We start from the raw sequence: 57,671 nt of genomic DNA on the forward strand, positions 1-57,671 counted from the left end.
CGCACGCAAGCCATACGTACCGGCTGGTACGGTAGGCAGCTACACACCTGTTGATGTGGCGAAGCAAGCAAAGGTTGATGAGCAGATGAACCTGCTGAGAGAGAAATTAAACGGCAGCGCTGCTGAGTAAGCGGTTTGTAAGGAAAGGACCATCCTTAGGTTGAAATTGACCTGTGGATGGTCTTTTTTTATTTTGCTACTAGAGTGAAAGGAGGAAACGAGGCTGTTCCTGTCGGATTTCCCGGGAAATATTGGATTTAATGTCGAATGCGCGGATAGCCATACTAAAATGGCACAGGAAACGCACGAAGAGGGGGGAGCATCTATGGGTGATCAGAAACGACGAGCAGGCGTTTATTTAATAGGGTTAATGATTAGTGTCAGTGTAGCAGGGTGTGGGACCGAACAAATACATACGGAGCAAGCGGCGCAAGTGCCTAAACAGTTATCGGGAAAAATAGCGAGTGAGGTAACAGAGGTGAGCCCATCTACCCCGCCGAATGATGACAAAGAAATAACGGTTGTGGAGACGAGGCATTTTTATACAGGACCTCCACATCACGGTCCACCTCCAGTAGGGAATAAAATCGCCTATTTGACCTTTGATGACGGTCCGTCAAATAGTACAAGGAAGATTTTACATATTTTAAAAGCCAATGGGGTAACCGCAACTTTTTTCGTCATAGGTACAGAAACGAGCGAGGGCAAAACGCTCTATAAAGAAATCGCAGCGGAAGGACACGCAATTGGGAATCATACGTATTCGCACGATTATAACCGTATTTATAAATCACCAGAAGCTTTCATCAAAGATGCGCGCAAGCTCGATCGACTTCTGGAGGAAACGGTCGGATTTCGACCTGAGATTCTAAGGTTTCCAGGCGGTTCGAACAATCAAGTGAGCCGCAAATCCGGCGGCAGGGGAATAATGAATCAGGTGACGGCCAAGGCAAAAGAACAAGGTTACCAGTATTTCGATTGGAACGTTAGCTCGACGGATGCTGCAGCCCCCGTGCAGGATAGAGACATGATCATCGACTCTGTGCTGAGCGCAAGCAAAGGGAAAAAGCGTATTATCGTACTGATGCACGATAACACGTATAAGACCACGACTGTAGAGGCGCTGCCAGTCGTGATCCGCAAGCTGAAAGCCGCAGGCTTCCGTTTTGACAAGTTGCAGAAATCCTCCTTTACCTTTCAGTTCCTGGAGCCCTGATAGTTGCACATCGCGTTTCCTCTCGTTACGATGGATGTAATGGAGAGAGGGAGGCGGTAGGATGCCGGATGTATTGCAGTTAGGGCCATTGCAGCTGCAAGGAAAGCTGATAGTGGTGCTTTTGGCTTGCGCTATAGGCTTATGGTTGATTCGGAGAGCGGCGCGGCAAGTGCGCAGTGGGGAAGAAACCGCGATGACTAAGTCGATTGATGATATCGTTTTTGCTGGCGCAGTCATCGTACTAATCACATGGAAGCTTGGCGTTATCGTCACACAACCCTCGCTACTCTGGACAAGTCCATTGAAACTTCTTATGGTAGTAGGCTCTGGCACAGAAATAATGCTTGGACTGCTATTGGCTGCTGTTTATATGTACGCTCAAATAAGAAAACAGCGGATACCGCTGTACGTTTTTCTAGATATATTGGCTACTGGCTTGACTGCAGCCGTATTTGTATATTGTGCACTGGTCCCGGGATACGGATTGCCGACTACATGGCCATGGGGCATTAGTGTGGAGGGTACGATATCGCGTTTTCATCCTTTTCATGCCTATGTATCGTTGCTGCTCCTCCCTCTGCTTATTTGGCAGATTGGGTATGAGGGGCGTCGGAATCGCTTCGGGAGCGGGATTGTACTGAAGTACTCACTGATGTACGGTGGCGCCAGCGGTATGTTAGCCAGCTTTTTTGCTGCTGCGCAGCCGGAACTGCTTTATTTAAGCTTGGCGCAGCTTATCTTTCTTTTCATGCTCGTGCTTGGAATGCTTCTACCTGCTTTGGCACATAATACTGGCAGAAGGGAGCTGAGTGCAATGAGTCAAAACGATTCCAAGACCCAAATCCAACAAGAGCAGCAAAACAAAGAACGCGAGAAGTCGCAATCCGGTGCAGGTAAAGAGGGCTTCGTGGACAAAAAACTGGACGGACCCAACCGGCCGTCAACATGAGCAAAGATCCGAAGAAGACAGCCCAATCCGCTCAGGACCCAAGCAATCTCGATCCTTTCGAGATCGATTTTCTCCCGCAATTTGAGCAGGGGCGCGGTCCGCGTGACGCGTTCGTGAACGAACATGGTGTCGTCATCGGCGATCATGAATACGAATCAGACAACTCCCCGCTGGAGCAGTGGACGGCTGAGACCGATCCCGAAGTCATGGCAGGCGATGAATGGGTTCACCCGTATAAGGACATTGGCTTTCAAAGCGCCGAGAATCGCGACTATTTCGAAAAAGGCATCGTGCCGCAAAGCGGGATTTTCACGCATCCGGATAAAGATGTTTCCTTTGAGCCGGGAGAGGCTTCTAGTACGAGGAAAAAGGATGAGGCGGAAGCTTAATAGCTTTCGCTTTATTTCTATTTGTGTCAGAAGCCGGCTATAGGTACTTTGCATTCACCGCTAACGGATGTATAATATAAGTTGTAACGATTACGTTTTGAGAGTAACTATTAAATCCTAAGGGGTGGAACATATGGCAATGTCTTTTGATTCTTACATGAAAGATATGGTTAAACCGATGAGAGAAGATTTGACTCGTCTGGGAATTACGGAGCTTCTGACTCCGGAGCAAGTGAACGAAGCGATGGAGAAATCCAAAGATGGCACAATGCTGCTGGTTATCAATTCCGTTTGCGGATGCGCAGCAGGACAATGTCGTCCAGGCGTAGCCAAAGCGCTTCAAAACGATACACTGCCAACGTACACATACACGGTGTTCGCAGGTCAAGAGAAGGATGCAACAGCGAAGGCTCGTGAATATTTGGCACCATACCCGCCATCATCCCCATCCATCGCATTGTTCAAAGATGGTGAGCTTGCTCACTTCATCCAACGTCACCAAATTGAAGACCGTTCCGCTGACATGATCGCAGGCGATTTGATCGGTGCTTTCAATCAATATTGCAAATAAGGAATAATGACTCGCTATTGCAGCTGATGCATGGCGGGTCTTTTCCTTTTTATGGGCAGAAAAATGCGATTATTCTTTGAAATTTTGAGAGTGAAAGTCTATACTAGATTTCAAAGAAGGTTGGTTTTTACACTGTAGAAAAGGTGGAGAGAGGCATGAGTTTGCAAGCAGAAATTATCGCAAAGCTTGGCGTTAAGCCGGAAATTGATATTGACGAAGAAATCCGCAAACGTGTGGACTTTCTGAAAAATTATGTGCTTGGCGCGAAAGCGAACGGCCTGCTGATCGCAATCAGCGGCGGAATCGATAGCGCTGTAGCGACGGGGTTGTGCAAGCAGGCGACGGACGAGCTGACTGCGGAGAAAGGCACCGAGTACAAGACGGTCGGCGTGTTTCAACCCTACGGTCAACAAGTAGATATCGAAGATAGCTACGCGGTGGCCAAAGCATTCGATTTGAAATATCAAATCGAGAACAATATTGAAGAAGCCGTCGACGAAATCGCCATTGAAGTCGAATACGGGCTCAAGCATATCGGGGTTCACCAGCATGTGAGCCGTGGCGGCAAAGGCAACATCAAAGCGCGCACGCGCATGGTGATGCAGTATGCTCTTGCTTTCGAACTGGGCCTAATCGTTGTGGGCACAGATCACGCCTCCGAAGCGATTACCGGATTCTTTACGAAATATGGCGACGGTGCCGTCGACATTACACCGCTTAGCACGCTGAATAAGCGGCAAGTGCGAGCTCTTGCAGCGAAGCTGGGCGTTCCGCAAAGCGTGCTGGACAAAGCCCCGACCGCAGGTCTCTGGGACGGACAGACGGATGAGAACGAGCTTGGCATTACATACGGCGATAACAGCGACTACTTGGAAGGCAAGCAAATTGATCCGGCTGTGCAAGAGAAGCTGGAGAAGCAATATCTCAAAACGGAGCATAAACGTATTCCGATTCCGGGTATTTAAGCCCGTTAATGAAACCCCCGGCCTTGTCTAGGTCGGGGGTTGTTTGTTTATGAGAGAGTGAGTGCCGAACCTACGAACCTATGGAACGCGCACACCGCGTGAGCTTTCAAGCAGCGTATACCACTCTTCGCGTGTCATATTTTCAGATACGCGGATCGCATCTTGGCAAGCATGGATACGCTCGACAGATGAAGTGCCGATGACCGGCTGAATGCGAGCCGGGTGCTTCATTAACCAGCCAAGGACGACGGCTTCCAAGCTTGTTTCTTGTTCGGCAGCCAGTTTCTTAACGAGGGCTGCTGTTTTGACGATGTTATCTGGCGCGTCCTCCAAAACTTTGCCAGAGAAGATGCCTTTGGCCAGCGGACCCCAAGCCTGGATTTGGATGTCCGCCATCTGGCAGTGTTCCAGGATGCCATCAGCGAAATTGACGCCTACGCCGGCTTTTTGATTGACAAGGATGCCTTGTTCAATCCAGTCCAGGCGAGCCAGGCTCAATTCCAGCTGGTTCACCACAAGCGGCTCCGGCAACGAATTTTGAATGAAGCGCATTTGCGCAGCGGTCATATTGGAGACGCCGAAGTGGCGCACTTTGCCGGCAGAACGCAATATATTAAAGGCTTCTGCGATCTCTTCCGGTTCCATAAGCGGATCTGGGCGGTGAAGCAGCAGAACATCCAGATGCTCCACGCCAAGTCGGCTGAGGATGCCATCGACTGCGGGAATCATGTGATTTTTGCTAAAATCAAAACGTTGTGGATTCACATCATCCTGGAAACGGATGCCCACTTTGGATTGAAGGATAATTTGATCGCGAAGATCAGGCCTTTTCTTCAGGACTTCGCCGAAAACAATTTCCGACTTTCCTCTTTTATAAATATCGGCATGATCGAACATGGTGATGCCAATGGAAAGTGCAGCTTCTACAGCTTTCTCGGCAACGACATAATCTTCCTTGGTCAAGGGCGCTGCTGTCCAGTCCCCGCCAATGCCCATACATCCAAAAGCAATTCGGCTGTTCGATATTCCACGTTTTTCAAGTGGCATGATTCTCATTTATGTAGGCCTCCCAGCTTTTCATCTATGTCCAGTATACGCCTAGTTCCTGCGTGGCATAAGAACTGAAAATAGGGTAACTTACTTACCTGGAAGTAACTAGAAGTCTTTTGAAAGTTTCCCGGAAGCTCGCTAATAGCCACTGATAGCCCCTGCAAGCAAACAGTCCTCTTGACCGTGAAGAGTGAATCGTGTACAGTGGACGCAAAACGCAGCAGAAAAGTGGTGCTCACGAGCGATGATTATTGGTGTCGGAACGGATTTGGTGGAAATTGCGCGAGTGCGCAAGATGCTGGAGGGTTCAGCGGGTGAAAGGTTTCTGGAGCGGATTATGACGCCTCCGGAGAGAGAGCTTGCGCAAAAACGCCGAGGGCGGTTAGCGGAGTTTGCTTCCGGCCGTTTTGCGGCAAAGGAAGCGATTGTCAAAGCGATCGGCTGTGGGATCGGCAAGCAAATTGGCTTTCAGGATGTGGAGGTGCTGCCCGACGGACTGGGCAAGCCGATATGCCACGTGCGCGAGGAAGCGCTGCAGAGGGCAGGCTTAATAGGCAGCCTGCGCATCCATATCAGCATTACGCATACGGAATCGATGGCTGCCGCCTATGCGATTGTAGAGCAGCTCTAAGGCTGCTATTTTTTGGAGCTGAGCCAATCGCTCAGCTGTCCGATTTCATCCTCGGACAACTTCGTGCTGTAAGCGGGCATGCCGCCGCCGCCGTTTTTGATCTGGTTCGCGATCTGATCTTTGGTCATTTGGCTGCCGACCTTTTGCAAATTGGTCTTGGCGCCGGCTCTGCCAGCCAGATCAACGCCGTGGCAGCTGATGCACTTGTTCGCTGTGAAGAGCTCCTGCGCCTTCACGAACGCAGGGTTGCTCTCGCTTGCTGCGGTGGCGGCCGGAGGCTTCGGTGTGGCTTCGCCACCGGAAGCCCCGCCGCATGCAGCTAACGCGAGCACCATCGGCGCAAGGACGAGTGCGCCGATTCTCCATCGCCATGCTGTGCGCAGCATGGTTTCTTTGTTTTGCCTCATAGTGAGTGTCCTCCTATTTGCCGCTGAATGTATGTCTTGCACTTTCCTAACTCTGCCGCCCCCAAACGCGCAGCATATATCCGCATACGACGAGGCTGATACCGCCCATGCCCTCGAGGATGACGGCGGAGTAGCCCAGATACCATACACCCATTACAGCGGACAAGGCAAACAGCCACAGTCCCAAATAAATCAAAGGTCTGCCCAGCAGCAGCCCGAATTGCACAAATCCGATGGCGAGAATGAAAGCTCGCAGCACAGGGGCGAATAAAGGCCCGATAGCACCAATAGCCTCAAGCAAAGCGATAGCGGCAATCAGCATCACGCCTGGCAGCAGCAGCAGTGCCGGATGCCCCCAGCCGCTTTGGTCCTGTATGCCCTCACCGCCAGCGCGGAAATCCTTCCGCAGACTCCACAACTGCACCAAGCTCGCTACGACAGCGGTAAGGAGGGCGGCTTGTTTTAACCAATCCAGGTCGCGCCAATAGATCGCAATATCCATAAGCGCACTGAACATCCACTCCGCGCCCCAGATGAAGAGCAGAGGGAGGAGAGCACGCGCTTCGCCGATCCATAATTTCCTTTTATGTACTTGCTTCTCGTTTTGCATACATTCACCTCTAGTTTTATGTTCCGCAATTCTCGTATAATGGACTCATGTCCATTCATTCATTATAACTGGAACGCGCCCTATAGAGAAGGAGAGCTCATGTACAGTCAAGAACAAATGCTTTATTTTTCCAAAAACTTACTGGATTGGTACCATACGCACAAACGTGATTTACCATGGCGAAGAAGTAAAAACCCTTATTATATATGGATTTCCGAAGTCATGCTGCAGCAAACCCGAGTGGATACGGTTATTCCTTATTTCCATCGGTTTATTGATCAATTCCCAACGGTAGAAGCCCTGGCGACTGCACCTGAGGAGAATGTGCTCAAGGCCTGGGAGGGATTAGGCTATTATTCGCGCGCAAGGAATCTTCAAACTGCGGTACGTGAAGTGCACGAGCGTTATGGCGGCATCGTTCCGCAGACGAAAGAAGAGATTTCGTCGCTAAAAGGTGTCGGTCCCTATACGTCCGGAGCTGTACTAAGCATTGCCTACAATAAGCCGGAGCCGGCTGTAGACGGCAATGTCATGCGCGTGTTGTCGCGTTATTTTCTCATTGAAGAAGATATCATGAAGCCGGCGACTCGGACCCGTATGGAGAAGCTGGCGCGCGAGCTCATCCTGGAAGGCACGGCGAGTGACTTTAATCAAGCGCTGATGGAGCTTGGGGCTATGGTATGTACGCCTCGGTCGCCGCACTGCTTGACATGTCCCGTCATGGCCCATTGCTCGGCGCGTGAAGCCGGCATGGAAGAAGGCTTGCCCATCAAAAAGAAAGCCAAACCGCCTCGTCCTGAGCTGCGAGCAGTGGCTTTGATCGAAGGTACGGGTGAGAATGAAGGCAAATGGCTGATCAGACAGCGTCCGCAGGAAGGTTTGCTAGCCCGTATGTGGGAGCTGCCTCATGTGACGTGGGAGCCGGAGGGATGGCTCTCTGACGAAGAGAACAAGGGCTTGCTGCGCAAAGCGCTTGCCGACCAAGAGCAAATCATGATCCAACCTGGCGAGTGGTTCATGGATACGGAGCATATTTTCAGCCATATTGTCTGGAAAATGAAAGTATTTCGCGCCAAGCTCACCAGCTTGAGCCACCCAACCAACGGGGGAGAATGGATCCCGTTCCATTACCGCTGGGTAGGCCCGGAGGAGCTGCAGCAATATGCTTTCCCGAATGTGTTTATTCGGATTATGAAAGAGTGGCAGGAGAGCAACGAGTAGGTGCTCCCTGATCCACGGATATTAGCGAATTTCGGCTTTAATCGCTTCCACATTTTTTAATGTGATTAACTTTTTATCAATTTGTATGAGGTCGTCATCCTGGAGCTCTTGCAGCACCTTGGTAACGGACTCCCGTACAGTGCCCACCATATTGGCGAGCTGCTGATGCGTCAATTTTACATTAATCAGAAGGCCGTCCTGTGCAGGGATACCATGTTGTTCGGATAGGCGAATAATGGTTTTAATAATGCGTGAGCGCACGCCAAGAAACGTCAGATCATAGATCTGGTCATTGGCCTGACGCAATCGGCCCATCGTTGTTTCCAAGAGCTTTAGGCATAGCCTAGGGCTCTTTTCCATGTATTGCACGAACGAAGTGCGCTTCAGCGCATAAAGTGTGCAGGCTTCCAACGTTTCAGCGGTTGCCGATCGGGTAAGACCTGCGCTTATCAGAGACATCTCACCAAAAAAATCCCCGTCCCGAAACAAAGCCAGAATGATCTCCTTGGCTTCATCCAACCGATATATTTTAACGACACCCGATTTGATTAGGAATAACTCCTCGCCTGCATCGCCTTCCAAGAATAGAATGCTGCCCTTCTTCACTTTTTTTTCAATAAACAAAGGCGAGATGCCTAATAAATCAGCTTGTGAGAGTTCTTGGAAAAGAGGAACATTTTGGAGTAGGGGGACGATTGTTTTCACAGGGCTCTCAACTCTTTTCAGGATAATATTGGTTACCGTTATCGTACTACTTTCCCGAAAAACCGTAAACAATTTCCACCATTAATAGTCCCAAAGGAGGATGTCCGGGGATATCCCTAGGTCGCCACTCAGGGGTGAAATGAAAAAAAGAGCTGCCCTCAAGTAGAAAAATCTACTCGATGGACAGCTCCTTGTATGGCTGGCTTATTTCGCAGCGTCGTAACGCTTGCCAACTTCAGCCCAGTTCACAACGTTCCAGAACGCTGCGATGTAATCAGGGCGTTTGTTTTGGTAGTTCAGGTAGTAAGCGTGCTCCCAAACATCAAGACCAAGGATTGGCGTTTCGCCTTCCATGATCGGGCTGTCTTGGTTAGGCAAGCTGTATACTTTCAATTTGCCAGCTTTGTCAACAGCCAGGAAAGCCCAGCCGGAACCAAAGCGTGTTGTTGCTGCTGCAGCGAAGTCAGCTTTGAATTTGTCAAAACCGCCAAGCTCGCTCTCGATAGCTGCTGCAAGTGCGCCAGTAGGTGCTCCGCCAGCGTTTGGTCCGATAACTTCCCAGAACAGGGAGTGGTTCGCGTGTCCGCCACCATTGTTGCGAACAGCAGTGCGAATATCTTCAGGAAGGCTGTTCAGGTCAGCGATCAGGTCATTAAGGGATTTATCGTGCAGAGCAGGATGCTTGTCCAAAGCTGCATTCAAGTTCGTCACGTAAGTGTTATGGTGACGATCGTGGTGAATTTCCATCGTTTTTGCATCGATGTGTGGCTCAAGTGCATCGTTCGCATAAGGAAGAGCTGGTAGTTGATGTGCCATTGTATAAATACCTCCTAAAATTATGTAGATTCAACTTCTTCATTATGAAGGAATTTCGATAATAAAGCAACATCTATGTTTACTAAGTCAGACGCCGCGACGTTCGATTTCCTGAATGATTTGATTGTGGATATGGGTGCCCTGCTCATTAAGCCAAGGGGATAAGTCGCTCATTTGCCTGTGGCTGCTCTGGAGTTCAATCTCCGTCCATTCACTGGGCTTGATTGTGCTTAGTACTTGGAAGTCGCGGATTTTCCGCGGATATTCTGAATTGGATTCCTCGTAGGTAGACATGGTTTCACCTCGCATTCCTCCTATAACATCCGAAATATTACCACCTTTTATACATGCCTAATCGCAAAAAGCTGATTTTCACTGGCCCCGACAAAAAGCCATGAATAATCCGTGGAAATTCAAGGGAAAATGAGACGACAAGATTGGATGAGGTAAGAGGGTGTACATGATGAGTTTTGTTCGCCGATTATTTCGCTGGACGAACCGGATATTCATTCAAGGGCCCGAACCGGGGCAGAACAATCATTTTACACCAGGGAGCAACTCGCTGCATACCACTCTTACAGAGAATGTAAAGTTTCTGCAGGCGCTTTTTAACAAAACACCGGATTTGGTCGTCCGCACCTTCACTTATAAACAAATGGATAGCCAAGCGGCACTTGTGTATCTGTCCGGACTTGTCGATAAAAATGCAATCAACAACAACGTTTTGCGCCAGCTTATGTTTCACCATGCGGATACAACAGAAGGCGAACTGCCTGTAACGCTTGGACTTATGAGCACGATAGCAACATGGGAGCAAATAGAGACCTCTATCTTGCACGGGTATAGCGTCCTCTTCGTTGATGGGCTGCCACATGCCTATGCCATGGATACGCAGGGCTGGCCGCAAAGAGCGATTACAGATTCACAGATCGAGGCCTCGTTAAAAGGAGCTCATCAAGGATTTGTCGAAACGGACGCTCAAAATATTGCGTTAATTCGCCGGTATATTAGCAGCACGGAGCTGAAAATCAAAGAGTATTATATAGGCCGAAGAGCGAGAAGCAAGGTTTCCCTTTTATATTTGGAAGATGTTGCGTTGCCCGAACTTTTGCAGGAACTGGAGAACAGGATTACGGGATTAAATGTAGACTGCATATTAAATACAGGAGAACTTGCCGAACATATCGAGGATAATTCCTTCTCCTTGTTTCCGCAATTTATTACGACGGAACGGCCTGATACAGCGGCCTCCCAAATTTTGCAGGGAAGAATTTGCGTTGTGCTCGATCGTTCGTCCAGCGTGTTGGTTGCACCAATGAACCTGGTGTCCTTTTTTCAAGGCATTGATGACTACAGCATACGTTGGCCAGTGGCGACCTTCCTTCGGCTGCTGCGCATATTGGCCTGTTTTGTGGCCGCTTTCCTGCCGGGGATCTATATTGCCTGCATTTCTTTCAATCATGAAGTAATTCCTCTAGATCTTATTTTATCTATCGGTGAGTTTAGAGCTGTTGTTCCATATCCGCCGCTTATTGAAGCCTTAATCATGGAGATTATGCTCGAAATGCTTCGTGAAGCCGGCATTCGCTTGCCAGCTCCTGTAGGCCAGACGGTAGGCATTGTGGGCGGGATCGTCATCGGGCAAGCGGCTGTTCAAGCGGGTATTGTCAGCAACCTTATGGTCGTGATCGTGGCCTCTACGGCGGTGGCCTCTTTCATCCTGCCCAACTATGACATGGCCTCGTCCATTCGGTTAATCCGGTTTCCTATGATGATTATTGCATCCATTTTCGGCATTGTCGGGATCGTAGCCGGGTACATGGTTTTGATTGCGCACCTCATTAATTTAAAGTCACTTGGCCAGTCTTACACCTCACCGCTTGCCCCCATACGCCCAGGGGATTGGAAAGATGGTTTTGTACGTGTGCCACTGTGGAAGATGATTATGCGCCCCCAAAGTGTTAGAACTCTTCAGAAAAAGAAGATGGCCTCAAAACGGGCAGAAGGTGATGACAGCTAATGCCACAAACAGGGAATACCTATGAAAATAACAAAATAACGCGCTTACAGTTTATCTTTTTGATTCATGGGATGCAGGTGGGTGTAGGCGTGATAACAATGCCTTCCACTTTGGCAGGAATTAGCGGGACGGATGGGTGGATCGCGATTATTGGGGGCTGGGTATGTTCGGTTGTGGCGAGTCTGGCTATGATCCAGATCATGAAAAAATATCCTGGCGGGACCGTGATCGATCTGGTGAGGCATTACTTTGGCAAGTGGTCCGGTACCCTTTTGACCCTCGTTTTTGCTGTCTACATGATTCTGTTCGCCTATTTAATTTTTGACCGAATGGCTCTGCTCATTAAAACTTGGATTATGCAGCAATCTTATACTTATGTGCTTATGTTGTTATTTGTTGTGCCTGCCTTTATGGTCGTAAAGGGAGGCGTTCGAAGTTTAGGACGCTTCGCAGAAGTTGTGATACTAAGCACTGTATGGATGCCGTTCATCCTGCTATATGTATTCAAGGAGGCAAATTGGATAAACCTGCTTCCGGTTCTAAAAGAGGGTTGGATGCCAGTCTGGCATAGTGTAAGCTCAACGATTCTCTCTTTTTTGGGTTTTGAAGGCGTCCTGTTTTTTTACCCTTATTTGGAAAATAAGAAAACAGCTTCGGCCAACGTGGTAATCGCTAATACCCTAACTCTTGCGGTTTACTTATTTGTGACGATTATTTGTTTTGTTGTCTTCAGCCCGGATGAAATCACCCAGTATCAACTAGCACCACTTTCCGCTGCCAAAATCATTGAATATCGTTTTCTGGAGAGATTCGATATTATTTTTTTATCTGTGTATACGCTCCTCATTTGTAAAACGTGGTTTCCTGCTCTTCATATTGCCGTGCAATGCACCGAGCAATTGATTGCAAAAGGCAAAACGAATGCACATATGATCGTTCTGTTGGCAGGGATGATCGCAATCACCTTCATTTGGGATCTGAGTTGGCATGATAGTAAAGTTTGGATCGCGTATTTTAATCAGCTTGGAGTGGGTGTAGCGTACTTGCTTCCCTTTGTTCTATGGGGACTCCTTAACATGAAGAATTGGATAGTGAGGTGGCGGAATTAATGCGGCGGGTTCGAAGAGCAATCCTGCTCCTTATTGTTGTGCTGTTGATACTTCCAGGATGTGATGATCGGACGGACTTGGAAGACATCTCTCTTCTTCTTATGCTGGGTATTGATTTGGACAAGGACAATAATCTTGTATTCTATTCTTCAAGTCCTGTATTTAACAAGGAAGCAAAGGAAAAAAATGAGCAAAGCAAGGTGTATTCCCAGACCGTGAGAGGAGCAAGAAACGAATTGGATGCTCGTGTTTCGGCGCTGATAAGCTCCGGTAAAGTCCAAAGTATTCTTGTTGGATCGCGTGTTCTAGAGCACGAGGGATGGATCAAAATGCTGGACATTTGTTTCAGAGATTCCAAATCGAATATTTTGGCGAAGGTTATTGCTGTTGATGGTCCTGTCGAGGACATCATGTTTTTCAAGCCCTTGAATAAACGAAGGCTTCCTCTGCATGTAGCTACACTTATTGATACAGCAAAAGAGAGAAATCTGATTTCGGCGACAACACTTCATAATCTGCACAGCCAGATATATGAAAAGGGAATAACGCCATACTTGCCGCAATTACGCAAAAATGTAGAAATTGTCGCTACGGGGACTGCATTGCTGAATAAGAAAGGAAAATATGTAGCGAAGTTGACTACGAGAGAAAATCAACTTCTGTTATTGCTTCAAGGAAGCATAGAAGGAAGTCTTTCGTATTCTGTGCAATTGCCGGAAGAAAGCAAGGACGACCTTTTTTCCGAAGGAGCGGTCACTTTTTATATCATGCATTTCACAAGGAAAGTGAAGGTGACTTATTCACAAGATCAGTTTCATTTTGAGGTCTTGTTGAATCTGCCTATTTTTATGACGGAAAAATTATTCACTTTGGATATAGACAAGGAAGGCAAGAAGCTGGAAGAGATGATTACGACTCAGTTGGAAAAGCAATTCAAGGAACTCATTGACGAGTTTCAAAAGCAAGAGATCGACCCGATCGGTTTAGGCTTGTTCGCACGTGCTTATCAGTATGAAGCATGGAAGAAGGTGGACGATCGATGGGGCGAGGCGTTTGCCAAAGCGGAAGTAAATGTGCATGTAAATACGCAGCTGAAGGACGCAGGGGAAGTGAGGTAGAGCGGAAATAGAGCCATCCTGTTTTGGCAGAATGGCTCCATTTTAATTATAGGTCGGAAGGCAAACCTCAACGGTGGTTCCTTCCTTATCTTTGCTGAACACGTTTACCGTTCCGTTGTGGCTTTCAATAATTTTTTTGCTGACCATGAATCCAAGGCCCGTTCCTTTTTCCTTTGTTGTATAGAAGGGCTGTCCCAGCTTAGTTATAATGTGCTCGGGGATTCCGCAGCCTTGATCGATAAAGCGGAGAATCAATCTGTTTCCGTTCTGCGTTTTCACTTGAATGAGGAGGGTCCCGCCAAGTGACATCGCCTCTATCCCGTTTTTAATGAAATTGATGCAAACCTGTTTCAACTGATTCTGATCGCACAAAATCGGAGGAAGATCGGGTTCACATTCCGTGATGATTTCCACATTATTAAGAAGCGCTTGTGATTCCAGCAATGTAGTTACTTGAGATAAAATGTTACGAATATCTTTACGATCCGAGTGGATCATCTGAGGTTTAGCCAAAATCAGCAGCTCGCTGAGAATCATTTCAATGCGCTCGATTTCTGATGACATAATCTCATAATACAATTTTTTCTCGGTAACCCCCGATTTCATAAGCTGAATGAACCCTTTAATCGCTGTGATCGGATTACGGATCTCATGGGCGATCCCGGCAGCTAATTGACCGGCGATAGAAAGTTTTTCTGAATTAATGAGCAGTTGTTCGGCTTGTTTCTTTTCCGTAATATCGTGACACGTGCCAGCGATACCAATAATATGACCCGTCGTGTCATGAATAGGAGATAGCGTCGTACTCACATCAACAAGCGATCCGTCTTTGCGCAATCTAACCGTTTCGAAGCCGATGACCGATTGACCGGATAGGACTTGCTTGTGAAGTTCCCTTGTTTGATCGGCGAGATTTGGTGGTGTAATGGGCAGAGATTGATGGATAATTTCCTCGGACTTCCACTGAAAAAGCTTGCCGAATGCGGCATTGATTTCAACGACCTTATCGTCACGGTCAATGACCCAAATCGCGTCCCCATTGTTTTTGATGAAGGATTCAAGTCTTTCCCTGGTCGCGCAGAGCTCATCTTCGGCTTGTTTCCGTTTTGTAATATCCCGGCCGACGGCGACGATTTTATCGACCTCGCCTTTTTCGTTACGAATCATTTTGACCGTCGTTTCGAACCAAACGTAATGTCCCTCTTTATGGCGAACACGGCATATAAACATATCGACATCCGTATGGCTAAGAAGACAGCGCTCACCCAAAGCAAGCAAATCATCCGGATGCCAGAGATCCATTATTTTGGTTCCTACGATTTCATCCATTTCATAGCCCAGCAAGCTTTGAACAGCCGGAGAAATATGACGGGTTACGCCCTCCGGTGAGGAAATTGAGATAATGTCCAAAACATGATCGGAAATCATACGATACAGCTCATAAATTTGTTCCAAATGTTTCGTCATGCTGTTCTGATAGTGGACGTCTTTTTCATAGAGAAGACGTTCTTTCTTGCGCAGTTCGTTTTCCATCTGTTTTTGAACGCTGATATCGATAATTTGTGAGACGAAAAAGGGGGTGTGACTCTCCTCATCCTGAGCAAGAGATACAGCCAACAGGGACCATACAATATGTCCGTCCTTATGAATGTACCTTTTTTCCATTTGATAGGAATCGCGTTTGCCAGTAAGCAGTTCAGTCATTAATTGCAGATCAAGGATCAAGTCCTCCGGATGAGTGATCTCCTGAAAAGTAAGGGTGGACAACTCCAATTCCGAATACCCTAATATGGAACAAATAGCCGGATTAGCTTTGAGACAGCGTCCATTCAATGAAACGAGAACCATGCCGATCGGAGCGTATTGAAAAGCTTGTATAAATAAAGATTCATTTATTAATCTTTGGTCTATGGACATGGCCAAAACTACCTCCGCTAAGGGCTTAACTCAAGATTCCAACTGAAGTGTTCTACCAGGAAGGGAGTTATTCCTGCCTATACGGCATATAAATTAGGCGGAAAGCCGCAGCGCTAGGCGATAATCTCTCTTAATCTGACAGTTCTTTACATTGCTTCTATCAAATTATACAATTGTCGCAAGCTCATTATAGGTATGGGGGTATGGGGTTGCTCGCAATGATACATAATTCGAAAAAAAGATTTCGCTTAAGTCCTCCCCAGGTGCTGGCTATCGGGTTTATTTTGATCATTATCTCGGGATCGATCTTGCTGTCTTTGCCCGTTTCCGTAGCGGGGGAGGGCCAAATGACATGGACCGATGCCCTATTTATGGCGACCTCCGCCACTTGCGTAACAGGGTTGTCCGTGATTAACACAGGCGAGCATTTATCAACCTTTGGGGAAATTGTACTTATTTTTCTTGTCCAAATCGGCGGTCTTGGTTTCATGACCATGTCCACACTTATTGCCCTCGTTCTGCGGCGGCGCATCTCCTTCCAGGAGCGTCTTATCCTGCAGGAGGCGATGAATCATGAGTCTACGGAAGGAATCGTTCGGCTTGTTCGAAAAGTCTTGATTTACGCGCTCTACATTGAGCTGGCCGGCGCCGTGTTATACGCGATTCGTTGGTCGTTTGAGATGCCTATCGGCCAAGCCGTATACTTTGGCATATTTCACAGCATCTCGATATTCAACAACGCCGGGTTCGATCTATTCGGCAGCATGCCTGATCGGCCGGGAAGTTTGATGCATTATGTCGAAGATCCCTTCGTGAACATCGTCTCTATGCTTCTAGTCATTTTAGGTGGAATCGGGTTTATCGTGATTTCCGATTTGCTAACGTATCCTAAGAATAAAAAGCTTACCCTGCACAGCAAGGTGGTGCTCAGCGCTTCTGCGGCGCTCATCTTCATCGGGGCTCTCGTCATTCTTATCTTCGAGTTCACGAATACGCATACGCTGCAGCCGCTCTCCGCGACGGGCAAGCTGCTCAGCTCGCTGCTGCAGTCCGTTTCATCGCGTTCAGCAGGCATTAACACCATCGATATTCCATCGATGCGGCAGGCGACGCAGTTCTTTATCATTATCATGATGTTTATCGGGGCTTCGCCCGGTTCCTCCGGAGGGGGCATCAAGGTGACGACCTTCGTCATCCTTGTCGGTGCCGTGATCGCCATGATGCGGGGCCAAGAGGAAATCGTGCTGTTCCGCCGCCGCATTTCAAAAGATCGGATTTATAAGGCGATTACGTTCACGCTGCTTTCTTTTTCATTGATTGTCATTGCCACCATTGTTCTGACCATAACAGAGAGCTATCCGTTTCTTGGCGTATTGTTTGAGGTCACATCAGCATATGCCACAGCAGGAATGTCGATGGGATTAACTTCACAGCTGACGGAATTCGGCAAAGTATTTCTTGTTATACTGATGTTCATTGGGCGGCTTGGACCCGTTACACTCGCTTACATTTTGATTCCGCTGCCGGAGAAAGAACATTTCCGCTACCCGGAAGGAAAGATCACGATAGGATAGCTTATTGCATACGGAGCCTTCAACGGGGAATAGTAAGGTAAAACTTTTCCCGATTGGAGGTTTTTTCTATCCTGTTTTTATTAAATGTTTGCACGACCTTGATTGCTGTTGGCGCAGTGGTTTCCTTGGGCAAAATGCCAAAGCTGTTTGACCGTTTCGAAAAATGGGTGTACTACATGGTCATCTTAATTGCGATTGAACAGCTGCATTCCGCGATTGTAGATAATTTCAAATTGATACAATTTGCAGAGTCGTTTTGGGCCTTTTACTTTTATAAGCTCAATCAAATCTTTATTTTCCCGATTGGCACCCTGTGGCTGCTCGTTCCTATTTTTCAAGCGAATACACGGTTTCTGATCAAAATCCTCTATATAGGCATCTGGTTTTCAGCCTTAACCGGTTCTTATCACTTATTCCAGTTTTTTGGTATTCTGACCTTAACGGGGTGGAATCTCGGTTATTCTATGGTCATCTGGTATACCGCTTTGCTTGAGTTAACCTGTTTCTGCCTAGTTTTCAGAAAAATGCTTGGAAAGTGTGATGGCCATGATCCTCTACCCACCTGAACACTTTGATATCAATGAGTGGTTTACCTTGATCTCACTCGCTGTCACCGTAACCATCGCTTTTCTGCTGCCCAAACGTTTCTCTCCTGTTGCGATTACCGTGTATACCGTGTTCACCGTTTTTATCTCACAGTCGGTTGATTCATTGATTGCCGTCAAACCTTTCGATATGTACGACGTCAGTGATAGTTCCAAGTATGAGGTGATGGACATTGTCATTTATTATTTTAACTATCCTCCGTATACCTACATCTTTTTGTATTTTTATGATAAATGGAAATTAAAAGGCATAGTCCGAATCCTTTATGTGGGCTTATTTTCGGGGATATCCGTGTTTTTTGAATGGATAGCCTGCCTTTGTCACGTTTTTACGTTTAATGGATGGAAGCTGTGGTACTCACCATTTGTTTATCTTGTCGTGTTTACGCTGTACATCATTGTCCATCATGCGACAGAGAAGGTATTGAGAGGATATGCAGCAAGGAGCCACTGAAAATATACTGCCTGATGGTGTCTAAACCGTCAGGCTTTTTTGCGTTCTTGATTTAAAAATTCTAATATCGGGAGAAAGATGATAAAATAAGGTTATCGTTTCGCGGTTATCGGGAGAGAGAAGGAGAAATGAACGAGCACTTACGTGCAGAAAGAAGCATTAGGAGGGGAAATGACATGGAATTTTCTTGGAAGCGAAATCTGGTTACATTATGGATCGGCGTTTTTTTCTGCGGGATGGCCTACACCATATCGGTTCCATTCTTGCCGATATTCCTGCACACGGAGCTCGGGATTGATAAAGGGCTCGAAGCATGGTCGGGTATCACATTTGGCATTACTTTTCTAGCCAGCGCTTTAATTGCACCCTACTGGGGATCGCTTGCTGACAAATATGGTCGCAAACCGATGCTCATTCGTTCAGGGTTCAGTTTAAGCGTTCTTTATTTTGCGACGTTTTTCGTACATGATCCGTACCTGTTCTTAGTTGTACGCATCCTGCAGGGGCTGCTTGCCGGCTTCGTTCCGGCGTCCATTGCGCTGGTTGCCACGAACACGCCGGAGAAAGAAGTCGGTTACGCCCTCGGCGTCATGTCTACCGCAGGAGCCGCAGGAAGCGTGATAGGCCCGCTGGTTGGCGGATTTGTCAGCCATTGGGTAGGGAACAGGGAGTCCTTTCTGGTCTCCGGCTGTGTCGTTTTGGTGGCGGCTTTCATCGGCCTATTCGGAGCCAAGGAAAAAAACTTCAACCGCTCCGCCGAGCGTTCCAGCGTCTGGGATGACTTGAAATCGGCTGCGCACAACCGATCCTTCATGATGATCCTTGGCGTCACCATGCTGGTGGCTACCTCGGTCATGATCGTTGAGCCGCTGCTTACCATCTATGTGCTCCAAATGGGGGGCACCCAAAGCTCAGCGTCGCTAAGCTCAGGCATCATCTTCTCAGCGGTTGGCGTAGCCACTGTCATAGCCGCGCCTCGATGGGGCAAGCTTGGGCAAAAGATCAGCTACTCCAAAACGCTGTTCATCGGGCTGTTAGGCGGAGGCATAGGCAATCTGCTGCAGCTGGGCACTCATCATTTGCTGGCGTTCGGCATATTGAGGTTTAGCTACGGGCTGTTCTTCGCCGCCGTCTATCCGGCGTTAAATGCTTTGATTGTGAAATTTACGGATCCCGGCTTTCGGGGCAGGGCCTTCAGCCTGAACCAATCCGCTACACAGCTTGGGACGATGAGCGGTCCGATCATCGGCGGCTTCTTGGGCGGCTGGATCGGAATTCCTCTTGTTTTTGCCATCAATGGGCTTGCCCTGATTGGTGTGGCATTTTTCTACAAATATCGCGGTCCGCAAGCAGTTGTTAAAGAGTCGCAAGCTACTTAGCAGCTAACATCAATGCCTGACGGAATTTCATCCGTCAGGTTTTTATTTGTTGCGGCTGGCAAGTGAAGAAGGGAACTAGAGTTCGCTATTTCTTTGCAAAGCTGCAATTTCCGTCTGTAGGGGGAACTACGGTCCGCTAATTTGTGAGTTCAAGCGAAAAACAACGCATCGAGACTGCATAAGACCCTGTAGTTCCGCTCGTAGGGGGAAAGAGCCCGTTTTCCTCCGAATAGAGGACGCCAGTTCCTGCAGTTAGGCCTTAACGGAATTCTCTCCAGTGGAAAGTGGCTGTATGGCGAATAGCGCGCGATGGAATATTGTCGAGCGTGAAACGGAAAGTCTCCGCACTGTGCAAGGTCTGTCAACCCAGCAACAAGTGAATGCTTAACGCGCAATTTGTTGAAAACGCTTGCATTTAAGCGCTTTCAAGAGGTTTTTAGAAAAAAACAAAGATTTTTGTGAATTTTAACACATTTTCAGCAGGATTCCGTCCTTTTTTGTCGTATTTACTAAATTACCATAAAATTAATCCTAGAAAATGAATAGGGGATTGGGAGAGAACCGTATGCATGTTCGTTCATTTCAGCTTGGTGATACGTCTTCGGTGACATCACTTTTACAGGATGTTTTGTCGGAAATTTGCTATGAGGAAACGATGGAAGCATTTGCTCGTCAACTTTCTTGGGATACGGAGCTTGTGCTGGTTGCACAAGAAGAATCAGAAATCGTGGGCGTGATTATTGGCACCATCGATAACAACAATGGCTATTACTATCGAATTGCAGTTGCCACAGAGTATCAGCGTAAAGGTATCGGAAAAGCTTTGATCGAAGCGATGAAAATGAGGTTCCTCCAACGGAACGTGAACAAAATTATGGTAACGGTGGACGTCCATAATGAAGTCGTACTCCCTGTGTATGAGTCGGCGGGTTATAGTACATCTGATTTTTCCCGTGCTGCGCATCGTTTGAGCATTGTGAAGAAAGTCAGCGTGTAGTCACGGCAGTGACGAGAGTGAAATTGAACAGATTTGAAGCTAGAGAAGCATATCTGTGCCGCCATTGCATTTGGGGGTCAGATATGCTTTTCTATATATTAGGGGAACTTATCGGCAGCTATCAATAGAGGAGCTTTGAGACATGGATAATTTCGCGCCGTATGTGATAAAAAGCTTCAAACATGACGGACATTTACACCGGATGTGGCTCACGAATTGGCGAGTGCCGCCGCACGTCATGCATGCCGACCATCTCCAGCAAGACATGATGGTGTTTATTAACAGCCAGACGAAGATTCAGGAAGCTGACGGGAAGGAATGGATCAGCCGTATTCCAGGCGTTTCTTTTTTTATTCCCAAGCAATGGTTTAATATTGTTGCCCTTATTGAAGATACGGGAGTCAGATATTACTGCAACGTAGCGTCTCCTATGTATGTGACGGGGCAAGTGCTTACTTATATCGACTACGACCTTGATGTCATTCGAATGCCGGATCGTTCCGTGCATATCGTAGATGAAGATGAATATGAACGTCATAAACTGAATTATCACTATTCAACACTTGTTGAGTCAAAAGTGAAGGATGGGCTTGCCGCCATTTTGGAACTGGCAAGTACGGACAAGCCGCCATTTCAAGATGACTTGGTCATGCATTATTACGAGCAGTGGGAAAAGCAAAAGAACGGAGGAGCATGAATGAGCTTCTTTGTAGGCCGTAATGAATCCAATCAAGCAGCTTCACAGTCCAGGAATGTCAAACAGACAGAGGTAAAGAGCCTTACCCATGAGCTGTGGGATTGGACGAAATCCATCCTCGTAGCTCTTCTTGTCGTTATTCTTGTGCATCAATTCGGATTTAACTTGTCCACGGTTCGGGGACATTCGATGGATCCAACGCTGCAAGAGGGAGAATGGCTGTTTGTGAACAAGGCGATTACGTACTTCAAATCGCCTAAACGCGGTGAAATCGTCATCCTGAAGGAGACGGAGGAGTATGCCTTTACCCACCATCCTTTTTTGGTGAAAAGGGTGGTAGCCGTTGGCGGCGACGAGGTGAAAGGCCGAGGCGGCGCTTTGTATGTGAACGGCGAGAAAGTCGACGAGCCGTATACCGACTCGCCCATCGAGGACGGCGATTTCGGCCCGATGCAGATCGGGGAGGGCCGCGTCTTCGTGATGGGCGATAACCGCCATGCGGCGGCGAGTGCGGACAGCCGCAGGTTCGGGGAAGTTCCGGCCAGCCTGATTCAAGGCCGGGCCGAGTATGTGCTGTGGCCATTCTCAATGGCCGCAGACCTGTAAGGTAAATACGAACAGATGAAAGAGGTGAGGGTGTTTTGGCGGTTTCCATCGTCGCAGCGTCAGAGACAGAGATTAGAAAACTACAACAAGAGATCGTGGAAGCCGCGACGTCCCTCGGTATAGATAAGATCGGCTTCACGTCAGCTGAGCCGTTCACAGAACTGAAAGACATCCTTCTGCGTCACCGGGAGAAGGGGTTCGAATCCGGCTTCGAGGAGCCGGATATCGAGAAGCGGGTGCATCCCGAGCTGAGCTTCGACGCGCCGCGGTCGATCATCTCCATCGCGGTCGCGTACCCGTCGAAGCTGGCCAACCCGCCCCGATCCGAGCCAGGGGCGTATCGGGGGATCATTTCGCGCTCCTCCTGGGGGAGCGACTACCATGATGTGCTTCGCGACCGGCTCGCGAAGCTGGAGGCTTTCATCGCGGAGCGCATGCCGGATGCGCGATTGCAAAGCATGGTCGACACCGGCGTGCTGGTCGACCGCGCTGTTGCGCAGCGGGCCGGCATCGGCTGGTCCGGTAAGAACTGCGCCGTCATTACGCCGGAATGGGGCTCATGGGTCTATTTGGGCGAAATCATCACCAATATTCCGTTCCGTCCTGATACGCCGATAATGGACCAATGCGGCGACTGCACGATTTGTATCGACGCTTGTCCCACAGGGGCGCTCGTTGGCCCGGGACAGCTCAATTCATCGCGCTGTATCTCCTTCATCACCCAAACGAAGGGATATGTCGCGGATGAGTACAAGCTTAAGATCGGCAACCGGCTCTACGGCTGTGATACGTGCCAGATCGTCTGCCCGAAGAACAAGGGGATGAACTGGACGCATCATCCGGAGTTCGAGCCTGACCCTGAGAAGGTCAAGCCGCTTCTGATTCCCTTGCTCACCATGACGAACAAGGACTTCAAAGAGCAATACGGACGCATCGCGGCGTCCTGGAGGGGCAAAAAGCCCATCCAGCGCAACGCGATCATCGCGCTGGGCAACTTCAGGGACAGCTCCGCTGTGCCTGTGCTTACGGAGCTGCTGCACAAGGATCCGCGGCCTGAGATTAGGGCAACGGCTGCATGGGCGTTGGGGCGTATAGGCGGCGAAGATGCCGCAACAGCTCTGGACAAAGCCCAAGGGACCGAGCAGGAACCAGCTGTGCTGCAAGATATTGAGAAGGCGATGACGGCCATCCGGCAAGCGAATCATGCAAGCTCGCAGACAGGGGAGAAGAATCCGACATGACATATAATCAGCAATCCGCTGCGAACAAATTGATCTATACGGAAGTGGCTACGCCTATAGGCGCGCTTGTTCTCATTACAAGCCCGAAAGGGCTTTGCCGTGTTGCTTTCGGCACTATGAGCCAGAATCAAGATGACCTGCAAGAGTGGGTCACCCGTTGGTTTGGCAAGGGGACGGAGTTCCGGGAGGATGTAGGAACACTTGCGCCAATCGTGCAACAGCTGGAGGAGTATTTTAGAGGAGAGCGGCTAAGGTTTGATGGGGAATTGGATTTGCAGGGTACGGACTTTCAGAAAAAAGTTTGGACCGCTCTGCTTGATGTCCCATACGGAGAGACAGCTTCCTATAAGCACATTGCCGAGGCGATTCAATCACCGAAAGCCGTAAGAGCAGTAGGCGGCGCAAATAATAAAAATCCGATTCCCGTAATCATTCCCTGTCATCGCATCATTGGTGTAAGCGGCGGCTTGGTGGGGTATGCCGGGGGTCTCGACATGAAAATACATTTACTTGATTTGGAACGCGAAGAACGCCCCCATATGAATCCAAAGAATAACTAACCGTGGAGTGATCCTATGAAATATGTACATTTGGATTCCGTTGAGTCGGGTCAATATTTAGGCCGTACGATATTTGCCAGCAACGGTTCGATTTTGCTTTCGGAAGGCGTGCAGTTAACGGTTTTCATGATCAATACGCTCAATCGAATCGGTGTTACGATGATTTACATCAAGGATCCGAACCTGGAAGATGTGGAGATTCCCGAAATCATTTCGGAAGAAACGAAACGTATCGTGATGCAGCAAATGGGACAAACCTTCGCTGCGCTCCGATCAGGCAAGGAATTCAACTCCCGCGCTATGAGCATTTCGATCAACACTTTGCTCGATGAGGTGATGAAGAATCGGGATGTGCTCGTCCAACTGACCGACATTCGGACCAAGGATAACGAGATGTACGTCCATGCGACCAACGTCTGCATGATGGCGGTGCTTGTAGGCATTAATATGGGATTCAATGAGAGCCAATTGAAAGAGCTTGCCACCGGCGCCCTTCTGCATGACGTGGGGAAAATTGAGCTGACCTGTGACGATGAGTCGTCTGACAGCAGGAGGCATCATACATGGCGCGGCTTTGAGCTTTTGAAAACAAAGCGCGAACTCAGCTTGCTCATTGCCCATGTCGCCTTCCAACATCATGAAGCATTAGACGGCCAGGGCATTCCAAGAGGTTTAACCAGCGACGACATCCATATTTATGCCAAAATTACAGCTGTCGCGAATATGTACGATAACTTGCTCTTCGATACTTCCATGGGACGCCGGATGCTGCCCTACGAGGCATGCGAGCATATGATGGCGTTGGCTGGAACAAAGCTGGATCGAGAGGTTTTGATTCATTTTCTGAAAACTGTTTCGATCTATCCGACCGGGGCTTCGGTCCGTCTATCGAATCGCGAGACCGGCGTTGTTGTCGGCCAGCATCGCGGATTGCCGACCCGTCCGATTGTCAGAATCGTCAAGCAGGATCAGATGGACAGAGAACTGGAAATTAAGGAAATCGATTTGGCCAAACATACCACCGTTTTTATTGAACAAGTTCTATGAATTATGGCCAAGTCATTTGTAAAGCGATGAGTAGAAATGGTATGATAAGGCAAGCAATCTAACCAATCAATACTTGCAGGGGGCAACGTTATGTGGAGTTATCTTATTCCTATTCTGACTTTGATTGTGGGCTTAGTCGGCGGATTTTTTATCGGTGTGTTTTACTTGAAAAAGCAGTTGGAATCCATGCAAAATAATCCCGAGATGCTGGCCAAAATGGCGAAGCAAATGGGCTACAACATGAATAAACAGCAGTTAAACAAAGCGCAGCAAATGATGAAAAACCAAAAGTGGAAATAATAGTGGGGTTCGCGACCCCTTCAAAGGGCTTTGCTGTCTAACCGTACAATCGGAGGACAGCAGGAGCCCTTCGTGTTATAGTCAGGTTTTGTAAATTTAGGACATACCAGTACGATTCAGAGGTGGCTAGTCGATGGCAAGCAACAAAGACCGCATTCTGGAAGCTGCGATGGATCTATTTCATGATCATGGCTACCAAGGAACGGGACTAGAGGACATTTTGTCGAGCAGCGGGGTATGTAAAAGCAATTTTTATTATCATTTTAAAAGCAAAGAAGAACTGGGCTTAAAGGTCATTGAGCGCAAGGTAGACGAAATGCGGCAATCCGTGTTGGAGCCAAGTCTGGGGAATACTAAACTATCGCCAAAGCAGCGTGTGCTGGAATTGTTTGAACGCATGCTAAGCTTCTGTGATGAGAACGAGTGCCGCAAGGGATGTTTTTTCGGGAATTTGGCGTTAGAGCTTAGCGATTGCTCAGAGGAGCTGCGTAAGCCGCTCAGCCGCTTTTTCAGCGAGATGGAGACAGAGATTGAGGCTTGTCTGAAAGAAGGCCGGAAACAAGGCGAGCTATCGCTGCAGGGGCTAACCCCAGTCGAGCTTGCTGCACCTATCGTCTCTCTTTGGCAGGGCGGCATGCTGCTTACCAAAACGCATAAGGACAGCAGGGCTATGAGAGATGGAATCAAGGTTTTGACAGTCTGCATGGGTTAAAGGATATGAATGAGGAGAGTGGAGCAGTTGGCATCCGTTGAATACAGAAATACGAGAGTAGCTGAGAATCGCGAGCTGATTGAGAAGCATGTGCGTGAAATTTTGCGATTGATCGGGGAAGATGTGGACCGCGAAGGTTTGCTGGACACACCTGCACGCGTAACGCGCATGTATGAAGAAATTTTTTCGGGCTACGACGCGGACCCGCGGGACGTGCTCGGTGTAACCTTTGATGAGCAGCATGAGGAATTGGTGATCATCAAAGATATCATCTATTACAGCCAATGCGAGCATCATATGGCGCCGTTTTTCGGCAAAGTGCACGTTGGCTATCTGCCGAGCGGTAAAGTCGCGGGGTTAAGCAAATTTGCCCGTTTAGTCGATGTCATCACCCGCAAATTGCAGGTGCAGGAGAGAATAACGTCCGAAATCGCCGACATTCTCGATGAAGTGCTGAAGCCGCACGGCGTGATGGTCGTTGTGGAAGGTGAGCATATGTGCATGTGCTCCAGAGGGGTCAAGAAGTACGGCAGCGAGACGATCACATCAGCGGTGCGCGGATCTTTCCGTACGGATTCAACGCTGCGTTCTGAATTTTTATCATTGATCAATAGGTAATATCGTGAGTAAAGGGGTGTGCATAAAGACAAATGTCTTGTGCAGCATCCCTTTTTTATGGAGAATTTGGCAGCATGACTTGTTGCCGAATAGATGAATATAGTATTCTTTTATAAATAAATGGCCCCAGGGTGACTAGCGTACATGCTATAGCATAAACTGATCATAGCAAGTATACGAATCGCTAGGTGTACAATTCCGGGGGTTGGCAAGAGCACGAGAGCACCAGAGGGGGCAAGCAGATGAAAAACATACGAAAATTTCGGCCCGGAGAGGCCGCTTCCTCTAAAGTGAGTGAAGAACGGGATGAATTTGAGCGGGATTACGCAAGGCTGATCCAATCACCGACCTTTCGGCGGCTGCAGGGCAAGTCGCAGGTGTTCGGGGCCGGTTCAGGCGATTATTACCGAACGCGGCTGACCCATTCGCTGGAGGTTGCCCAAATCGCCAGAGAAGTGGCGAAACGTCTGGAACGGACGAACCCTTTTCTGCAAAAAAGAGAGCATCCGGGTCTCATCATTGACCCTACCGTTGTGGAGTGTGCATCGATTGCGCACGATTTCGGCCACCCGCCTTTTGGTCACAAAGGGGAAGAGGTGCTGAACCACATTCTGCTGAAGGATCATGGTTTGAAATACGAGGGCAATGCCCAGAACTTCCGAATCCTGATGTTTCTTGAAAAAAGGGCGGGCAGTGAAAGCGGTCTGGATCTTACCGCGGCTGTGCTGCTTGGCATTAATAAGTATCCTTTCCTGCTGGAGGAAGAAGGCCGGCTCAAGGGGGTATACGCCTCCGAGTGGGAGATTATCCGGGAGCTGCGGAGAGAATGGAATATGCCGGAAGGCTGCTCCACGTTGGAAGCGCAATTGATGGATTTATGCGACGATATCGCGTACTCTACGCATGATATTGAAGACGGCATTCGGGCTGGCAAAATCCAGATGAACGCTACGTTTTTTGAGAATCAACGTTTGATCCGCCATTTGGTAATGGAAATTTTGAATGATCCCAATAAACACAAATTCGGCTGGGAGCACGTCGACATCGAGCAAATGGTCAAGAAGGTGCTGACCGACTATCTCGAGCAGTGGCAGCAGATTTTCGTCGAATGCAACCGCGAAGAATCGCGTACGCGCAGAGAGATGAAAGCACGCTGGGTGAGCTCTTTTGCCAGTCGTTTGGACATTTTGGACGATCCTGAACGAGGCTGGAAAAAGGTTGCGCTCGTCAAAGACGGAGCGGAGGATATGAATCTCCTGCGGACCATGGAGATCTTGAAGAAGCTGGCGTGGGTCACGCTGATCAAGGATTTCCGGGTGCTGCGCCTCCAGAAGCGCAGCGAGATCATCGTCGAGCGGCTGTGGGAAAGCTTTATCGATCAAGACAGGGGAATGTGGATCATTCCACCCGATTGGATCGATAGCTATGAGCGCCGGAAGGGTAACTGGAGCTGGCCGCGGTTCGTCGCGGACTATATATCCGGCATGACCGACGCATACGCGGAGAAGGTGTATGCAGAGCTGTTCGCGAGCAAGTCCGGCTCGATTTATGAGATGGACTAGGCGCAAAAAAATATCGACCCCGCAAGGGGTCGATTTTATAGGGAGGAGGGAATACCAGCGTCAGTTAACAGCTGCTACAGTTTCTTTCGGCGTCAGGCCATTAAGAAAGCTGAGAGAAGTGCGCACATACTTTTTGGGCTCTGCGCGGTATAACAATTCATGCTGGGCTTTGGGGATAATCCAAAGTTTGGATTGCGCGTTGTCTTGCACCTTGAAAATGTCCTCTACCATTTCATATGGAGCTTTGGAATCTTCCGTTCCATGAATGAAATAAATAGGCATGGAATAAGCGGTTGAAGTGACCTTTTTATAAGGAACCTCATGCAAGCTTACCCCGTTCAATAGAGGGAAAAATAAGCGGACGAGCGGTAGAGACGGGAATTTCGGAACATTCACAACTTGCTTCATATTGTGATAGAGCGTATCCGGATTCAGCATGAACGTGCTGTCCAGAATCATCCCTGAGATATCCTTACCATTCTGGAGAGCGGCTTGAAGCGCCGTTCCAGCACCCATTGAGAAGCCCCAGATATAAATAGGACCATTGGATAAATGCTTAACATAGTTAATCGCTCCCAGCAGCTCCTGTGACTCCTGAATACCACCGGTCATGATGCGTTCATTGCCTGGTTGAACATAGCCATAATCGAACATCAGCACATTGTAATTCTGCAAATGCAGCTCACGGGCTAAATTATAGAGTGGAACCCACAATTCTTCGCGATTACCGCCATAGCCGTGCGAGAAGATCACGGTTTTGTTGGAAGGAGCGGGAATGAACCAACCGTCTAAATTCGAAGTTCCGTTCAGACTTGGGAACGTAATGCTGCTGTAGGGAAGACCAACGGCTCTCATGGGATCCGAATGAAGCGGATCAATATGCGGCCGTGCCAGCGTCCATGCAATATAGGCGTGAAAAGCCAGCAACAGCGAGGTACATAACGTCAGGAATGAGATCAGGATGGTGAGAACCAGCCTTTTTTTGCGTAAAAGCGGACGGGTAACGACCTGTTCGAGCGTAGGTTGAATTGAGCCTGGGGATAGTGATGTTGATGACATCGCAGTACCCTCCCTCCAGAAAAGTAGTGTGTTCAAATGGGCTGCTCTGAGAAGTTATAAGGAGAAAGGAAAAATTATCTAAATTTTCAGATAAGTAATCTATTATCTTAATCTTATTCTGTATGCGCTTACAAGTCAATGAGAGTGCGGGAAATGTAAAGTCACTGTAACCTTTCTGTAACAATTCAAGAAACAGATGTTTGACCTTTACGCAACGTTGGAGTTTGGTTATACTAGATATAACTGGGTTTCATATAGTGAAACTATTTGATGCTTCCGCAGACAGTTGACTATGAAAGTGGTGTTCGTCATGGAAGATAATAAGCTGACGGTGCGAGCTGTAGAGCGTGCTTTGGATATTATGCTCTGTTTTACCGAATCGACCGAATTAACGTTAACAGAAATTGCAAGTCGTGTTGATTTACATAAAAGTACGGTGCATCGGCTGCTTGCTTCTCTGGAAGGCAAGGGTTTTATTATGCGCGATGCCGCCACGGATAAATACAGATTGGGCTACCGGCTGTGGGAGCTGTCTGCGAACCTCTCGCAGGAGGGAGACCCCGGCATCATTTTGCTGCCGGAGATGGAAAGGCTGCGCGATCTCCTCGGCGAGACGATCTCGCTTTACGTGCAGGATGGCCTGGAGCGTATCCGCATCCAAGCCGTGCAGAGCAACCACGCCATTCGCCGTGTGGCCCCTGTGGGGGCGCGAATGCCGCTTTACGTCGGTGCCTCGAGCAAGGTGCTCGTCGCCTTCGCAGAGCCCGCTGTGCAGCAGCAGCTGCTAGCCTCGGCCGACTGGCCGACCGGGCTGGATCAGCAGGCGTTCCTGCAGCAGCTGGGCGACACCAAGCGCGCTGGCTTCGCCACGAGCGTGGAAGAGCGAGAGCCCGGTGCGGCGGCTGTGTCCGCGCCGATTATTGACCGCGGGGGCCGGCTGGTGGCCGCCCTCGCCGTATCAGGCCCAGCGAACAGGCTTACGCTGGAGCTGATGCAAGAGCAGGCGCCGCTCATTATGGAAGCGGCGCGGCGTATGGGCACGATGCTGCGCTAGCGCATCGTCCGTAATCCTCTATCCAAGTACTTGGATAGAGGATTTTTTGCTTCTAGGAAGCCATACTAGAGAGGGAAGGGAGTGGCAAGTATGAAGAACACCAACACCGCCTCGATGCTGGCGATCTGGATTAGTCTTGCCAGCAACATCGTGTTGACCGCCATCAAAATTATCGTTGGCCTTCTTTTCAATAGCCAAGTGCTTATTGCCGATGGCATCCATAATGCCGGGGACGTCATTGCTACGGCGACGGCGTACAGCTCTATGCGTGTTTCGTCTAAGCCCGCTGACGTGGACCATCCTTACGGGCATGGCAAAGCGGAGGTGCTCGGCGCTTTTATCGTTGCGATTATTTTAGCTGGAGCCGCCGTATACATTGGTTATCATTCTATTCATGCCTTATTCGAGCCAGCCGGTGAGGCGCATGTGATTGCTTTTATCGCAGCGGTCATCTCGCTCATCTGGAAGCAAGTTCTTTATGTGTACACGATGCGGGTTGGCCGTAAAATGAACAGCAAGGGATTAATCGCCACCGCCTATGATCATTTGGCGGATGTCTACGCGTCGATTGCCGCTTCTGTCGGGATCGGGCTGGCGCTGCTCGGGGATCATTTCGGCTACGGTTTTCTCGCATATGGGGACCCTGTAGCGGGGATTATCGTCTCCATTCTGGTCTTGAAGCTGGCTTACGAAATGGGGCAAGACTCATTCGGTATTCTTATGGAGCGGAGCGTAAGCTCTACACAGATTGAGCAGTACGCGTCGCTGATCCGTTCCGTACCCGAGATCAAGCGGATTGACCGTTTGAGAGCGCGCGAGCACGGTCACTACATATTAATCGACGCGCGGCTTGGCGTCTCGGGTACATTGACCATCCAAGAAGGCCACGACATTATTCGCGGCATTAAACACAAAATCCAATCTGCTCATAGCGATGTGGACGAAGTACTGGTGCATTTGAATCCTTGGTACAAGGAGTCTACGTAACTTATGAAAAAATGAAAAAACACCTTTCATCTGCGGCTCCGATTCGAAGCGGCCAAATGAGAGGTGTTTTTCATTTTTACTTGGCAAAAATATGATTGCCGATCTGAACCGTCTGCGGACGTGACCAGATCCATTTGCTTGTCGCTGTCTTTGGATTGAAGTAGTAGAGCGCACCACCGGTTGGATCCCAGCCGCGTACAGCATCCTGTGCAGCTTTGTATGCCGTGCTGTCCGGCGTCAACCAGTATTGCCCGTCATCTACGGCCGTAAAAGCGCCAGATTCAAAAACAATCCCTTCGATTGTATTCGGAAACTCACTTGAATTCAGACGATTCATAACGACCGCTCCAACTGCGACTTGTCCTTCATAGGACTCACCGCGAGCCTCGCTGTAGATCACTTTCGCCAGCATATCAAGATCCGTTTGATTAACCGAATACTTACGTAAGCTCTGCCATGTATTAGCACCAACAATACCATCAATCGTTAAGCCATAATTATATTGAAAATTACGTACAGCTGCGGCGGTAACAGGACCGTACACGCCATCTAGCGGCTGTTGGTAATAGCCTAACATTTTAAGACGGAATTGAGCATCCCAGACGTCTCCGTTCTCACTGCCTGGTTGCAACGTTTCAGCCGTTGCGGCTGCTGTTGGATGGCTCCATTCGCTTACTGAAAAACCTAGACCAATCGAAGCGATCAGCATGACTAGGACGAGCCTTTTTAATGAGTTCATCTTCATCTCCCCTTTCGCTGTTACCCATTATAGGTGGGCAGGATAGGGGGCTCAACCCGCAGTTATTACCAATGTAAGTCAATCACTTGCGGCTCTAAGGATACAGCCGTCTCCAAAAATGCAAAAAATCCGAGAATGCCATAAGGCAATCCCGGATTTTTTAGTTGTGTGTGTAGTGCTTTTCTTGATGGTTATCTTAGTTTTTCTCAGCCAAAATTTGGCGAAGAACGGTTTGCAGGATACCGCCGTTACGGTAGTAATCCACATCAACCAAGCTGTCCAGACGAACAAGTGCGCTGAACTCGAAAGTTGTACCATCTTCACGAGTTGCTGTCACTTTTACTGTTGAACCCGGTTGAACATCATTGCTCAAACCTGTGATATCGAATGTTTCACGACCTGTGATACCGAGAGTTTTCCAGCTTGCTCCTTCAAGGAATTGAAGTGGAAGAACGCCCATACCTACAAGGTTGCTGCGGTGAATACGCTCGAAGCTTTCCGCGATAACGGCTTTAACGCCAAGTAGGAATGTACCTTTAGCCGCCCAGTCACGGGAGCTTCCAGTTCCGTACTCTTTACCTGCGATAACGACAAGGTTTTGTCCTGCAGCTTGATATTTCATGGATGCATCGTAGATGGACTCTACTTCGCCAGTTGGCAGGTAAGTGGTTACGCCGCCTTCTGTTCCTGGTGCCACTTGGTTACGAATACGGATGTTCGCGAACGTACCGCGCATCATCACTTCGTGGTTACCACGACGGGAACCGTAGGAGTTGAAGTCTTCTCTTTTTACACCATGATTGATCAGGTATTGGCCTCCAGGGCTGTCAACTTTGATGTTACCTGCAGGGGAGATGTGATCCGTTGTAACGGAATCGCCCATGAGTGCCAAAGTTTTCGCGCTGCGGATATCCGCGATATCGTCAAGAACTGTACCCAGATCAGTGAAGAACGGAGGCTCTTGAATGTATGTGGAATTCGTGTCGAATTCGTACAGATCGCCTTCTGGAATCGCGATTTCGTTGAAACGCTCATTCGCACGGAATACGTTGCTGTATTTGTCGCGGAACATGTCAGGGCTCATTGCTACGCCAAGAGCTTCTTGAATCTCTTGGTTTGTAGGCCAGATGTCTTTGAGGTAAACAGGTTGATTGCTTTGGTCGTATCCGATTGGATCGTTAGCCAAATCAATGTTTACTGTACCTGCAAGGGCATAAGCAACAACAAGTGGAGGTGATCCAAGGTAGTTAGCTTTTACTTGAGCATGCACGCGGCCTTCAAAGTTACGGTTACCGGAGATAACGGCAGCTACTGTCATATCGTTGTCAGCTACTGCTTTGCTCACTTCTTCAGGAAGCGGACCGGAGTTACCGATACAAGTTGCACAGCCGTAACCTGCAACGTGGAAACCAAGTGCTTCCAGGGACTCAAGCAAGCCAGCTTTTTTGAGGTACTCAGTAACAACCAGGGAACCTGGCGTCAAGGAGCTCTTCACGAATGCCGGTTTTCTCAAACCGCGAGCTACGGCTTTCTTAGCCACAAGACCCGCACCTAGCATAACGCTTGGGTTGGATGTATTTGTACAGGAAGTGATCGCTGCGATTACAACGGAACCCGTTCCCATTTTAACTGTCTCGCCATTCGGATAGACAACATCAACTTCTTCGTTGATTTTCTCTTCCGTCAGACCGTATCCGCCTTTGTCGATCGGCGTACGGATGATGGAGTTGAAGGACTCTTTCATGTTCGTAAGCTCAACGCGGTCTTGCGGACGTTTAGGACCAGCCAAGCTTGGTACTACGGATCCAAGATCAAGTTCGATAACATCTGTGAATACTGGATCTGGTGTGGAATCCGTACGGAACATGCCTTGTGCTTTATAGTAAGCTTCTACAAGCGCGATTTGATCTTCTTCACGGCCAGTTGCTCTCAAGTAGTTCAATGTTTCGCTATCTACTGGGAAGAAACCGATTGTTGCGCCGTACTCAGGAGCCATGTTCGCAACTGTTGCGCGGTCAGCCAAGGAGATGTTGCTCAGACCAGGACCGAAGAACTCAACGAATTTACCAACAACGCCTTTTTTACGCAACATTTGTGTAACTGTTAGAGCCAAGTCAGTAGCTGTAGCGCCTTCTGCCAAGTGGCCTGTCAATTTGAAACCAACAACGTCTGGAGCTACGAAGTAAAGAGGTTGTCCAAGCATACCAGCTTCCGCTTCGATACCGCCGACGCCCCAACCTACAACGCCAAGACCGTTGATCATTGTTGTATGGGAGTCAGTACCTACGAGGGAATCCGGATAAACAACCGTTTCGCCATCGACTGTTTTTGTAGCTGCAACAGAAGCAAGGTACTCCAAGTTAACTTGGTGAACGATACCTGTTGAAGGCGGAACGGCACGGAAGTTATCAAATGCTGTTTGTGCCCAACGAAGGAAACGGTAACGCTCTTCGTTTCTTTCGAATTCTAAGTTAATGTTCATGTCAAGCGCATCCGGGGAACCGAAAGCGTCAACCATGACAGAGTGGTCGATTACAAGGTCTACAGGAACAAGCGGGTTGATCCGTTTAGGATCTCCACCTTCACGAGCCATTGTCGCACGCATTGCCGCAAGGTCAACGACGACAGGTACGCCTGTGAAGTCCTGAAGAACGATACGAGCAGGAATGAAAGGAATTTCTTTGTTGTCGTCACGGCCTTCAGCCCAGCCGGCGATTTGTTTTACGTGTTCGCTTGTGATTGCACGGCCGTCAAATTGACGGATAGCTGCTTCAAGCAAAACGCGAATGGAAACAGGAAGGTTGCTAACTGTACCGTGACCTTGGTTTTCGAAGTCAGGCAAGCTGTAGTATTGGAACGAATTCGTTCCGACAGTTAACTGCTTACGCACAGAAAAAGTGTCCTTGTTGGACATGGATAATTCCTCCTTTAATATCTTCATCCATTGGTTTCATCTAATGAAACTCAATTTCATTAATCCCCTAACTCAAGTATAGCGTTTCGCTGTGTTTGAGTAAAGATTTATTTCAATCATTTTTACCATCCAAATGTCATATATTGAATCAATTCAAAGCAAATCGGGCTCGTCCTATGATGACTGTTATTTTGCCGCAAACATGTGCTTTCCATAAATAAAAGTTTCAATAAAGCTTGAACCCGGTAAGCGACGGCGCAGCCAATTCGCACACAATTCCAACACAACTCACACACAACTTTCCTGCCAAAACTTTTTAGGAGGGTAACCCCGATGTCCTGGAAAACAGCGCTCTACAATTACGTCCATGCTAAAAATCAGTCAGAGCTCGAAGGCTCCGCAGCACCGCTCCAAGCCTACTTGTCAGACAGCGCTTATGTACGTAAGCAGGAGGTCAGGGTTCGCAGGCTCCTGGAAAGTTTTCGCGATCGCGATGCCAAGCTGGTGCGAGGGGAAACGAAGCTGCGCCTTACCGGCGTTAGAGAATCGGCGCATGGCGTTATTGCGGATATCGTGTTGCACCGGTTTATCCATTATCGCATCGGTTCCATCGACCACATGGAAGAGCGCATTGAGCCGGAGCGAGTTGTGATTGACAGCGCAGCGGATCGTTGGCAGGTCAGAAGTACAGAGTCCCTTCAGGGAGAACAATCGCTTCCGAACAAGCCGCGGAGCGTCTTTTTCTCTGAGCAGGCGGATTTTGTGGAAGGCCTTCGCAGAGCACCGTCACTGCCGTATATCAACCATAGTATACTCAACAGCGGAGCCCAGGAATTCGTTCCGCGCAAAATCATTTATAACCGCGACAAAGCCGTCCAATATGCGGAAACGTGGTGGCAGACGCCGAACCCGAAATATGAGCAATTCGAAGTGGATTGCACCAATTATGTGTCTCAATGCCTCTTTGCAGGTGGGGCTCCAATGGACTATACTGGGAAAAGGGATTTGGGTTGGTGGTACGCTGGCAAAAGGGGCAACCAAGAGTTATGGAGCTTCAGTTGGGCGGTTGCCAATAGCCTGCAATCTTTTTTGGCGCATAGCCGCAAAGGGCTGCACGGGCATGAGGTTCATGACCCGCGCGAACTGCAGCCTGGCGACACGATCTGCTATGATTGGGACGGCGATGGCCGGTTTCAGCATAATGTTATTGTGACGGGCAAAGATGCGAATGGCATGCCACTTGTCAATGCACACACGTATAATAGCCGCAATCGTTATTGGGCTTATAAAGATTCGCCAGCATGGACGGAGCGGACGAAATACTTCTTCGTTCGGATTGCAGATGAAATGTGAACGTAATATTTTGAAGGAATAGAACGACTAGACGGAGGTACGCAATGAGCGGCAAAATAAGAGTTGGACTAATTTATGGGGGGAAATCGGGGGAACATGACGTTTCTTTGCAAACTGCAATGGCCGTTATGAAAGCCGTAGACTTTACCAAATATGAAGTGGTACCGTTTTACATTTCCAAAAAAGGGGAGTGGAAAAGCGGCGCACCTCTCTTGGCACCCGTTGCATCGAAAGAGGAATTGACCTTCAGCAGCGGAGACTCCGCGAATGCACCTGTTTCTAATGCTCTGGCACCTATTTTCGGGGCTGTTCACGCGAAAGGCGATGTAGCGATCTCTTCCGCCGCGGCAGCTGGAACGAAGGAAGCGAACATAGATGTTGTTTTCCCGCTTTTACACGGTACATTTGGTGAGGACGGCACGATTCAGGGTTTATTGGAAATGGCGAATATTCCTTACGTAGGAGCAGGTGTGCTTGCTTCCGCCGTCGGTATGGATAAAGTCATGATGAAGAAAATTTTTGCGCAAGAAGGACTTCCGCAGTGTATTTTCCGCCATTTCACGCGGACAGAGTGGGAGAAGAACCGCGCGTATCACCTCATTGAACTGGAAACTGCAATTGGTTATCCTTGCTTCGTGAAACCGGCTAATTTGGGTTCCAGCGTCGGTATCTCCAAAGCGAGAAATCAAGAGGAGTTACTTCAGGCGGTTAGTTTCGCCTTCCAATACGATCGCAAAGTCATTATTGAAGAAAATATTGATGCCCGCGAGATTGAAGTTGCTGTTCTTGGGAATGATGAACCTCAAGCGTCAGTTGTCGGTGAAATAGTATCCTCGAACGAATTTTACGACTACAAAGCCAAATATGTCGACGGTAAATCCGCGATGGTCATCCCGGCAGAGATTCCGGCCGAAACAGCTGAGCAAGTTAGACAGCTGGCCGTTCAGGCTTTCTTGGCTGTTGATGGCAGCGGCTTATCCCGCGTTGACTTTTTCCTAGGCAAAGCTGATCAAAAGATCTATATCAACGAAATCAATACGATGCCAGGCTTCACGCCTTACAGCATGTATCCGCTGTTGTGGCAGGAATCCGGCAAACCTTATACCGAATTGCTGGATGATCTCATTCGTCTGGCGGTTGAGCGGCATACAGCGAAGCAAAGTATCCAATATTCTTTTGATGTGGAGTAGATGCTAATGGGATTCCAAACGGAGTTTAACTCGGTCTGTAAGTTCAAATCCGCGCAGGAGCTCTTCGAGCTGCTGGAGTACGGCCGCGGCAAAATGGTGAAAAGCGGCTTCCGCGTGTTCCCGACAGGGCAGAAGGTCATTGCCTACACGCCTGATAATCAAGCGATTGCCATCGTCAAAATCCTTGCTTCGATCGCGGAAATCAATTTCCAAGGCGAAGAAGTAACGCAAGTGGAGATGGAGCTCGTTCGTCGGTTGACGGAGGAAGAGGCGCAGGTACAGACGAAGCTTGCTCATGAGATGTTTTTTGGTGAGCATGCTTAGTTGGCGGTAGAGGGATAGGGAGAGAAAGAGGAAGAGAAAGAGGAAGAGGAAGAGGAAGAGGAAGGCATCGTCCGTTAGGGACGGTGTCTTTTTTTGATTGGAGGCTCCTCGGCCTCCTTGGCGCCATGGCGATCTTGATTGCACTTTGTGCAATATGAGAGCGGATTATTGCTAGCAATCGCTCCCTTCGTTGAACAAAGTGCAAACATTTTGGCGTCCCTCAGCCTTCCTGGCGTCATGGCGTGCTTCATTGCACTTTGTGCAATATGAAAGCGCATTATTGCTAGCTATCGCTCCCTTCGTTGCACAAAGTACACTCATTTTGGTGCTTGCTGCCCGAAAATAGCAGTTTGCAAGCCCTAATGTTGCACAGAGTACAATATAGGAAATGTGATCCTTATGTTGCATAAAGTACAACGAGGCCACCTGAAACGTCGAAAAAACTACGCTAACATGTGTCCAATGCGCCAAAGTCTGCGTTAACGTTGTAAAACAAGCTTAAGATTCGTCGGAAGGGCCGAAAACCGTTCGCGACGAGCTGAAACGTCGAAAAGCAATACTAACATGAACGGGAACGCCGGCCTTGGGCGATACAACGATAGATAAGCGTGCTTTACATCGATACAAGGAGCAATTTTCCGGAGGAACCCACCGCAAGGTTTCCCTCACAGGTAGGTACTATAAGAAATTAGTACTTATCCTCCCATACAGCCAGAGCTACAATTAAAGCAGTAGACTTCACAGCAAGGGGATGAACAGGATGAAATTTACCGCCTACTGGCTTTTTAATATCGTGCTCGGCATACCGACGCCGTATGTGCTTATTTATATGATTTTCGGCTTCTACGGATTCATGGCTCCTTCTTCAACCGAACAAAAGTACATGGCGGCAGGGGTGCTGCTCCTGTATCTGCTTGTATGGCTGTTTGGCAATTTGCTAACTTTGCGAAAAGAGGACCGCGCCACTAAGCTCGGCATGCTTGCGCTAAGTCCGTTACCTATAGCCATTACGGCTTTTTGCTGTTTTAAAATCATTGCTGCACTTTCCTAGCAGCGTTTTAATGAATGTGGCTACTGGAAAAAGGGTAACCTAACACAGGATTTTTACCTGAACTTTTTTGGGGGTTACATGTGCATGATTATTCGCCTTGGGTATGTGGCGATGTCGACGGTTGTCAAAAATGCTTCACCGTCTAAAACAATGACAGTCACGAACTTCAGCAAACTGCTGGATCGGGAGGCTGCCATCCGGAAGCTGGAACGCTTAGGTGCGGAAAACCTGCATAATACATTAAGATTGCTCCGTCATAACCGGGCTCACGATATCATGGTGTTCCGTTTCTCTTCCAGATTCATCCCCCTTATCGGGCATGAAATGTTAGAGGACTGGGACCCGATCCCGACGCTGTCGGCGGAATTCGAGGAGCTAGGCGCCTATGCGAAGCAATCGGGCATGCGCGTGAGCTTTCACCCAGACCACTTCACGGTCCTGAGCACTCCCAAAGAGGATGTCCTGCAGAAATCCATCCTGGATCTGGAGCGGCATAACGCGATGCTGAATGCGATGGGGCTTGGCCCAGAGGCCATGTGCAACATTCATGTAGGCGGTTCGTATGGGGATAAAAAGAAAGCGGCTAAGCGATTTATTAAGAACTTTTCCACGCTGCGCCCCGAAATTCAAAGGCGGATTACCTTGGAGAACGACGATAAAACATTCAATGCGCTGGAGACATTGGAAATTGCTGAAACAGTAGGAGCGCCAATGGTTCTGGATGTTCACCATCATGCCGTGAACAACGAGGGCGAAGATGTCACCGAATTGTGGCCGCGTATACAACAAACATGGACAAATGGACTCCCGCCGAAGATACACGTCTCAAGCCCCAAAAGCGAGACGGATCCAAGAAGCCATGCCGATTATGTGGAAGCAGGGCCGCTTCTTGTTTTTCTGCGCGCGATTGCACCTGTTACCCCAAGGCTCGATATCATGATTGAAGCGAAGATGAAGGATGAAGCGCTATTTCGTCTTATGGAAGATTTTAAACTCGAGGAAGGAATCGTTGTGCTCGATCAAGCCTCGATCCAGCTGTAATGCTTCAGATTTATTTCTTGAATTGTTTGGCAAAATGGGGTACTTTTGAGATTGGGTATGAATGACGTTTAATCCAATGTTGAGAGGGGTTTTTCACGGCCATGAGTCAACTGTTAACAGGAAAAAATATACTTGTCATGGGTGTTGCCAATGATCGCAGCATCGCATGGGCGATCGCTCAATCTTTAGCGGCACAAGGAGCAAATTTGGTCTTTACGTTCGAAAATGAGCGTGTTGAGGAACGCGTGCGCAAGCTTGCTGATACGATTCCAGGTTCAACGCTTATGCCTTGTAACGTAACGGTAGACGCTGAAATTGATACGCTGGCTGATACGCTTAAAGCGAAGTTCGGTGTCGTTCATGGCCTTGTACATAGTATTGCTTTTGCAAGAACGGAAGAATTGGACGGACTGTTCGTTGACACATCGCGTGATGGTTTTGCCTTAGCGCATGACATCAGCGCATACTCGCTTGTTGCCGTTTCCAAACGCATTTATCCGCTGATGACAGAAGGCGGCAGCATCATGACAATGACCTACCTTGGCGCTGAGCGCGCAATGAAAAACTACAACGTTATGGGCGTTGCCAAAGCGGCATTGGAAGCTTCCGTTCGCTATCTGGCGGCTGACCTCGGTCAATTTGGCATTCGCGTGAACGGTATTTCCGCTGGTCCGATTCGTACCTTGGCTGCCAAAGGCATCAAAGATTTCAACTCGATCCTGCGTCAAGTAGAAGAGAAAGCTCCTCTGCGCAAAACGACGGAAACAGCAGAAGTTGGCGATACGGCGATGTTCTTGATGAGCAACCTGTCCCGAGGCATCACGGGTGAAGTTATTTATGTTGACGGTGGTTACCACATCGTTGGTATTTAAGCCATTATAATGTCTAATGATAATCAAGAAACCGTATTGCCTACGCGGCAGTATGGTTTTTTTATTTGTAAAATGTCTGAAAATCTCCTTTTTTTATTAATAAATGTATAAATGTACGAATATTTTGGGATGAAACGCACTAGTATTTAAAACGTATAATTTACTATACTTAACTTACTTCTAAATCTAAATAAATAAAAAAGAAAGAGTTGATATAAGTGGTAAATGGTGAGGCGGAGCCGTTCGTCATCGGCAGTAAGAGTTTTACAGCAGTGGCTATTAATACGGCAGCCAAGGCTGGGCAATGGATCAAGAGCAAAATGGGCGATATCAGCCGTATTGATACGAAATTTTCTTCTCAGGACCTGGTGACCGAAGTGGACAAAGGGTCGGAAAAGCTTATTCGCAACTTGATCATGACGCATTTCCCGGATCATTCCATTCTCGGTGAAGAAGGCGTGGAGCCTGGTCCGGAAGCATCGGCCAAAGCACTTCAAGCCATGAGCGAGGAAGAATACTTATGGATCGTAGATCCTATCGATGGAACAACGAACTTTGTTCACGGGTTCCCGTTCTTCTCGGTTTCGATTGCACTCGCGCACAAAGGCGAGATTATTGTCGGTGTCGTGTATGACCCGTCTCGTGACGAGCTATTCGTTGCCGAGAAGGGGAAAGGTGCTTATATGCACGGCAAAAAGACAGTCGTATCGCTCGATGGACAGCTGTCCAGCAGTCTGGTTGCAACAGGTCTTCCGGCAGATCGCAATGGCGCATTACCGATTAACCTGAAAGGTATTCAAGCGTTATCTCCCAAAGTGCGCAACCTCCGGATCGCAGGCTCCGCAGCGCTTCACTTGGCTTATGTAGCCTCAGGACGCCTAAGCGGCTTCTGGGAAATTGGTTTGAATGCTTGGGATATTGCAGCGGGCGCGTTGCTGATCCAAGAATCAGGCGGCAAGGTGACCGATACCGAAGGCAGACCTTACAATCTGGCGGTTCGCAACATACTGGCTACCAACAGCCAGATTCATGATGAGCTGCGGCAAGAGTTGGTTAAAGCTGAAGCTACCGGATTTTAGCGGTCATATAAGGCAGAAGAAACCTGAGACATACGTCTTGGGTTTTTTCTACAGTTCCCCTATACATAGAGAAAATACTCTCTCGTCAGATTCTAATCTTACTATCTGGTACAAACGGTGGTTATACACTATAATATGAAATATATGCATTATTTAAACGTTTCAACTAACGATCAGGAAATGGATGGAGAACTTATATGACGACGAATTCACAATCGCAAGCGGTTACCGGACCTGACATTATTACCTTTGGCGAAACAATGGCGCTGCTGATGCCTTCCAACGGCAAAGGATTGGAGTACTCGTCTGAACTGCATAGCTTATTTGGCGGTGCGGAAAGCAACGTGGCGATCGGAGTATCCCGCCTTGGAGGCAAAGTAGGCTGGTTTGGACGTCTTGGCAAAGACCCGATGGGCCGTTTGATTTACAAAAAAATTCGCGGCGAAGGTGTCGATGTTTCCCGTGCTGAACTGACGGCTGAAGCGCCGACCGGGCTTATGATGCGCGAAATGATCATGGGCAAAACGTCCGTTTACTACTATCGCAAAAACTCAGCGGCAAGCCAGATGAGCGCTAAGCATTTTGATGAAGACTACATTGCTGGAGCGAAAATCCTTCATATTACGGGCATCACACCGGCGCTAAGCGAGTCTTGCAAAGAGGCTGCGTTTGAAGCGGTTCGATTGGCTCGCAAACATGGCGTCAAAGTTAGTTTCGACCCTAACCTGCGGTTGAAACTTTGGGGGATAGACGAAGCTCGTCCCGTGCTTCTTGAGCTTGCCAAGCTGGCGGATATTTTCCTGCCGGGCCTTGATGAGCTGAAGCTGCTCTACCAGACGGAGGATTGGGATGTCATTGTGGGCAAGCTGCGTGAATTGTCCGCTGTTTCCATCGTCAAAGGCGGAGAGAATGAAACCTATGTCGTAACCAAAGATTCGATTACAGCGGTTCCATATTTTAAAGCGGAGCAAGTGGTGGATACGGTTGGCGCAGGCGATGGCTTTTGTGCGGGATTTTTGGTAGGCTTGTCCAAAGAGTACGACTATGCGGAAGCGGTGCGTATCGGTAATCTGGTGGGCTCCTTGATTGTGCAAACCGAAGGTGACTGGGAAGGCGCTCCGACTTGGGAGCAAGTAGACGCAATTCTTAACGATGTTAAACATATAGAACGCTAATTCCATGCTTGCATAAGAAGGGGAAGATTCCATTGAAAAAATTGAAACTTGTTCAGCAAATATCAAGTGAAGGCGTGGTAGCCGTCCTGCGTGGAGAGACGCCGGAAGAAGTAGTTGAAATGGCGGATCAAGCCATTGCAGGAGGCATCAAAGTCATCGAAGTCACGATGACGGTGCCGTTCGCGCTGCGCGCAATCGAGGAGCTGGCGAAGCGCTACTCGAGTACAACGCAGGACGCTTCCAAATACGCGATTATCGGGGTGGGCACAGCCCTAGACCCGGAGACAGCGCGTGCAGCGATCCTGAGCGGGGCCGAGTTCGTTGTCGGCCCGTCGCTTAACCCGAACACGGTTGCGCTCTGCAACCGTTACCGTGTACCCGTCATGCCGGGCTGCATGACGATTCAAGAGATTCAAACGGCGCTGGAGCTTGGCGTCGATATCGTGAAGCTCTTCCCCGGCAATCTCTACTCGCCGGCGATGATTAAGGCTATTAAAGGTCCGCTGCCGCAGGCGAACATTATGCCAACAGGCGGGGTCTCGCTGAGCAACCTCGGCGAATGGATCCAGGCCGGCGCAGTCGCCGTCGGCATCGGTTCGGATTTGACCAGCGAAGCGGTCAAAACAGGCGATTACGGCCTGGTGGCCAAGCGGGCTGCCCAATACATCGAGGCCTATCGAGCGGCCAAGAAGTAGAACGATGGCACATAACGGGGCGAAGCTGCTATTGCAGGTAGATGATCTTCAGGCATCGATTGCCTTTTATACACAACAACTGGGCTGGGAGCTGCTCGAAAGAGCGGCTTCCGGTCCTGTTGCATTGCTGCGAATCACGACCGACTATGAGGCTGTATTGATTCAGCAAACACCGTCTGCTCAGCATTTGGCGGAAGCACAGACTAAACTGGCAGCAGGCTGGCTGCAGAACAAACACTTTACTCCCAAAAAGGGAGATCTCATCTACATCGGCGTATCTTCAGTGAATGCTGTGGAGAGTAATCTCCAAGCCAAAGGCTGTAAGGAGCTGCGAAAAGAAGAAAATCCAGGCCACATTCGTAAACTTTTTGTACTAGACATCGATGGACATACGTTTGTGTACTGGGAGGAGCTGCCGGCTACCCAGGCTGAGATTGTAGACTTGTATGCAGCGGGTGCTGACGAATTAGAAAGCGCAATAGCGGGATTGACGGAGGAGCAGCTGAACAGGTCGCATGCCCCCGGCAAATGGTCCATTCGCCAGCAAGTCCTGCATCTGATCGACCTAGAGCTTGTTACGCTGCACAAAGTAAAATTCGCTTTGGCGGAGCCAGGGCGTGCCTATCAAGGCAACAGCTTTTCACAAGATGATTGGAGCATAGGATTGGATTATCGAAATCGGCCGATTCATGCGGAAGTCCAGTTGTTCCGGGCTATGAGGCAGCATATTCTTGGACTGTGCGAGCATTTGCCCAATGCACTGGAGAGAACCGTTATCACAAAAGATCGTCAAGAGTCTGTGGCACAGCTGCTAAAAATGATGGCAGGCCACGCAAAGCATCATATCCGAGCGGTGAATGAAATTCGTGAGCGGCATGATTGCTGACAAGTGAGGAGTCAGAGGCTAGAAACTGAAGTGAAAAAGAATGCCAGAAAACCCCAGGTCATAGACCTAGGGTTTTTATTGATTTTTGGAACATAACTTGGTAAAATAAAAATTGATTCAAATATTTTGAGATTTAAACAGTTTTATCCTAATTTAATTATAGCACCAAAACCACCTCCATGTCAAATCGTAATAAAATGGTAAGAAAAGAGGCGTTGGGATGAGTCTGACAGATCAAGCAAGAGCAGCAGAAAAGCAAAGAGTGCAGGAAGTTACAGAGAAGATAACCGTCAAAATCACGGAACTGGAGGAGCAGGTCGGTCTAGTTCAATCTGATGTTGTTGAGATTCGTAAACATTATTGGGACGAAGTCACGATGGATATGAGTACGGCGGAAGATGCGGTAGAATCTATCGCCAGCATGAGGCAGCAATCAGAGGTGCTTTCCGAGCGGGAACGAACGCATCGACAGGCATCCAAAACATTAGGCAAGCTGAGAAAGCTCGTCCAGTCGCCTTATTTTGGCCGGATCGATTTCATTGAACGCGGTGAGCGGGAAGAGGAGGCTGTATATCTGGGCATTGCGTCTTTTCTGGATGAGGAAGCAGGTCAGTATCTTATCTACGATTGGAGGGCCCCCATCTCCAGCTTGTATTACGATTTTGCACCGGGAGAAGTCGCATTTCGTACACCGAATGGCACGGTAGAGGGTCAAATGGTTTTGAAACGGCAATTTGTCATTCGTGACCGTCACATCCATCTGATGTTCGACACTGGCGTGACCATTGGCGATGATCTGCTGAAGCAAGTACTCAGTCGGAGTTCGGATGCGCAAATGAAGACAATCGTTGCAACGATTCAAAAAGAGCAAAATCGTATCATCCGCAACGACAGCGCCCAAATGTTGATCGTACAAGGGGCAGCAGGAAGCGGTAAAACATCAGCCGCGTTGCAAAGAGTCGCGTACCTCCTTTATAAGCACCGGGATAAGCTGAGCTCGGATCAGATGGTTTTATTTTCGCCAAATCCGCTGTTTAATCATTATGTGTCTACCGTGCTGCCGGAGCTAGGCGAAGAAAATATGCAGCAAACGACCTACCAAGCTTATTTGGAGCATAGGTTGGGAGAGATGTTTGAGGTAGAAGATTCTTTTACACAATTGGAATACGTATTGACAAGGGGCGGTCTTGAACATGTGTCTGAGAGAACGCCGGTGATGGAGGAAGCCTATGAAGCTCGTTTGAGCGGAATTTATTATAAATCTTCAACTGCTTTTCTTGCCGTAATTGAGGCTTATAAAAAGCAGCTTGAGCAAATGGGGATGTTATTTAACCCTATTAAGTTTCGCGACAAAGAGGTGCTTAGCGCGGCTCGTTTGGTGAAGCAATTTTACAGCTATGATTCCGCCATTCGGCTTCCTAACCGTTTGGAGCTGATGAAAGAGTGGATATTGGGGCAGCTGGAGCTCTTCGCAAAGGTTGAAATCGAGGAAGCTTGGCTTGATGAGGAGATTGAGCTTCTCAGCAGTGATGAGTACCATCGTGCGTATATTAAGCTGCGGAAAATGGAGGGGGAACGTGATTCCTCTTTCGACGATTATGACCAGGAACGGCATCTGCTTGCTCGAAACGTCCTGAAAAAGCATCTAAAGCCTGTTCGAAGCGCGGTGAAGCAGCTTAAATTCGTTGATATGATTGGACTTTACGGGCAGTTGTTTAGGGAGGGAGCGGTAGCGGCTAAAAGGGAGCTGATAGCCGACAAGCCGCGCTATTGGTCTGAAATCTGCGGGCGAACGCTGGAGGAGCTGGCGCATGCCAGGCTGCCTTACGAGGATGCTACGCCGTTCTTGTACTTGATGGAAGCTGTTTGCGGCTTCCAGACGAACAGCGCCGTGCGCCACGTCATTATCGACGAGGCGCAGGATTATTCTCCGTTTCAGCTGGCTTACCTGAAACGGCTCTTCCCGCGCTGCCGCATGACAGCGCTCGGCGATTTGAGCCAGGCGATCTATTCGCACGCTTCCGCGTACAGCGAAATCGATCCGATCGCCGCTCTGTTCGGACCGGACCAAACGGAAGTCATCCGTTTGGTCCGCAGCTATCGCTCCACGCGCGAGATCGTGGAGTTCACCCGCGGCATCGTGCCTGGCGGCGATGCCATAGAGCCCTTCACCCGCGCCGGCAGCAAGCCGCGGGTAATCCAGACCACCGATCGCGGATCGCTGCATAGCCTGCTGGCAGCCGAAGCGGCGCGGCTGCTGGATGAAGGCTATGCCTCCATCGCGATCATTACCAAAACTGCGAGCGAGGCTGAGCTCGCGCATCAAGCCCTCACGCCCCTTATGCAGGTACCGCTGGGGCGTGTCACCAAACACAGCCCGACGTTCGAGTCGGGCGTGCTCGTCATCCCTTCGTATTTGGCGAAGGGGGTCGAATTCGATGCCGTACTCCTTTATGATGGTTCCCATCATCAGTACGGCCATGAAAATGAGCGCAAGCTGTTTTACACGGCTTGCACCCGGGCTATGCACGAGTTGTGTATTTTCGCGCTGGGGGACCCGTGTCATTTCATCACGAGTCAGCCGCAGGATACTTATGTGCTTGCTGGCAGCGCTGAGGATGTTCTTAGTTAGGACGGAAGGTACTATCGGCACTATCCCCAAGAGTCAGGAAATCATCCTAGATAACAACAGAGATCGGTATCTGTGAATGGTGTTCAGAAGCTCCTGAGTGAAAGGGATATTACCAATAGCCATCGAGAACCGCGAATCCGCGAACTCAAAGAACCCGGTACCGCACATCATGGGGGGGCGCAGTAAACCGGGGAAGGTACTATCGGCACTATCCCCAAGAATCAGGAGGAGATTATCGTGGATAACAAGTTGATCGGTATCTGTGGCGCTCAGAAGCTACTGAGTGAGAGGGATAATGTCTATAGCAGCACTTCAGGTTGTGTGAGTTGAGTCGGTGAGCTCCTGAGTGAGAGGGAAAGTGTCTATAGCTACATTTCAGGTTGTGTGAGTTGAATCGGTGAGTCCCCTGAGTGAGAGGGATAGTGCTTATAGCGGCCCTTCAGACTGTGAGTAGAGCTGATGCGCTCCTGAGCGAAAGGGATAACCCCAATAGCCGCCGCAAGCCGCGAGCCGCGAGCCGTGAGCCATGAATTGCAAACTCAAAGAACCCGGTACCGCACATTTTAGGATGCGCGGTAACCGGGTTCTTTGAGTTGGTCCCTCTTTGGATGTAGGAGGGGACTTGCGTTACTTGCTGTGTTCCGCGTCGTACTCACTGGCGAATTCGGCCAGAGACTTCACCTTACCATGTGGATGTCTAGCTTGTTTGCGGCTTTTCCATGCAGCTTCTTCGCGGCGTTTCGATTGGCTCATAGCAAAAAACCTCCTATGGTATGCGGATGGGTGTTGCACTTATAACGTGTGAATTGTAGGGCTCTTTTATGCAGAAAAAAGCTCCACAAGACCTTGAAAGAAGGTCCTGTGGAGCTTTGCTTTATCTATTCCGTAGCAACGGATTGGTCAGCTTGCATGTTGACCGGGGAGATACGGATGAAGTTAGCTTCAAGATTGCTTAGCAGACCGTCGATTTTGGCTGCGGCATCCATTTGACCGGATTTAGCAAGCTCTGTACGGTAAGCTGTGAGCAATTCAGTAAGGTCTTTGATACTTTGTACGCCAACTGACTCAATTTTAACTTTTGCGCCTTTGGCAATACGACGTTCGATAGCTGCTTGGTCTAGACCCATTTCTGGTACGAGACGTTGGTAGATAACCCCACCTGTCATCCCTGCACAAATCCATGGACCCGGATCGCCCATAACAACAGCACGGCCGTTTGTCATGTATTCGAACGCAAAGCCTTTGAGGTTCGCACGAGCGGCAAGTCCGCCGAGCTCATCTCGCAGAGGTGTCGTGATTTCGCCGCCGAATACAACATCTGCACCGGAGAAACGGATACAAGCACGCGTATCTGCGCTGCCTTGAATCAAGAACAAGCCTTTTTGTGCGCCGTAACCGAACGATTTACCAACGCTACCGTTGATGAATGTGTTGTTTTTGCCAAGTGATTTCACGATGGCTACTTTACCGCCGAACGCCATTTTACCCAGGCCATCCTCAGCACCACCTTGAACGGTAATGTCAACGCCACGGGCGTTGAATGCCGCCAAGCCGTTACCTGGAACGGACCCGTCTGTAAGGTTCAGAGCGATAGCAGGCAGTTCATCGTAGCTGCCGTCGAAACGGTCTCTTACACGATGGCTGGAGTAGCGAGTTCCAAGAATACGGGACTCTGCATCCACTTTGGACCAGTTGCGAACAATTGGAGCATCAAGCGCCAAGGACTCAGGGAAGAATTCCAGACCTTCTGCGCCAGCCGCAATACGGATATCAGAGGATACCGCTGCTTCTTCCATAGCTCTTTCTGCATCAGAAACGAACTGAAGCGGAGCAGGGCGAAGAATGTCAGACAGATCAATGCGATCCAAGTGGCTGATTTGCTCAAGCAGGTCAGAACGGCCTACCAGGTCTTGCAAGCTAGTGAATCCAAGGGAAGCAACAACTTCACGTACTTCTTCGCCAATACCGCCAAACAGACGAACCAAGCTGTCAACAGCTACGTCAAACTGACGAGGAACGAAACGGCGAAGACCTTTTTCCTCAGCTTCTTCCATGGAATCGATTTGCGTTGCGATACCAACGTGGCAAGTGTCCAAGTGACAGCCGCGGCATGTTGTACAACCGATCGATTGCATAGCGATACTACCAAATCCGGCACGGTTAGCGCCGAGCATAACCATTTTAACAACGTCAGCGCCTGATTTCAGACCGCCATCGGACCACAGCTCTACGCGGTGACGAAGACCTGCTTCGATCAAAGCCACGTGGGCAAGCTTAGTACCGATTTCCGTAGGAAGACCAACGTGTGTCAAGGAGTGAATACGAGCCGCACCTGTACCGCCGTCAAAACCGGAAAGCGTAATAACGTCAGCGCCTGCTTTGGCAACACCCACCGCAATTGTACCGATACCTGGTACGACTGGGATTTTTACGATAATTTTCGCTTTGCGACCGCTAGCTTCTTTCAACTCGGAAATGATTTGAGCCAAATCTTCGATCGAATAGATATCATGGTTATTCGAAGGGGAGATCAGGTCCGAGCCGATTGTTGCATTACGAGCTGCAGCGATTTTGGCTGTAACTTTGGAGCCTGGCAAGTGACCGCCTTCACCCGGTTTAGCACCTTGACCGATTTTGATTTCAAGGAAGGCAACCGCGTTAGCCAGTTCAACGTTAACTCCGAAACGTCCGGATGCCACTTGTGCACCGCGCGTTTTTTTGTAGCGGCCAAGCATATCTTTAATTTCTCCGCCCTCGCCGTTCATGGTTACCATGTTCAGACGTTCGCCGGCTTCAGCATAGGCACGGAAAGCTGTTTCGTTCTGTGAACCGAAAGACATGGAGGAAATCAGCATCGGCAAAGAATGACCGCCAATGGAGATATCAACTTTCGATGGATCAAGCGCCTTACGGCCTTCTCCAAGTGCTTTCTCAACATTGAATCCAGCAATGTGACGAATGGAGATCGGGTTTTTCTTCTCTTCTTCACGCAGTTTGTCGCGGTAGTCGCCGTAAGAAGCGGCTCCTGATGCAGCATCGCCCAGCGCTTTCCACATACGTTGGAAGAAACGGAAGTTTTTCGCCGCTTTTGCTTTCGGATTCGTGTAATCGTTGTAACGAGCTTCTGCTTCAGCTTCGAGCTGTGCAAAGCCTGTTCCGCCTTTTTCACTACCCAGGTAGTTCACGATATCAAGCACCTCAGCCACTTCCGGGTGGAAGCCGATGGAGGAGAAGAAACGTGTATAACCGCGAAGCTCATGTGTACCGATGGTGGAGATTACTTTCTCCAGACCTTTCGTAAGAGCTGCATAAACTTTACGTGCTGCTGCCGCGTTGCCTTCTTTATCAGAAGCAGTGGAGAACAACAGGTAAGGTGAGATCACGTCGGCACCTAGACCACAAGCTACCGCGATATCATGCAGGTTACGAATCGCTGCGGAACGAAGCACCAATGTCACGTGACGGCGCAGATTGTCGCCGAAAGTAAGCTTTTCCGCACGAAGTGCGATATCGATTTTGGAGACAACTAAGTGAGGCTCAAGCCATAAACGATCGTTTTGGTGAGCTTCTGAATCGTCAAGAATGATAAGGGCAGCGCCAGCACGAGCAGCAGCGATAGCGTCAGCAGCCAAAGCGTCCAAACCAGCGCCAAGAGATGTTCCTCTTGCAAAAGTAGTGGAAAGCACGGCTACAGCATTTTCACCTTGTGCACGGAACAAAGCAACTAATTGCTCGTAGGAAGGTTGGGACAAATGCTCTTCGCTATCTACACCATTCGTACCTTCGAGTACAAGCGGAGCTAGAAGCTCAAGACGCAGATTGCTATCAACCTGAGAGTAAACCGGTGTACGCGAACCTGCAATCACGCGAGTCGAGAAATGCTCCATTTCACGGTCACGGTCAATCGCCGGGTTCGTAACAACCGCAACGCTCTCTTTAATGAAGTCAGGCACGTTTTGACGTTCCCATGCAATAGCAGCGTGAGGGGAGTCGTGGCCCAGGGAGCGAATTGGCTCGGCGCCAGTTTCGGACATAGTTTCGATATAAGAAATACCGTCGCGATCCCAACCAAACGCACTGTACAATTGATCCGTTGCTACAACATTTTCGTTGAGCTCGGCTTGCGTGTCTGTTTTGGAAGGATTCAGATATTTACGAAGTCCGTTAATGTTCAAACGTTTGCTTGCGCGCTCATAAACAAGTGACTGTACTTCATGGTAAGGAATGACTTGAACATGTTCACCTGGTGTAAGCACAACGCCGACTTTCTCACCTGGTGCGATAGGCTTCGGATCAGCAACCATGTCGCCAACTGTGATAACGCCTTGCTCCGAGGAGAAGTACAGGGAAGATTCGCTTTCAACCATCCAAACAGGACGTAGACCAAGAGCATCAACGCTGAAAATACATTCGTTGCCGTAACGGGAAACGATACCTGCAGGACCTTGAGCGAAGTGGCCCCAAACTTGACGGAAGTAAACATAAAGATCTTGAAGTTCCGGACGGAATTGTTTCATTTCATTAATAATAGGAGGGAAAACCATTTCCATGGCTTCGAAAAGTGATAATCCAAAACGGTGAATGAACGTTTCAATCGTTCTGTTCATGTCTTGGGAGTCGGAACCACCGCTTACGAGCGGAACGCCAACCATATCTGCTTCGAGACGAAGTTTCTTAACGGTGTTAATTTCACCATTGTGCCCCAGCAGGGAGAATGGTTGAACGCGGAAGAAGCTGGACAGTGTGTTCGTGGAATAACGGTTGTGACCGATTGTAACTTGGGAAGCGAAAAGCGGATCGCGTGTGTCGTTAAAATATTTCGGAAGAATGCTTGCAGCGCCCAACACTTTGTAAGCGGAAGTTACATTGCTTAATGTTGCAACGTGAACGTTGTAGCGGTCTTCGATCGCGATGTGCAGCTCAAAAAGGTGATCTGCCACTTGACCTTCTGTTTTGTTGCTGATTGCAGCGATTTGCCAGAATGTAGGCTCATCGTTTAAACCGTTAGGACCAAGAACATTGCTATCTACTTGGTTTTCTTGCTCGAGAATGATGGACACATCGTGGGAAGCAAATAGCTCACGGATGCCATTCTGAATCTCGGTAACGGTCAGGTCAAGTTTGCGCGGAACAAAGATATGTCCAACAGAAAAACGGTTATCATAAGCAAGTTTGCCGTCTAGACCCGCATCTGTTAATTTCTTTTCCCAAAGAGCGCGTGGAATGTCAGTTAAAATACCGCAACCGTCGCCTTCACCGTTAATAAATCCTGAGCGATGTTCCATTTTTACAAGGGCATCAATCGTTTTTTGGATGTTTTCACGGGTAGGATGACCGTTCTTTTCAATAATACAAATAATACCGCAGCTGTCGTGTTCGGTTCCTAGTAGATCTTGAAAACGGCCTTCATTACGCATAATTTCATTCATTGCTCAGGTCAGTCGCCTGACCGTCACCTCCCCTATATATTTAACTCCTCTTTCACTACTTTGCTTGCATTTTGGCATTAATGAGCCCGCAACTCTTAGCATTTTCAATGGATGACCGGAAACCGACCAAAAACGAAATATGCGAGATTTTGAATAAAAATGCAATTTAACTGAATAGCATGCCAATTTCGAGGAAATGGCTCCCTTGAAATCAGTCAAGAATCGACCCGTCATAAAGTAAGGCATCACACACAAAAAACGAACGTGAATTTGTAAATCATGCCCTAACTTTCTAGGAAAATACTGCGAAAACAAGACTTTTCGTTAAAAGGGTAAAAGTAATCTTAGAATAGCACGAAAATGTTCATCCGACAATAGTTGCAGAGCGAAAACAAAAATGTAAGCGTTACCTTTCGTGTATAATGGTGAATAAAGGTAATTTATTTAATGCTTGGCTCCCTCTTAAAATACGAACGAACTATGTTCTTGTTAGGAACATAGTTCGTTTCTGGGACATGTTAGCAAATATGGATAGCAGAAAATACCTTGTGCGCCGGGGCATGATTTCATGTTTTTTTATACGCAATCGTAGTAATTGTGTGTATTTTCGAAAAAATTTAAACATTAGCGAGTTTTCATGATTTTAAAAGCGTGATCCACGGCATCCAGAGTCTGGGCGATGTCATCTTCCGTGTGGGCAATGGTTGTGAACCAAGCTTCATACTTTGAAGGAGCGAGGTTGATGCCTTGCTCCAGCATAAGTCGGAAGAAGTCCGCGAAGCGTTCGCCGTCCGTATCCTGCGCTTCGTCATAGTTGGTGACGGGATGATCGCAGAAGTGGGTGGAGAACGCGCCGCCGATACGGTTCAACGTCAAGGCGATGCCGTGTCTCGCAGCGGATTCCGCGATGCCGCCTGCAAGCGTCGCGCCAAGCTGCTCGAGCCTGGCGTACACATCTGCCTGCTGGAGCACCTCCAAGCAGGCGATGCCGGCCGAGATGGAGGCGGGGTTCCCCGCCATCGTGCCGGCCTGATACGCAGGTCCGAGCGGAGCGACCTGCTCCATCACGGCCTTGCGGCCCCCATAAGCTCCGATCGGCAGTCCGCCGCCGATCACTTTGCCCAGGGCCGTAAGGTCTGGCTCGACGGCGGCGAAGCGCGCCGCCGCCTCGGCAGTGCCTCCCTCCACGAGAGGGAGGCCGGGGTAAGTCTGTGCCGCTCCATAATGGAAGCGGAACGCCGTGATGACCTCGTCGTAGATGACGAGGGCCCCGTGTTTGCGAGCAGCTGCACAGAGCTGCTCGAGGTAGCCGGCATGGGGCATGACCATGCCGAAGTTGCCGACGATGGGCTCCACCATCACCGCGGCAATCTCTCCGTTCCATCGCGCGAGCGCGGCTTCCAATGCCGGAATGTCGTTGAACGGCACGGTGATGACCTCTTGCGCGATACTCGCAGGCACGCCGGCGCTGTCCGGCGTGCCGAGCGTGGACGGCCCGGAACCGGCCGCCACAAGCACTAGATCGGAGTGGCCGTGGTAGCACCCGGCAAACTTAATGATTTTGGTGCGCCCGGTGTAGGCGCGCGCCACGCGGATCGTCGTCATCACGGCCTCGGTGCCGGAGTTGACGAAGCGCACTTTGTCCAGCGATGGAATCGCGGACTTCAGCATTCGCGCGAACTCGATCTCGAGTTCGGTCGGGGTGCCGTACAACGTGCCGTTCTGTGCGGCGCGGCAAATCGCTTCGGTCACGTGCGGATGCGCGTGACCGGTGATGATAGGGCCGTAGGCGGCGAGGTAGTCAATGAAGCGATTCCCGTCTACATCCCAGAAGTGTGCGCCTTGCGCACGCTTCATGAAGACGGGGGCGCCGCCGCCGACGGCCTTGAATGAGCGGGAAGGGGAATTGACCCCGCCCACGATGTGCTGCAAGGCTTCTTGATATAATTGCTCGGAGTTTTTGCGATTCATAAGAAGTAATCATTCCTTTATTAAGTAGTATGTATATTGGACGGTAACTAACGGACTCAGGAGGCGTTATTTCTGTAAATAATTGATGTAACGGACCAAGATGCCGCTAATTGATGTTTCTGATGTTGATTTTACTGAATTCATGGCTGATAACGGCTCTGGAGTCCGTTACGGACGAATCGAGCCCTCATTAATCTCATAAAAAGCCCCTACTTGAGGGGCTAAAGCCCTGTACCAAGTAGAGGCATGTAAATCTTCAGTCGCTTGCTTTGCCGTTATATCTTCGTAAGCCTCCAGTCGCTCACTTTATTCCTCCGTAATCCCTAATCTCTTACTTCGCCGTTGTCTTCACAGAAGACTTCGGCGTAGGTGATGGCGACGGTTTGGTTGGACCGGTGTCTGCGTCCGCCTTGCCGGCAAATAAGTCCTTCACATACTGTTGCAGCTTATCTTTGTTTGCTGTTATGACCGCAGCTCCCCGAACGTTTTTCTCAACAACAAGTTCTGACGGCGGCAGCTGAGAGGAGACGATGCCATCAGCTTTGGCTTCAAAGCCTAGAGTAGCGAGCTTCAGCATATCCGTCACACTTAGATTCGTGTCAATGTAAGGATCCATTGCGTTCAAAATCTTCGGCAGTTTAATGAGAGAAGATGTCGTTTGCATTTTCTGCGCAACGGCCGTCAAAAATTTCCGTTGGCGTTCTGTACGTGAGAAATCCGACAGTGCGTCGTGCCGGAAGCGTACATATTGCAGGGCTGTTTTGCCATCGAGATGCTGTAGCCCTTTTTTCAAATTAATATCGTAGACATGGTCATCTTCCGAGTCGGTATACTTCATATCCTTCTCAACGTCGATATCAATACCGCCCACGGCATCAACGAGAGCGATGAACCCTTTGAAATCGGTATAAACATAATACTGAACAGGGATGCCGAGCAAGTCACTGACGGTTTTCATTGCCAAGTTCGGACCGCCTGTCGTAATGGCTGTGTTGATGCGGTCTTCGCCTTCGCCAGGGATTTTCACATATGTATCACGAAGGATCGAGAAGAGGTGAGCCTTCTTTGTTACCGGATCAATCGAAGCGAGCATAATACTGTCGGACCGGGGTAGTTCATTCTTCACCATGCCGCGGGAATCTCCGCCTAAGAGTAAAATGTTAACCCGATTCTTACCTTCCCACTTGGGAGGGGTGTATTTCTCGCCCTTGTCTTTGACCGTTTGGGCTATAAGGGGGGTGCTGCCTTTCGGAGCATCCGGTTTGTTGGAAATATTTTGCGCAAATTGATAAAAGGAATAAGAATAATAACCAGCCACCATTATCAGGAGTAAGCCGATCAGGAGCAAGGTTCGTTTAATAATTCTCATGGTTCTGCGCTCCTTTCTAAGGTAGGGATAATCTGTACTTTTTTTTCTTACAGAATTCATGTATCATGGGTTTGGTGCGATTGTTGTACATTTTATCTTTATGATCCATATTATAGATGCTACGAAACTTCGATAGCAAGTTACGGCGAATTTTGCCGTTATATGTAGCCAAGTGTAGCCGAGTCTACCTAGACAGGAGGAAGTTCATGTTAGCCATTGATGTAGAAATGCTTCGGAAAGAATTTCAAGTTCAGCAGAGCCGCGGGGGCCTGAAGGGCGCCTTTCAAGATTTATTCCATAGAGAGTACAAACATGTTACAGCCGTGAAGGATATTAGCTTTCAAATTCCGAAGGGCGAAATTTGCGGATATATCGGTGAAAATGGCGCCGGTAAATCAACCACGATCAAGATGCTGACCGGCATCCTCGTACCGACCTCCGGACATATCAAGGTCAATGGTTTCGTTCCATTTAAAGAGCGCGAGAAGTTCGTTGCCGAGATCGGTGTCGTGTTCGGTCAACGCAGTCAGCTGTGGTGGGATATCGGCGTTGTCGAGTCTTTTCAATTGTTGAAAAAAGTATATCGTGTCTCTGAAGCCGACTACAAAAAGCGCCTCGACGAACTTGTCGACCGCCTTCAATTATCTGATTTACTATCACGACCTGTCCGTAAATTGAGTCTGGGGCAGCGGATGCGTTGTGAGCTTGCCGCTTCGCTGATTCATAATCCGGCGATTCTCTTCTTAGACGAACCAACCATTGGTTTGGATATCGTCGTGAAAACAGAGATTCGGGAATTCTTGAAATCACTCAATCAGCGCTATGAGACAACGATCCTGCTGACTACGCACGATTTGCAGGATATTGAAGCGCTTTGCTCGCGTGTTATTATGCTCGATGACGGCCGGATTATTTATGACGGCGGTCTGGAAGAGTTGAAAGCGAAGTGGGGCAAAGGCAAGGAAGTCGTGCTCCAGTTCGAGCATCCGATCACACTGCCGCGTCTGCAAGAGCTGACGAGGGGACTGGATGTGGCGTGGCAGCTTGAGAATGAATTGTCCGCCAAAGTGTTTATTCCTTACGAGCGTGCGAACGTATCTGAAGTGCTAAGCCGAGTGGTCGGCGTGGTGCAGATTCAAGATATCAAAATCAACGAAACTAACACGGATGACATCGTACGAGAAATCTATAAAGCAGGTTCAGCTGATGTGAAACGTCCAGAAGAAACCAAGCAGCCAGAGGGAGCCTTCACACATGCTTAGTGCGTATCTGGAAGTTATTCGCATGCGTTTTCTCATGATGCTTGCTTACCGGGTGAACTACTACAGCGGCATTTTGATTTATGCACTCAATATTGGGGCCTATTATTTTGTTTATAAAGCCATTTATGCCGGGCAAGAGTTGATTGGCGGCCTGACATTGGGCCAGATGACGACGTATGTCGCTGTCTCCTGGATGGGACGCGCCTTTTACTTCAATAACTTGGACCGGGAAATTGCCAATGAAATTCGAGACGGCAGTGTGGCGATCCAATTCATTCGTCCGTACAATTACGTATTTGTAAAAATGATGCAGGGACTCGGTGAAGGTGTCTTCCGTTTAGTGCTTTTTACAACGCCGGGCATGATTTTCATCTGGCTGTTACTGCCGATTCAATTTCCTAGTGATCCAGGCCTATGGGTCATCTACTTTGTGATGTTGTTTTTCAGTTTCCTAATTAATACGCAGCTTAATATCATTACCGGTTTGTTTGCTTTCTTCCTTGAAAATAACGAAGGCCTGATGCGCATGAAGCGCGTTGCGGT

Annotated in this window: 53 protein-coding genes (1 of these 53 running past the window's edge); 39 read left to right on the top strand and 14 right to left on the bottom strand. The window is 48.9% G+C overall.

The window, feature by feature from the left end; all coding sequences use genetic code 11:
- Positions 1-325: 325 nt before the first annotated feature.
- The 5 genes from PCH02S_RS16770 to nadE all read left to right on the top strand — a co-directional run bounded on the left by PCH02S_RS16770 (position 326) and on the right by nadE (position 4,090).
- Positions 326-1,216, top strand: coding sequence for a polysaccharide deacetylase family protein (locus tag PCH02S_RS16770; protein ID WP_164819592.1), 891 nt, complete (start codon positions 326-328; stop codon positions 1,214-1,216).
- A gap of 61 nt (positions 1,217-1,277) precedes the next feature.
- Positions 1,278-2,165, top strand: coding sequence for a prolipoprotein diacylglyceryl transferase family protein (locus PCH02S_RS16775; protein WP_127455015.1), 888 nt, complete (start codon positions 1,278-1,280; stop codon positions 2,163-2,165).
- Complete coding sequence (locus tag PCH02S_RS16780; RefSeq protein ID WP_127455017.1) at positions 2,162-2,554, top strand: DUF3905 domain-containing protein; 393 nt, start codon at positions 2,162-2,164, stop codon at positions 2,552-2,554. The genes PCH02S_RS16775 and PCH02S_RS16780 overlap by 4 nt, the downstream gene beginning before the upstream one ends.
- Before the next feature lie 133 nt (positions 2,555-2,687).
- Entirely contained in the window at positions 2,688-3,125 is a 438-nt protein-coding gene (locus PCH02S_RS16785; protein ID WP_127455019.1) for a BrxA/BrxB family bacilliredoxin, read from the top strand.
- 155 nt (positions 3,126-3,280) lie between these two features.
- Positions 3,281-4,090 carry an ammonia-dependent NAD(+) synthetase gene (gene nadE, locus PCH02S_RS16790; protein WP_127455021.1) on the top strand — a complete coding sequence of 270 codons (810 nt, stop codon included), beginning with the start codon at positions 3,281-3,283 and terminating at the stop codon, positions 4,088-4,090.
- 78 nt (positions 4,091-4,168) lie between these two features.
- Here the strand turns inward: nadE and PCH02S_RS16795 are convergent, their stop codons facing one another.
- Positions 4,169-5,146 (bottom strand): aldo/keto reductase, encoded by a 978-nt coding sequence (locus tag PCH02S_RS16795; RefSeq protein ID WP_127455023.1) that lies wholly within the window; start codon positions 5,144-5,146, stop codon positions 4,169-4,171.
- Positions 5,147-5,384: 238 nt separating this feature from the next.
- Here PCH02S_RS16795 and acpS point away from each other — a divergent pair, with 238 nt between their 5' ends.
- A complete protein-coding gene (gene acpS, locus PCH02S_RS16800) occupies positions 5,385-5,771 on the top strand; it encodes a holo-ACP synthase (RefSeq protein WP_127455025.1) in 387 nt (128 codons plus the stop codon).
- A 5-nt stretch (positions 5,772-5,776) separates the two neighbouring features.
- Here the strand turns inward: acpS and PCH02S_RS16805 are convergent, their stop codons facing one another.
- Together PCH02S_RS16805 and PCH02S_RS16810 are read right to left on the bottom strand one after the other, a co-directional pair.
- The gene (locus tag PCH02S_RS16805; protein WP_246069125.1) at positions 5,777-6,178 is read right to left on the bottom strand and encodes a c-type cytochrome; all 402 of its coding nucleotides are present in this window, start codon (positions 6,176-6,178) and stop codon (positions 5,777-5,779) included.
- A 46-nt stretch (positions 6,179-6,224) separates the two neighbouring features.
- Positions 6,225-6,788 carry a hypothetical protein gene (locus PCH02S_RS16810; protein ID WP_127455027.1) on the bottom strand — a complete coding sequence of 188 codons (564 nt, stop codon included), beginning with the start codon at positions 6,786-6,788 and terminating at the stop codon, positions 6,225-6,227.
- A 99-nt stretch (positions 6,789-6,887) separates the two neighbouring features.
- Here PCH02S_RS16810 and mutY point away from each other — a divergent pair, with 99 nt between their 5' ends.
- Positions 6,888-8,009, top strand: a complete 1,122-nt coding sequence (gene mutY / locus PCH02S_RS16815) for an A/G-specific adenine glycosylase (protein WP_127455029.1) — start codon at positions 6,888-6,890, stop codon at positions 8,007-8,009.
- A gap of 21 nt (positions 8,010-8,030) precedes the next feature.
- Here mutY and PCH02S_RS16820 read toward each other — a convergent pair whose 3' ends face one another.
- The 3 genes from PCH02S_RS16820 to PCH02S_RS16830 form a co-directional block, all read right to left on the bottom strand.
- Complete coding sequence (locus PCH02S_RS16820; protein ID WP_127455031.1) at positions 8,031-8,714, bottom strand: Crp/Fnr family transcriptional regulator; 684 nt, start codon at positions 8,712-8,714, stop codon at positions 8,031-8,033.
- A gap of 204 nt (positions 8,715-8,918) precedes the next feature.
- Positions 8,919-9,530: a superoxide dismutase gene (locus tag PCH02S_RS16825; RefSeq protein WP_127455033.1), complete on the bottom strand. Its 612-nt coding sequence runs from the start codon at positions 9,528-9,530 to the stop codon at positions 8,919-8,921.
- An 87-nt stretch (positions 9,531-9,617) separates the two neighbouring features.
- Entirely contained in the window at positions 9,618-9,839 is a 222-nt protein-coding gene (locus PCH02S_RS16830; RefSeq protein ID WP_246069126.1) for a hypothetical protein, read from the bottom strand.
- Positions 9,840-9,993: 154 nt separating this feature from the next.
- Between PCH02S_RS16830 and PCH02S_RS16835 the strand changes: the two genes are divergently transcribed.
- The 3 genes from PCH02S_RS16835 to PCH02S_RS16845 are packed head-to-tail and all read left to right on the top strand — an operon-like array spanning position 9,994 to position 13,777.
- Positions 9,994-11,550, top strand: a complete 1,557-nt coding sequence (locus PCH02S_RS16835) for a spore germination protein (RefSeq protein ID WP_127455255.1) — start codon at positions 9,994-9,996, stop codon at positions 11,548-11,550.
- Entirely contained in the window at positions 11,550-12,659 is a 1,110-nt protein-coding gene (locus tag PCH02S_RS16840; RefSeq protein ID WP_127455037.1) for a GerAB/ArcD/ProY family transporter, read from the top strand. Before PCH02S_RS16835 ends, PCH02S_RS16840 begins: the two co-directional genes overlap by 1 nt.
- Positions 12,659-13,777: a Ger(x)C family spore germination protein gene (locus tag PCH02S_RS16845; protein WP_127455039.1), complete on the top strand. Its 1,119-nt coding sequence runs from the start codon at positions 12,659-12,661 to the stop codon at positions 13,775-13,777. Before PCH02S_RS16840 ends, PCH02S_RS16845 begins: the two co-directional genes overlap by 1 nt.
- Positions 13,778-13,819: 42 nt before the next feature.
- Here PCH02S_RS16845 and PCH02S_RS16850 read toward each other — a convergent pair whose 3' ends face one another.
- Positions 13,820-15,694 (bottom strand): PAS domain S-box protein, encoded by a 1,875-nt coding sequence (locus tag PCH02S_RS16850; RefSeq protein ID WP_127455041.1) that lies wholly within the window; start codon positions 15,692-15,694, stop codon positions 13,820-13,822.
- Positions 15,695-15,912: 218 nt separating this feature from the next.
- Here PCH02S_RS16850 and PCH02S_RS16855 point away from each other — a divergent pair, with 218 nt between their 5' ends.
- The 14 genes from PCH02S_RS16855 to PCH02S_RS16920 all read left to right on the top strand — a co-directional run bounded on the left by PCH02S_RS16855 (position 15,913) and on the right by PCH02S_RS16920 (position 28,046).
- On the top strand, positions 15,913-17,268 hold the full coding sequence (locus PCH02S_RS16855) for a TrkH family potassium uptake protein (protein ID WP_127455043.1): 1,356 nt from the start codon (positions 15,913-15,915) through the stop codon (positions 17,266-17,268).
- A 53-nt stretch (positions 17,269-17,321) separates the two neighbouring features.
- Complete coding sequence (locus PCH02S_RS16860) at positions 17,322-17,834, top strand: hypothetical protein (protein ID WP_127455045.1); 513 nt, start codon at positions 17,322-17,324, stop codon at positions 17,832-17,834.
- Positions 17,815-18,327, top strand: a complete 513-nt coding sequence (locus PCH02S_RS16865) for a hypothetical protein (RefSeq protein WP_127455047.1) — start codon at positions 17,815-17,817, stop codon at positions 18,325-18,327. Before PCH02S_RS16860 ends, PCH02S_RS16865 begins: the two co-directional genes overlap by 20 nt.
- 176 nt (positions 18,328-18,503) lie before the next feature.
- Complete coding sequence (locus PCH02S_RS16870; protein WP_127455049.1) at positions 18,504-19,706, top strand: MFS transporter; 1,203 nt, start codon at positions 18,504-18,506, stop codon at positions 19,704-19,706.
- A gap of 565 nt (positions 19,707-20,271) precedes the next feature.
- Complete coding sequence (locus tag PCH02S_RS16875; RefSeq protein WP_127455051.1) at positions 20,272-20,703, top strand: GNAT family N-acetyltransferase; 432 nt, start codon at positions 20,272-20,274, stop codon at positions 20,701-20,703.
- A gap of 142 nt (positions 20,704-20,845) precedes the next feature.
- Positions 20,846-21,400: a DUF402 domain-containing protein gene (locus PCH02S_RS16880; RefSeq protein ID WP_127455053.1), complete on the top strand. Its 555-nt coding sequence runs from the start codon at positions 20,846-20,848 to the stop codon at positions 21,398-21,400.
- Complete coding sequence (gene lepB, locus PCH02S_RS16885) at positions 21,401-22,006, top strand: signal peptidase I (RefSeq protein WP_127455055.1); 606 nt, start codon at positions 21,401-21,403, stop codon at positions 22,004-22,006. It begins immediately after the preceding gene.
- A gap of 47 nt (positions 22,007-22,053) precedes the next feature.
- Entirely contained in the window at positions 22,054-23,247 is a 1,194-nt protein-coding gene (queG, locus tag PCH02S_RS16890) for a tRNA epoxyqueuosine(34) reductase QueG (protein ID WP_407670091.1), read from the top strand.
- A complete protein-coding gene (locus PCH02S_RS36715) occupies positions 23,244-23,807 on the top strand; it encodes a methylated-DNA--[protein]-cysteine S-methyltransferase (protein ID WP_127455059.1) in 564 nt (187 codons plus the stop codon). The genes queG and PCH02S_RS36715 overlap by 4 nt, the downstream gene beginning before the upstream one ends.
- A gap of 15 nt (positions 23,808-23,822) precedes the next feature.
- Positions 23,823-24,854: an HD-GYP domain-containing protein gene (locus PCH02S_RS16900; RefSeq protein WP_127455061.1), complete on the top strand. Its 1,032-nt coding sequence runs from the start codon at positions 23,823-23,825 to the stop codon at positions 24,852-24,854.
- Between the two features lie 90 nt (positions 24,855-24,944).
- A complete protein-coding gene (locus tag PCH02S_RS16905) occupies positions 24,945-25,154 on the top strand; it encodes a YneF family protein (RefSeq protein WP_127455063.1) in 210 nt (69 codons plus the stop codon).
- Positions 25,155-25,287: 133 nt separating this feature from the next.
- The gene (locus PCH02S_RS16910) at positions 25,288-25,866 is read left to right on the top strand and encodes a TetR/AcrR family transcriptional regulator (protein WP_127455064.1); all 579 of its coding nucleotides are present in this window, start codon (positions 25,288-25,290) and stop codon (positions 25,864-25,866) included.
- Positions 25,867-25,875: 9 nt separating this feature from the next.
- On the top strand, positions 25,876-26,484 hold the full coding sequence (gene folE, locus PCH02S_RS16915) for a GTP cyclohydrolase I FolE (RefSeq protein WP_394358179.1): 609 nt from the start codon (positions 25,876-25,878) through the stop codon (positions 26,482-26,484).
- Between the two features lie 242 nt (positions 26,485-26,726).
- Entirely contained in the window at positions 26,727-28,046 is a 1,320-nt protein-coding gene (locus tag PCH02S_RS16920; protein WP_127455068.1) for a deoxyguanosinetriphosphate triphosphohydrolase family protein, read from the top strand.
- Between the two features lie 60 nt (positions 28,047-28,106).
- Here the strand turns inward: PCH02S_RS16920 and PCH02S_RS16925 are convergent, their stop codons facing one another.
- Entirely contained in the window at positions 28,107-29,105 is a 999-nt protein-coding gene (locus PCH02S_RS16925) for an alpha/beta hydrolase (RefSeq protein ID WP_127455070.1), read from the bottom strand.
- Positions 29,106-29,415: 310 nt separating this feature from the next.
- Between PCH02S_RS16925 and PCH02S_RS16930 the strand changes: the two genes are divergently transcribed.
- Together PCH02S_RS16930 and PCH02S_RS16935 are read left to right on the top strand one after the other, a co-directional pair.
- Entirely contained in the window at positions 29,416-30,159 is a 744-nt protein-coding gene (locus PCH02S_RS16930) for an IclR family transcriptional regulator (protein ID WP_127455072.1), read from the top strand.
- A 90-nt stretch (positions 30,160-30,249) separates the two neighbouring features.
- Positions 30,250-31,146 (top strand): cation diffusion facilitator family transporter, encoded by an 897-nt coding sequence (locus tag PCH02S_RS16935; RefSeq protein WP_127455074.1) that lies wholly within the window; start codon positions 30,250-30,252, stop codon positions 31,144-31,146.
- 76 nt (positions 31,147-31,222) lie between these two features.
- Here PCH02S_RS16935 and sleB read toward each other — a convergent pair whose 3' ends face one another.
- Together sleB and acnA are read right to left on the bottom strand one after the other, a co-directional pair.
- Positions 31,223-31,885 (bottom strand): spore cortex-lytic enzyme, encoded by a 663-nt coding sequence (gene sleB, locus PCH02S_RS16940; RefSeq protein ID WP_127455076.1) that lies wholly within the window; start codon positions 31,883-31,885, stop codon positions 31,223-31,225.
- A gap of 196 nt (positions 31,886-32,081) precedes the next feature.
- Positions 32,082-34,799, bottom strand: a complete 2,718-nt coding sequence (acnA, locus tag PCH02S_RS16945; protein WP_127455078.1) for an aconitate hydratase AcnA — start codon at positions 34,797-34,799, stop codon at positions 32,082-32,084.
- A 333-nt stretch (positions 34,800-35,132) separates the two neighbouring features.
- Here acnA and PCH02S_RS16950 point away from each other — a divergent pair, with 333 nt between their 5' ends.
- The 11 genes from PCH02S_RS16950 to helD all read left to right on the top strand — a co-directional run bounded on the left by PCH02S_RS16950 (position 35,133) and on the right by helD (position 47,097).
- Positions 35,133-36,152, top strand: coding sequence for an amidase domain-containing protein (locus PCH02S_RS16950; protein WP_127455080.1), 1,020 nt, complete (start codon positions 35,133-35,135; stop codon positions 36,150-36,152).
- Positions 36,153-36,196: 44 nt separating this feature from the next.
- The gene (locus tag PCH02S_RS16955; RefSeq protein WP_127455082.1) at positions 36,197-37,342 is read left to right on the top strand and encodes a D-alanine--D-alanine ligase; all 1,146 of its coding nucleotides are present in this window, start codon (positions 36,197-36,199) and stop codon (positions 37,340-37,342) included.
- Between the two features lie 6 nt (positions 37,343-37,348).
- Positions 37,349-37,666 (top strand): hypothetical protein, encoded by a 318-nt coding sequence (locus PCH02S_RS16960; RefSeq protein ID WP_127455084.1) that lies wholly within the window; start codon positions 37,349-37,351, stop codon positions 37,664-37,666.
- Between the two features lie 760 nt (positions 37,667-38,426).
- The gene (locus PCH02S_RS16965) at positions 38,427-38,717 is read left to right on the top strand and encodes a hypothetical protein (protein WP_127455086.1); all 291 of its coding nucleotides are present in this window, start codon (positions 38,427-38,429) and stop codon (positions 38,715-38,717) included.
- A gap of 84 nt (positions 38,718-38,801) precedes the next feature.
- Positions 38,802-39,758, top strand: a complete 957-nt coding sequence (gene uvsE / locus PCH02S_RS16970) for a UV DNA damage repair endonuclease UvsE (RefSeq protein WP_127455088.1) — start codon at positions 38,802-38,804, stop codon at positions 39,756-39,758.
- A gap of 101 nt (positions 39,759-39,859) precedes the next feature.
- Positions 39,860-40,630, top strand: a complete 771-nt coding sequence (gene fabI, locus PCH02S_RS16975) for an enoyl-ACP reductase FabI (protein ID WP_127455090.1) — start codon at positions 39,860-39,862, stop codon at positions 40,628-40,630.
- Between the two features lie 218 nt (positions 40,631-40,848).
- Positions 40,849-41,709, top strand: coding sequence for an inositol monophosphatase family protein (locus PCH02S_RS16980; protein WP_127455091.1), 861 nt, complete (start codon positions 40,849-40,851; stop codon positions 41,707-41,709).
- Between the two features lie 197 nt (positions 41,710-41,906).
- Positions 41,907-42,884, top strand: coding sequence for a sugar kinase (locus PCH02S_RS16985; RefSeq protein WP_127455093.1), 978 nt, complete (start codon positions 41,907-41,909; stop codon positions 42,882-42,884).
- A 32-nt stretch (positions 42,885-42,916) separates the two neighbouring features.
- Positions 42,917-43,579, top strand: a complete 663-nt coding sequence (locus PCH02S_RS16990) for a bifunctional 2-keto-4-hydroxyglutarate aldolase/2-keto-3-deoxy-6-phosphogluconate aldolase (protein WP_127455096.1) — start codon at positions 42,917-42,919, stop codon at positions 43,577-43,579.
- A gap of 4 nt (positions 43,580-43,583) precedes the next feature.
- Complete coding sequence (locus PCH02S_RS16995) at positions 43,584-44,465, top strand: DinB family protein (RefSeq protein WP_127455098.1); 882 nt, start codon at positions 43,584-43,586, stop codon at positions 44,463-44,465.
- A gap of 220 nt (positions 44,466-44,685) precedes the next feature.
- On the top strand, positions 44,686-47,097 hold the full coding sequence (helD, locus tag PCH02S_RS17000; RefSeq protein ID WP_127455100.1) for an RNA polymerase recycling motor HelD: 2,412 nt from the start codon (positions 44,686-44,688) through the stop codon (positions 47,095-47,097).
- Between the two features lie 627 nt (positions 47,098-47,724).
- On the opposite strand, the gene PCH02S_RS36420 is transcribed toward helD, so the two are convergent.
- From PCH02S_RS36420 to PCH02S_RS17015, 4 genes are all read right to left on the bottom strand, one after another.
- A complete protein-coding gene (locus PCH02S_RS36420; RefSeq protein ID WP_246069128.1) occupies positions 47,725-47,850 on the bottom strand; it encodes a DUF6254 family protein in 126 nt (41 codons plus the stop codon).
- Positions 47,851-47,975: 125 nt separating this feature from the next.
- Positions 47,976-52,526 (bottom strand): glutamate synthase-related protein, encoded by a 4,551-nt coding sequence (locus PCH02S_RS17005; RefSeq protein WP_246069129.1) that lies wholly within the window; start codon positions 52,524-52,526, stop codon positions 47,976-47,978.
- 624 nt (positions 52,527-53,150) lie between these two features.
- Positions 53,151-54,497, bottom strand: a complete 1,347-nt coding sequence (locus tag PCH02S_RS17010) for a glutamate-1-semialdehyde 2,1-aminomutase (protein ID WP_127455102.1) — start codon at positions 54,495-54,497, stop codon at positions 53,151-53,153.
- A 331-nt stretch (positions 54,498-54,828) separates the two neighbouring features.
- On the bottom strand, positions 54,829-55,866 hold the full coding sequence (locus PCH02S_RS17015) for an LCP family protein (RefSeq protein WP_127455104.1): 1,038 nt from the start codon (positions 55,864-55,866) through the stop codon (positions 54,829-54,831).
- A 206-nt stretch (positions 55,867-56,072) separates the two neighbouring features.
- On the opposite strand from PCH02S_RS17015, the gene PCH02S_RS17020 reads away from it, so the two are divergent.
- Positions 56,073-57,128, top strand: a complete 1,056-nt coding sequence (locus tag PCH02S_RS17020; RefSeq protein WP_127455106.1) for an ABC transporter ATP-binding protein — start codon at positions 56,073-56,075, stop codon at positions 57,126-57,128.
- On the top strand, positions 57,121-57,671 hold the 5' portion of the coding sequence (locus PCH02S_RS17025) for an ABC transporter permease (protein ID WP_127455108.1). The gene runs 244 nt beyond the window's last position; 551 of the gene's 795 nt are visible here — the first part of the coding sequence; the start codon lies at positions 57,121-57,123; its stop codon lies off the right edge, out of view. The genes PCH02S_RS17020 and PCH02S_RS17025 overlap by 8 nt, the downstream gene beginning before the upstream one ends.

The sequence above is a fragment of the Paenibacillus chondroitinus NBRC 15376 genome, assembly GCF_004000765.1.
Lineage (GTDB): Bacteria > Bacillota > Bacilli > Paenibacillales > NBRC-103111 > Paenibacillus_E > Paenibacillus_E chondroitinus.

Excerpts from the sequence above, each read along its gene's own strand:
- acnA (WP_127455078.1), bottom strand. The coding sequence starts at position 34,799 with ATGTCCAACAAGGACACTTTTTCTGTGCGTAAGCAGTTAACTGTCGGA.
- PCH02S_RS16985 (WP_127455093.1), top strand. The coding sequence starts at position 41,907 with ATGACGACGAATTCACAATCGCAAGCGGTTACCGGACCTGACATTATT.
- PCH02S_RS16780 (WP_127455017.1), top strand. The coding sequence starts at position 2,162 with ATGAGCAAAGATCCGAAGAAGACAGCCCAATCCGCTCAGGACCCAAGC.
- PCH02S_RS16905 (WP_127455063.1), top strand. The coding sequence starts at position 24,945 with ATGTGGAGTTATCTTATTCCTATTCTGACTTTGATTGTGGGCTTAGTC.
- PCH02S_RS16965 (WP_127455086.1), top strand. The coding sequence starts at position 38,427 with ATGAAATTTACCGCCTACTGGCTTTTTAATATCGTGCTCGGCATACCG.
- PCH02S_RS16960 (WP_127455084.1), top strand. The coding sequence starts at position 37,349 with ATGGGATTCCAAACGGAGTTTAACTCGGTCTGTAAGTTCAAATCCGCG.
- PCH02S_RS16900 (WP_127455061.1), top strand. The coding sequence starts at position 23,823 with ATGAAATATGTACATTTGGATTCCGTTGAGTCGGGTCAATATTTAGGC.
- PCH02S_RS16865 (WP_127455047.1), top strand. The coding sequence starts at position 17,815 with ATGATCCTCTACCCACCTGAACACTTTGATATCAATGAGTGGTTTACC.
- nadE (WP_127455021.1), top strand. The coding sequence starts at position 3,281 with ATGAGTTTGCAAGCAGAAATTATCGCAAAGCTTGGCGTTAAGCCGGAA.
- folE (WP_394358179.1), top strand. The coding sequence starts at position 25,876 with ATGAGGAGAGTGGAGCAGTTGGCATCCGTTGAATACAGAAATACGAGA.
- PCH02S_RS16935 (WP_127455074.1), top strand. The coding sequence starts at position 30,250 with ATGAAGAACACCAACACCGCCTCGATGCTGGCGATCTGGATTAGTCTT.
- PCH02S_RS16930 (WP_127455072.1), top strand. The coding sequence starts at position 29,416 with ATGGAAGATAATAAGCTGACGGTGCGAGCTGTAGAGCGTGCTTTGGAT.
- sleB (WP_127455076.1), bottom strand. The coding sequence starts at position 31,885 with ATGAACTCATTAAAAAGGCTCGTCCTAGTCATGCTGATCGCTTCGATT.
- PCH02S_RS17005 (WP_246069129.1), bottom strand. The coding sequence starts at position 52,526 with ATGAATGAAATTATGCGTAATGAAGGCCGTTTTCAAGATCTACTAGGA.
- PCH02S_RS16785 (WP_127455019.1), top strand. The coding sequence starts at position 2,688 with ATGGCAATGTCTTTTGATTCTTACATGAAAGATATGGTTAAACCGATG.
- PCH02S_RS17010 (WP_127455102.1), bottom strand. The coding sequence starts at position 54,497 with ATGAATCGCAAAAACTCCGAGCAATTATATCAAGAAGCCTTGCAGCAC.
- PCH02S_RS16870 (WP_127455049.1), top strand. The coding sequence starts at position 18,504 with ATGGAATTTTCTTGGAAGCGAAATCTGGTTACATTATGGATCGGCGTT.
- PCH02S_RS17015 (WP_127455104.1), bottom strand. The coding sequence starts at position 55,866 with ATGAGAATTATTAAACGAACCTTGCTCCTGATCGGCTTACTCCTGATA.
- PCH02S_RS16825 (WP_127455033.1), bottom strand. The coding sequence starts at position 9,530 with ATGGCACATCAACTACCAGCTCTTCCTTATGCGAACGATGCACTTGAG.
- PCH02S_RS16995 (WP_127455098.1), top strand. The coding sequence starts at position 43,584 with ATGGCACATAACGGGGCGAAGCTGCTATTGCAGGTAGATGATCTTCAG.
- PCH02S_RS16880 (WP_127455053.1), top strand. The coding sequence starts at position 20,846 with ATGGATAATTTCGCGCCGTATGTGATAAAAAGCTTCAAACATGACGGA.
- PCH02S_RS16845 (WP_127455039.1), top strand. The coding sequence starts at position 12,659 with ATGCGGCGGGTTCGAAGAGCAATCCTGCTCCTTATTGTTGTGCTGTTG.
- PCH02S_RS16840 (WP_127455037.1), top strand. The coding sequence starts at position 11,550 with ATGCCACAAACAGGGAATACCTATGAAAATAACAAAATAACGCGCTTA.
- PCH02S_RS16775 (WP_127455015.1), top strand. The coding sequence starts at position 1,278 with ATGCCGGATGTATTGCAGTTAGGGCCATTGCAGCTGCAAGGAAAGCTG.
- PCH02S_RS16925 (WP_127455070.1), bottom strand. The coding sequence starts at position 29,105 with ATGTCATCAACATCACTATCCCCAGGCTCAATTCAACCTACGCTCGAA.
- helD (WP_127455100.1), top strand. The coding sequence starts at position 44,686 with ATGAGTCTGACAGATCAAGCAAGAGCAGCAGAAAAGCAAAGAGTGCAG.
- PCH02S_RS36715 (WP_127455059.1), top strand. The coding sequence starts at position 23,244 with ATGACATATAATCAGCAATCCGCTGCGAACAAATTGATCTATACGGAA.
- PCH02S_RS16855 (WP_127455043.1), top strand. The coding sequence starts at position 15,913 with ATGATACATAATTCGAAAAAAAGATTTCGCTTAAGTCCTCCCCAGGTG.
- PCH02S_RS16920 (WP_127455068.1), top strand. The coding sequence starts at position 26,727 with ATGAAAAACATACGAAAATTTCGGCCCGGAGAGGCCGCTTCCTCTAAA.
- PCH02S_RS16850 (WP_127455041.1), bottom strand. The coding sequence starts at position 15,694 with ATGTCCATAGACCAAAGATTAATAAATGAATCTTTATTTATACAAGCT.
- PCH02S_RS16950 (WP_127455080.1), top strand. The coding sequence starts at position 35,133 with ATGTCCTGGAAAACAGCGCTCTACAATTACGTCCATGCTAAAAATCAG.
- fabI (WP_127455090.1), top strand. The coding sequence starts at position 39,860 with ATGAGTCAACTGTTAACAGGAAAAAATATACTTGTCATGGGTGTTGCC.
- PCH02S_RS16835 (WP_127455255.1), top strand. The coding sequence starts at position 9,994 with ATGAGTTTTGTTCGCCGATTATTTCGCTGGACGAACCGGATATTCATT.
- PCH02S_RS16955 (WP_127455082.1), top strand. The coding sequence starts at position 36,197 with ATGAGCGGCAAAATAAGAGTTGGACTAATTTATGGGGGGAAATCGGGG.
- PCH02S_RS16875 (WP_127455051.1), top strand. The coding sequence starts at position 20,272 with ATGCATGTTCGTTCATTTCAGCTTGGTGATACGTCTTCGGTGACATCA.
- lepB (WP_127455055.1), top strand. The coding sequence starts at position 21,401 with ATGAGCTTCTTTGTAGGCCGTAATGAATCCAATCAAGCAGCTTCACAG.
- PCH02S_RS16805 (WP_246069125.1), bottom strand. The coding sequence starts at position 6,178 with ATGAGGCAAAACAAAGAAACCATGCTGCGCACAGCATGGCGATGGAGA.
- PCH02S_RS17020 (WP_127455106.1), top strand. The coding sequence starts at position 56,073 with ATGTTAGCCATTGATGTAGAAATGCTTCGGAAAGAATTTCAAGTTCAG.
- mutY (WP_127455029.1), top strand. The coding sequence starts at position 6,888 with ATGTACAGTCAAGAACAAATGCTTTATTTTTCCAAAAACTTACTGGAT.
- uvsE (WP_127455088.1), top strand. The coding sequence starts at position 38,802 with ATGATTATTCGCCTTGGGTATGTGGCGATGTCGACGGTTGTCAAAAAT.
- PCH02S_RS16770 (WP_164819592.1), top strand. The coding sequence starts at position 326 with ATGGGTGATCAGAAACGACGAGCAGGCGTTTATTTAATAGGGTTAATG.
- acpS (WP_127455025.1), top strand. The coding sequence starts at position 5,385 with ATGATTATTGGTGTCGGAACGGATTTGGTGGAAATTGCGCGAGTGCGC.
- PCH02S_RS16795 (WP_127455023.1), bottom strand. The coding sequence starts at position 5,146 with ATGAGAATCATGCCACTTGAAAAACGTGGAATATCGAACAGCCGAATT.
- PCH02S_RS16910 (WP_127455064.1), top strand. The coding sequence starts at position 25,288 with ATGGCAAGCAACAAAGACCGCATTCTGGAAGCTGCGATGGATCTATTT.
- PCH02S_RS36420 (WP_246069128.1), bottom strand. The coding sequence starts at position 47,850 with ATGAGCCAATCGAAACGCCGCGAAGAAGCTGCATGGAAAAGCCGCAAA.
- PCH02S_RS16810 (WP_127455027.1), bottom strand. The coding sequence starts at position 6,788 with ATGCAAAACGAGAAGCAAGTACATAAAAGGAAATTATGGATCGGCGAA.
- PCH02S_RS16830 (WP_246069126.1), bottom strand. The coding sequence starts at position 9,839 with ATGCGAGGTGAAACCATGTCTACCTACGAGGAATCCAATTCAGAATAT.